General features: G+C 68.0%; 43 protein-coding genes and 1 tRNA gene (1 of these 44 cut by a window edge). 21 read left to right on the top strand and 23 right to left on the bottom strand.

The window, feature by feature from the left end; all coding sequences use genetic code 11:
• Nucleotides 1-24: 24 nt before the first annotated feature.
• From ACOQFS_RS15700 to ACOQFS_RS15720, 5 genes are all read right to left on the bottom strand, one after another.
• Nucleotides 25-729 carry a plastocyanin/azurin family copper-binding protein gene (locus tag ACOQFS_RS15700; protein WP_421563762.1) on the bottom strand — a complete coding sequence of 235 codons (705 nt, stop codon included), beginning with the start codon at nt 727-729 and terminating at the stop codon, nt 25-27.
• Between the two features lie 13 nt (nt 730-742).
• Nucleotides 743-1,213, bottom strand: coding sequence for a group I truncated hemoglobin (locus ACOQFS_RS15705; RefSeq protein WP_421563763.1), 471 nt, complete (start codon nt 1,211-1,213; stop codon nt 743-745).
• 10 nt (nt 1,214-1,223) lie between these two features.
• A complete protein-coding gene (locus ACOQFS_RS15710) occupies nt 1,224-2,156 on the bottom strand; it encodes a DUF3034 family protein (protein ID WP_421563764.1) in 933 nt (310 codons plus the stop codon).
• An 88-nt stretch (nt 2,157-2,244) separates the two neighbouring features.
• A complete protein-coding gene (locus ACOQFS_RS15715; protein WP_421563765.1) occupies nt 2,245-3,036 on the bottom strand; it encodes an anti-sigma factor in 792 nt (263 codons plus the stop codon).
• Nucleotides 3,037-3,050: 14 nt separating this feature from the next.
• Nucleotides 3,051-3,620: an RNA polymerase sigma factor gene (locus ACOQFS_RS15720; RefSeq protein WP_421563766.1), complete on the bottom strand. Its 570-nt coding sequence runs from the start codon at nt 3,618-3,620 to the stop codon at nt 3,051-3,053.
• A 349-nt stretch (nt 3,621-3,969) separates the two neighbouring features.
• Between ACOQFS_RS15720 and ACOQFS_RS15725 the strand changes: the two genes are divergently transcribed.
• Together ACOQFS_RS15725 and ACOQFS_RS15730 are read left to right on the top strand one after the other, a co-directional pair.
• The gene (locus ACOQFS_RS15725; protein WP_421563767.1) at nt 3,970-4,563 is read left to right on the top strand and encodes a ferritin-like domain-containing protein; all 594 of its coding nucleotides are present in this window, start codon (nt 3,970-3,972) and stop codon (nt 4,561-4,563) included.
• Nucleotides 4,564-4,735: 172 nt separating this feature from the next.
• A complete protein-coding gene (locus ACOQFS_RS15730; protein ID WP_421563768.1) occupies nt 4,736-5,077 on the top strand; it encodes a c-type cytochrome in 342 nt (113 codons plus the stop codon).
• Between the two features lie 95 nt (nt 5,078-5,172).
• Here the strand turns inward: ACOQFS_RS15730 and ACOQFS_RS15735 are convergent, their stop codons facing one another.
• From ACOQFS_RS15735 to ACOQFS_RS15760, 6 genes are all read right to left on the bottom strand, one after another.
• Nucleotides 5,173-6,342, bottom strand: a complete 1,170-nt coding sequence (locus ACOQFS_RS15735; protein ID WP_421563769.1) for an alpha-hydroxy acid oxidase — start codon at nt 6,340-6,342, stop codon at nt 5,173-5,175.
• Nucleotides 6,343-6,618: 276 nt separating this feature from the next.
• Entirely contained in the window at nt 6,619-8,916 is a 2,298-nt protein-coding gene (locus ACOQFS_RS15740) for a diguanylate cyclase domain-containing protein (RefSeq protein ID WP_421563770.1), read from the bottom strand.
• A gap of 70 nt (nt 8,917-8,986) precedes the next feature.
• Nucleotides 8,987-11,389 (bottom strand): penicillin-binding protein 1C, encoded by a 2,403-nt coding sequence (pbpC, locus tag ACOQFS_RS15745; RefSeq protein ID WP_421563851.1) that lies wholly within the window; start codon nt 11,387-11,389, stop codon nt 8,987-8,989.
• A 51-nt stretch (nt 11,390-11,440) separates the two neighbouring features.
• A complete protein-coding gene (locus ACOQFS_RS15750) occupies nt 11,441-11,770 on the bottom strand; it encodes a type II toxin-antitoxin system RelE/ParE family toxin (RefSeq protein WP_421563771.1) in 330 nt (109 codons plus the stop codon).
• Nucleotides 11,767-12,039, bottom strand: a complete 273-nt coding sequence (locus tag ACOQFS_RS15755) for a type II toxin-antitoxin system Phd/YefM family antitoxin (protein ID WP_421563772.1) — start codon at nt 12,037-12,039, stop codon at nt 11,767-11,769. Before ACOQFS_RS15755 ends, ACOQFS_RS15750 begins: the two co-directional genes overlap by 4 nt.
• 57 nt (nt 12,040-12,096) lie before the next feature.
• Complete coding sequence (locus tag ACOQFS_RS15760) at nt 12,097-18,060, bottom strand: MG2 domain-containing protein (RefSeq protein WP_421563852.1); 5,964 nt, start codon at nt 18,058-18,060, stop codon at nt 12,097-12,099.
• 291 nt (nt 18,061-18,351) lie between these two features.
• On the opposite strand from ACOQFS_RS15760, the gene ACOQFS_RS15765 reads away from it, so the two are divergent.
• The 3 genes from ACOQFS_RS15765 to opgC all read left to right on the top strand — a co-directional run bounded on the left by ACOQFS_RS15765 (nt 18,352) and on the right by opgC (nt 22,539).
• The gene (locus tag ACOQFS_RS15765; protein WP_421563773.1) at nt 18,352-20,472 is read left to right on the top strand and encodes a catalase; all 2,121 of its coding nucleotides are present in this window, start codon (nt 18,352-18,354) and stop codon (nt 20,470-20,472) included.
• Nucleotides 20,473-20,525: 53 nt separating this feature from the next.
• On the top strand, nt 20,526-21,134 hold the full coding sequence (locus ACOQFS_RS15770) for a hypothetical protein (RefSeq protein WP_421563774.1): 609 nt from the start codon (nt 20,526-20,528) through the stop codon (nt 21,132-21,134).
• A 145-nt stretch (nt 21,135-21,279) separates the two neighbouring features.
• Nucleotides 21,280-22,539 carry an OpgC domain-containing protein gene (gene opgC / locus ACOQFS_RS15775; protein ID WP_421563775.1) on the top strand — a complete coding sequence of 420 codons (1,260 nt, stop codon included), beginning with the start codon at nt 21,280-21,282 and terminating at the stop codon, nt 22,537-22,539.
• Here the strand turns inward: opgC and ACOQFS_RS15780 are convergent.
• The gene (locus ACOQFS_RS15780; protein ID WP_421563776.1) at nt 22,529-23,308 is read right to left on the bottom strand and encodes an SGNH/GDSL hydrolase family protein; all 780 of its coding nucleotides are present in this window, start codon (nt 23,306-23,308) and stop codon (nt 22,529-22,531) included. The two genes, opgC and ACOQFS_RS15780, sit on opposite strands and share 11 nt — an antisense overlap.
• Before the next feature lie 201 nt (nt 23,309-23,509).
• Nucleotides 23,510-24,979: an argininosuccinate lyase gene (gene argH, locus ACOQFS_RS15785; RefSeq protein WP_421563777.1), complete on the bottom strand. Its 1,470-nt coding sequence runs from the start codon at nt 24,977-24,979 to the stop codon at nt 23,510-23,512.
• Nucleotides 24,980-25,031: 52 nt separating this feature from the next.
• Between argH and ACOQFS_RS15790 the strand changes: the two genes are divergently transcribed.
• A complete protein-coding gene (locus ACOQFS_RS15790; RefSeq protein ID WP_421563778.1) occupies nt 25,032-26,279 on the top strand; it encodes a sensor histidine kinase in 1,248 nt (415 codons plus the stop codon).
• Nucleotides 26,260-27,009: a LytR/AlgR family response regulator transcription factor gene (locus tag ACOQFS_RS15795; RefSeq protein ID WP_421563779.1), complete on the top strand. Its 750-nt coding sequence runs from the start codon at nt 26,260-26,262 to the stop codon at nt 27,007-27,009. Before ACOQFS_RS15790 ends, ACOQFS_RS15795 begins: the two co-directional genes overlap by 20 nt.
• Nucleotides 27,010-27,155: 146 nt before the next feature.
• Here the strand turns inward: ACOQFS_RS15795 and ACOQFS_RS15800 are convergent, their stop codons facing one another.
• The gene (locus ACOQFS_RS15800; protein WP_421563780.1) at nt 27,156-28,040 is read right to left on the bottom strand and encodes a ZIP family metal transporter; all 885 of its coding nucleotides are present in this window, start codon (nt 28,038-28,040) and stop codon (nt 27,156-27,158) included.
• A 160-nt stretch (nt 28,041-28,200) separates the two neighbouring features.
• Nucleotides 28,201-29,100, bottom strand: coding sequence for a dienelactone hydrolase family protein (locus ACOQFS_RS15805; protein ID WP_421563781.1), 900 nt, complete (start codon nt 29,098-29,100; stop codon nt 28,201-28,203).
• A 284-nt stretch (nt 29,101-29,384) separates the two neighbouring features.
• Between ACOQFS_RS15805 and ACOQFS_RS15810 the strand changes: the two genes are divergently transcribed.
• Nucleotides 29,385-31,742 carry a PAS-domain containing protein gene (locus ACOQFS_RS15810; RefSeq protein ID WP_421563782.1) on the top strand — a complete coding sequence of 786 codons (2,358 nt, stop codon included), beginning with the start codon at nt 29,385-29,387 and terminating at the stop codon, nt 31,740-31,742.
• Nucleotides 31,743-31,807: 65 nt separating this feature from the next.
• Here ACOQFS_RS15810 and ACOQFS_RS15815 read toward each other — a convergent pair whose 3' ends face one another.
• The 4 genes from ACOQFS_RS15815 to polA form a co-directional block, all read right to left on the bottom strand.
• Nucleotides 31,808-32,440 carry a glutathione S-transferase family protein gene (locus ACOQFS_RS15815; protein WP_421563783.1) on the bottom strand — a complete coding sequence of 211 codons (633 nt, stop codon included), beginning with the start codon at nt 32,438-32,440 and terminating at the stop codon, nt 31,808-31,810.
• A 24-nt stretch (nt 32,441-32,464) separates the two neighbouring features.
• The gene (gene yghU / locus ACOQFS_RS15820) at nt 32,465-33,379 is read right to left on the bottom strand and encodes a glutathione-dependent disulfide-bond oxidoreductase (protein ID WP_421563784.1); all 915 of its coding nucleotides are present in this window, start codon (nt 33,377-33,379) and stop codon (nt 32,465-32,467) included.
• An 81-nt stretch (nt 33,380-33,460) separates the two neighbouring features.
• Entirely contained in the window at nt 33,461-33,853 is a 393-nt protein-coding gene (locus ACOQFS_RS15825; protein ID WP_421563785.1) for a GFA family protein, read from the bottom strand.
• Nucleotides 33,854-33,891: 38 nt separating this feature from the next.
• Entirely contained in the window at nt 33,892-36,690 is a 2,799-nt protein-coding gene (polA, locus tag ACOQFS_RS15830; protein ID WP_421563786.1) for a DNA polymerase I, read from the bottom strand.
• A gap of 54 nt (nt 36,691-36,744) precedes the next feature.
• On the opposite strand from polA, the gene ACOQFS_RS15835 reads away from it, so the two are divergent.
• The 4 genes from ACOQFS_RS15835 to ACOQFS_RS15850 all read left to right on the top strand — a co-directional run bounded on the left by ACOQFS_RS15835 (nt 36,745) and on the right by ACOQFS_RS15850 (nt 39,979).
• Complete coding sequence (locus tag ACOQFS_RS15835; protein ID WP_421563787.1) at nt 36,745-37,116, top strand: hypothetical protein; 372 nt, start codon at nt 36,745-36,747, stop codon at nt 37,114-37,116.
• A gap of 94 nt (nt 37,117-37,210) precedes the next feature.
• Complete coding sequence (locus ACOQFS_RS15840) at nt 37,211-38,161, top strand: homoserine kinase (protein ID WP_421563788.1); 951 nt, start codon at nt 37,211-37,213, stop codon at nt 38,159-38,161.
• A gap of 182 nt (nt 38,162-38,343) precedes the next feature.
• Nucleotides 38,344-39,207 carry a BPSS1780 family membrane protein gene (locus ACOQFS_RS15845; RefSeq protein WP_421563789.1) on the top strand — a complete coding sequence of 288 codons (864 nt, stop codon included), beginning with the start codon at nt 38,344-38,346 and terminating at the stop codon, nt 39,205-39,207.
• Complete coding sequence (locus ACOQFS_RS15850) at nt 39,146-39,979, top strand: iron dicitrate transport regulator FecR (RefSeq protein ID WP_421563790.1); 834 nt, start codon at nt 39,146-39,148, stop codon at nt 39,977-39,979. Before ACOQFS_RS15845 ends, ACOQFS_RS15850 begins: the two co-directional genes overlap by 62 nt.
• A gap of 277 nt (nt 39,980-40,256) precedes the next feature.
• On the opposite strand, the gene ACOQFS_RS15855 is transcribed toward ACOQFS_RS15850, so the two are convergent.
• A complete protein-coding gene (locus ACOQFS_RS15855) occupies nt 40,257-42,485 on the bottom strand; it encodes a PhoX family protein (protein ID WP_421563791.1) in 2,229 nt (742 codons plus the stop codon).
• A 426-nt stretch (nt 42,486-42,911) separates the two neighbouring features.
• Between ACOQFS_RS15855 and ACOQFS_RS15860 the strand changes: the two genes are divergently transcribed.
• Genes ACOQFS_RS15860 through ACOQFS_RS15875 form a run of 4 tightly spaced genes read left to right on the top strand, consistent with a single transcriptional unit; the run spans nt 42,912 to nt 47,878 of the window.
• Complete coding sequence (locus ACOQFS_RS15860) at nt 42,912-44,120, top strand: imelysin family protein (RefSeq protein WP_421563792.1); 1,209 nt, start codon at nt 42,912-42,914, stop codon at nt 44,118-44,120.
• 8 nt (nt 44,121-44,128) lie between these two features.
• Nucleotides 44,129-45,613 (top strand): di-heme oxidoredictase family protein, encoded by a 1,485-nt coding sequence (locus ACOQFS_RS15865; protein ID WP_421563793.1) that lies wholly within the window; start codon nt 44,129-44,131, stop codon nt 45,611-45,613.
• Nucleotides 45,610-46,725 carry an imelysin family protein gene (locus ACOQFS_RS15870; protein ID WP_421563794.1) on the top strand — a complete coding sequence of 372 codons (1,116 nt, stop codon included), beginning with the start codon at nt 45,610-45,612 and terminating at the stop codon, nt 46,723-46,725. The genes ACOQFS_RS15865 and ACOQFS_RS15870 overlap by 4 nt, the downstream gene beginning before the upstream one ends.
• Nucleotides 46,709-47,878 carry a DUF1513 domain-containing protein gene (locus tag ACOQFS_RS15875; RefSeq protein ID WP_421563795.1) on the top strand — a complete coding sequence of 390 codons (1,170 nt, stop codon included), beginning with the start codon at nt 46,709-46,711 and terminating at the stop codon, nt 47,876-47,878. Before ACOQFS_RS15870 ends, ACOQFS_RS15875 begins: the two co-directional genes overlap by 17 nt.
• Before the next feature lie 233 nt (nt 47,879-48,111).
• Here the strand turns inward: ACOQFS_RS15875 and ACOQFS_RS15880 are convergent, their stop codons facing one another.
• Nucleotides 48,112-50,589 (bottom strand): UvrD-helicase domain-containing protein, encoded by a 2,478-nt coding sequence (locus ACOQFS_RS15880; RefSeq protein ID WP_421563796.1) that lies wholly within the window; start codon nt 50,587-50,589, stop codon nt 48,112-48,114.
• A gap of 43 nt (nt 50,590-50,632) precedes the next feature.
• On the opposite strand from ACOQFS_RS15880, the gene ACOQFS_RS15885 reads away from it, so the two are divergent.
• Nucleotides 50,633-51,397, top strand: a complete 765-nt coding sequence (locus tag ACOQFS_RS15885; RefSeq protein ID WP_421563797.1) for a hypothetical protein — start codon at nt 50,633-50,635, stop codon at nt 51,395-51,397.
• Between the two features lie 205 nt (nt 51,398-51,602).
• Nucleotides 51,603-52,580: a GMP reductase gene (locus ACOQFS_RS15890; protein ID WP_421563798.1), complete on the top strand. Its 978-nt coding sequence runs from the start codon at nt 51,603-51,605 to the stop codon at nt 52,578-52,580.
• A gap of 28 nt (nt 52,581-52,608) precedes the next feature.
• Here the strand turns inward: ACOQFS_RS15890 and ACOQFS_RS15895 are convergent, their stop codons facing one another.
• The gene (locus tag ACOQFS_RS15895) at nt 52,609-53,493 is read right to left on the bottom strand and encodes an alpha/beta hydrolase (RefSeq protein ID WP_421563799.1); all 885 of its coding nucleotides are present in this window, start codon (nt 53,491-53,493) and stop codon (nt 52,609-52,611) included.
• Nucleotides 53,494-53,643: 150 nt separating this feature from the next.
• Between ACOQFS_RS15895 and ACOQFS_RS15900 the strand changes: the two genes are divergently transcribed.
• From ACOQFS_RS15900 to ACOQFS_RS15910, 3 genes are all read left to right on the top strand, one after another.
• Nucleotides 53,644-54,531 carry an NAD(P)-dependent oxidoreductase gene (locus ACOQFS_RS15900; RefSeq protein ID WP_421563800.1) on the top strand — a complete coding sequence of 296 codons (888 nt, stop codon included), beginning with the start codon at nt 53,644-53,646 and terminating at the stop codon, nt 54,529-54,531.
• An 81-nt stretch (nt 54,532-54,612) separates the two neighbouring features.
• Nucleotides 54,613-54,688: transfer RNA gene (locus ACOQFS_RS15905), tRNA-Lys, on the top strand.
• A gap of 79 nt (nt 54,689-54,767) precedes the next feature.
• Nucleotides 54,768-56,003: a multidrug effflux MFS transporter gene (locus ACOQFS_RS15910; RefSeq protein ID WP_421563801.1), complete on the top strand. Its 1,236-nt coding sequence runs from the start codon at nt 54,768-54,770 to the stop codon at nt 56,001-56,003.
• 63 nt (nt 56,004-56,066) lie between these two features.
• Here the strand turns inward: ACOQFS_RS15910 and ACOQFS_RS15915 are convergent, their stop codons facing one another.
• Nucleotides 56,067-57,286: the 3' portion of a sensor domain-containing diguanylate cyclase gene (locus ACOQFS_RS15915; protein WP_421563853.1), read on the bottom strand. Its footprint extends 217 nt past the window's final position; 1,220 of the gene's 1,437 nt are visible here — the last part of the coding sequence; its start codon lies off the right edge, out of view; it ends in the stop codon at nt 56,067-56,069.

Genomic DNA, 57,286 nt, shown 5'->3' on the forward strand with positions numbered 1-57,286 from the left:
AGCCGATTTCTCGGATTCAGTGGACTAGCTGTAGCCCCCCATCGGCCCGCCGGGCGCGTTGTTATTGCCAGGGCTGGCGGGCGGAGCGCGTCGCACGCGGGGCACCACGCTGAGCTGCACGGTGTCCAGCACGGGGCTGGGCACCACAGTCAGGCTCTTGCGGGGCAGATCCACCAGTTGTTCGGCATGCCACACGCGCACCTGGGCGGTGCCGTCGGGCACGGCCGTGAAGCGCGCGATGCCGTCGGTGTCGGTCTTGATGGTCCAGGGCGAGTCGGTAACGAAGACATGGCCGCGCATGGAGCCATGCAGGTGACACGACAGCAGCACCACGCCGGCGGAATCGAGCTTGACTTCGGAAGAACTGGCGGGCTTGCCGTCGGCCTTGCCGGCCAGGCGCAATTCAAAGCCGGCGGTGGCGGACGCTGCTGCCAGGCCTGCGGCTGCGCCACGCACGTGGTGGTCCCAGCGGTCCTGGTTGGTGAAGCGCACGGTGGTGCCGGGCTGCACCACCGTCACCGCGGGCAGGAAGCGCATCTTCTCCTGCTCGATCGTGGGGCTGGCCTGCAGCAGGCTGGGGGCCGTGCCCGCCGTGCTGCCGGGATAGACCACGACCACGGCGTCGGCCACGGGCTTGCCGTCTCGGTCGAGCACCTGGATTTGCACATTTCCGGCGCTAGCGCTTGTCCATAAAGCGCTGGCAGCTATCAAAAAGATAGTTTTCTTCATAAGGCCCTTGTTGTCATCGCTGGGTGATCACGTCACGGTGCATGGGCGCCAGCAGCGCCAGAAGGCGGTTTTGCTGCGCGAACGGTATGCCCTGGGCATCCATGGCGCTTTGCAGCACCTCCACCAGGGCATTGAAATGGCCCTTGTTGATGTCCATGTCGGCATGGGCCGATTTCATGTCAGCGCCCTCATATTTGCAAGGGCCACCGGCCAGCTGGCAAAACTGGTCGGCCAGGCTTTCCTTCAGGGCGGCGGGCTTGATCTGCTTGAAATGGCTGCCGATGCGGGGGTCATTGACCAGCCGGTTCACAAAATCGTCCGCCAGGCGGGTGATGCCGGCCTTTTCGCCCAGGGCCTGGTACAGGCCCGCCGGAGCCATCGTGGTGCCAGGGCCCGGCTGGGCCCATGCGGTCGGGGCCAGCAGGCCGCACAAGGCAACGGAGAGCGATGCGAGCGCGGCGAGGGATGCGGTGCGCGGGGTCATGGTGGTCTCCTCAGAAAGCGACTTGGGCAGACAGGTAATACCCGGTCTGGCGGCGGTTGTTGGTGATGCCGGGCACGATGCGGCCCAGGTCGACATAGGCCAGCGTCAGTGACAGGTGCTTGCTGGGCGCCCAGGCAATGAAGATGTCCTTCCAGTCGTCTTCGCGCAGCGCGGCCCCGAGCCCTGCGGCCGCGCCCAAAGCCTGCAGATTGTTCGGTTTGAACCGGTATTCGGCGCCCACCGCGAGGTTCTTGCTGAGCAGGTAGGCCACCGAGAACTCGGGCTGCAGGCTGCGGCTGTTTTTGCCCGGCACCGCCGATCCAAACCCGAGCAGGCCGTTCTGGTTGGCGTTGGTGTAGCGCAGCGTGCCGTTGACGAGCAGGCTCTGCGCCAGAAAGAGCTTGGTGGCGCTCACGTACACATCGGTGCCGCTGGTGCGGGTGCCCAGAAAGTCCAGCACCGACCCCAGCGAGCCCGGCCGCGTACGCTTGTGCTCCAGCCCCACGGCGATCTGCGGCATAAATCGGTCGGCGTCCAGCACCGCATCGCCCGCCACCCGCACCTTGACGCCCACGATGTCCATCTGGATGTGCTGCCCCGGTACCACGCCAAACGGCGCGATGCCGTTGAGCGCCACTGCGGGCGACGCATCGAAGTCCTGTCGGGCCAGGGACAGCTCGACCCGCTCGTGCAGGCCCACGGCCACGCCATAGCCGTTCAGGCTGTAGTCCTGGGTGGCTGCGCGCGTTGCATGGCCGCTGAACCCCACCTCCCCTGCCGTGGCATTGGTGCCGACTACGGCCCAGGGCGTGAGGCCCCCGCCCGCCGAGCCCGCAATGGTGCTGACGCCGCCCGTGAGCAGCAGTTTCCCGGTGTCGGCGTGCGCAAGGCCGGCGGCCCCCGCCAGCGCAGCCAACAAGGTGCATTGAAGCCTGTATTCCATGGTGATCTCCAGGTGCAGTGGGTGAGGATGACCCCTGTGCATACGCGGCGCGCCCGCCGGTGGATTCAGCGGCGGCGCAAAGCCCGCGCTACAGGGTGCGCTGGATGAGCGTGCCCTTGAAAAGCACCGGCCCCGTGGGCCCGGTGGCGCTGGGCACGCCGCCCTTGGGCTCCAGGCTGATGGCCAGCGTGGGAACCTGCCGCACGTCGGACTCGGCCGCCACGAGGGTGGAGCGCGCGTCCTGCCCCAGCACGCCCAGCGAGCGCGGGCCACCGCCCGGCGGCAGCGCCCACAGCTGCAAGGATTTGTCGGTCCCCTCCTGAAAGCCGCCCACCCGCTGCAGCACCAGCTGGTTGTGCTTGGGGTCGAAGGTGACGAGCATGGAAGCAGCGGCGTTCGCGTCCGACAGCACCGCCACGTACTGGATCTGCGGCGTGGCCTGCAGCTGCTGCTGCAAGGCTGCAATCTGCCTGCCTGCGCTTTCGCGCAGCGCGCCATGGGTCTGCAGCCCCACGGCCACGGCCGCCAGCGTGGCCAGCGCCCCGGCCGCCGCAGCGCCGCGCCACCACCCCAGGCTGTGCCACCAGCCCACGGCGCGCGCGGGCGCCGCGCCCTGTGCACGGGCGGCCCGTGCACGGTGCTGCTGGTCGGCCTCCACAAGGTTGTGAATGCGGGTCCAGACCTGCGGCGATGGCTCGGCCGCCGCCTGCAGCTCGGTCAGGCCGGACCAGCGGGCCTGCCAGACCAGCGCCGCGGCGCGCACGGGCGCCTGCTCGCGGGCCAGGGCCTCGAAGCGGCGGCGTGCGCGCCCCCGCAGCGTGCCCAGCGCGTAGCCGGCCGCAAGGCGGTCCAGCAGCTCGGGGTGTCGGGAAAGGTTCATGCCGGCCTCCACCCTCAGGCGTAGTGCGCCATGCAGGCGCGCAGTTGTTGCAGTCCGCGGCGGATCCATGTCTTCACGGTGCCCAGCGGCAACTGGAGCTGATCGGCCAGCTCGCCATGGCTCAGGTCCCGCAGATACGCCAGGCTCACGACCTCGCGCTGCTTGTTGTCCAGCCGCGTGAGGCACTGGTGCAGCGCAAAGGCCTGCTCGCTGGCGGCGGAGGCATCGACCGGGTTCACTGCGTCGCCCTCCAGCGTCTCGGCCAGCGCGTCGTCCAGTTCGTTCATCAGGTCGGCGCGGTCGCTGCGGCGCTTGCGCAAGGCATCCAGCGCGCGGCTGCGGACGATGAGGCCCATCCACGCCAGGGGCGGGCTGAGCGAGGCACGGTAGCTGCCGGCAGACCGCCAGATGGTGAGAAACGATTCCTGCAGCACGTCCTCGGCGGTGTCGCGGTGCAACACCACGCGCAGCGCGAGGCCATAAAGCCGGGACGAGGTGCGTTCATAGAGGTTCTTCAACGCGTCGGCGTCCTCGGCGGCAATGCGGTCGAGGAGGTTCATCAGTTCGCTGTCAGGGGTGCTCATGCGCCCATTCTCTGAGAGGGTGGGGTGTCACGGGGTCCGGGTTTTCATGCTTCCCAGGGGTTGCGCGGCAGAGACATTCCTGCGCAGCGCGCGCCGTGCCGGGCCCCGGCCTTCGGACGCGCAACATCGAATTCTGCTGCCGCTCACACCGCTGTACGCAGCAGCCGGCCCTCTGGATGCAGGCGCACCAATATCCCCCGGCGCGCACCGGGGCTTTGCGGCACCGGTGAATCCGGCCGGGCCGCTGCCCCCGTATTGCCATCGTCGCCACCCTGGCGGCCCGAACGGGTGACCGACCGCAACAGCCACCCGTTCCGTCCATTCACCACAACCCGCAGAGGACCCCACCATGACATCCATCATCACGCCCTCCACCACCGTGGCACCAGCCACCCGCCGCTCGTTCATCGCCCGCTCGGGCTCGCTGTCGGCCGTGGCCGTGGCGATGCTCGCCGGCCAGGACGCCCTGGCCCAGGGCATGGCCGCCGACACGTCCAAGGACGTGTCGATCCTGAACGTGGCGCTGGGCCTGGAGCATGAGGCCATCAATGCCTACCAGCTGGGCGCCGGCAGCGGCCTGCTGCAAAAGCCCGTGCTGGACGTGGCCGTGGCCTTCCAGGGCCACCACAAGGCCCACCGCGACGCGCTGATCGCCACCATCCAGAAGCTGGGCGGCACGCCGGTGATGGAAAAGAAGATGGACGAGTACGCCGCCGCCCTGAACGCCAGCACGCTGAAGAACCAGGCCGATGTGCTGGCCCTGGCCGCCCGGCTGGAGCTGGGCGCGACCAACGCCTATCTGGGCGTGATCCCCGCCTTTGGCAACAAGGACCTGGCCAAGGTGGCCGCGCGCCTGGCCGCCGACGAAACCATGCATTACACCGTGCTCACGCAGGCCCTGGGCCGCCCCCTGCCCGCAGGCGCGCTGTCGTTCGGGGCCTGAGCGAATGCGGCGCAACCACGCGAGGCGGGTGCTGCCGCGCTGGGTGGCCGCAGGGGCCGCCGCCACGGCCGCTATCTGTGCGGCCGCCGTTGCGGCGCTGGCGGCCACAGCGGCCCTGGCACAGGCCGGGCCCCCAGGCTCCAACGCCGGCCCCAGTCCCGCGCCTGGGTCTATGTCTGTGCCGACAGCGCCCTGGGTGGCGTCTGCCGCGCGCGGCATCACCGTGTATGCCGCGCGATGCAGCGGCTGCCACAGCGAGGACGCGCACCGCGTGGGCCCCTTGCACCGGGGCGTGCTAGGCCGGCGCGCCGGCGCCCTGCCTAACTACGACTATTCGCCGGCCTTGCGCGACAGCAAGCTGCTGTGGACGCGGGCCACCCTCACCGCCTGGCTGGCAGACCCCGAGGCGGTGATTCCGGGCCAGGGCATGGACTACCAGCTGGAGGATGCCCGCGAGCGCGCGGACGTGGTGGCTTACCTGGCCACGCTCAAAAGACCCTCAGTGAGGCCCTGAGCAAGCCCCTGAGCAAGCCCCTGAGTAAGGCCCTGAGTAAGGCCCTGAGTCAGGCCCTGCGTGCGACCCACGCTGCGGCAGCCGCAGCGGCCGCTTCAGGCCCCGGTGGGGTAGGTGCCCGGCAACAGGATGGAGCTGTCCACCGTGTTGATGTTGGTGTGGCCGCAGAACGCCATGGTGATGTCCAGCTCCTTCTGGATGATCTGCAGCGCGCGGGTGACGCCGGCCTCGCCGTAGGCGCCCAGGCCGTAGAGAAAGCTGCGGCCAATCAACGTGCCCTGCGCGCCCAGGGCGCGGGCCTTGAGCACGTCCTGCCCGCTGCGGATGCCGCCGTCCATCCACACCTCGATGTCTTTGCCCACGGCCTGCGCGATGGCGGGCAGGGCCGCGATGGACGAAGGCGCGCCGTCGAGCTGTCGACCGCCATGGTTGCTGACGATCAGCGCATCGGCACCGCTGTCCACCGCCAGGCGCGCGTCCTCGGCGTCCATGATGCCCTTGAGGATCAGCTTGCCGCCCCAGCGCTTCTTGATCCATTCCACATCGCCCCAGTTGAGCTGCGGGTCGAACTGCTCGGCCGTCCACGACGACAGCGAGGACAGGTCGCCCACGCCCTTGGCGTGGCCCACGATGTTGCCGAAGCTGCGGCGCTTCGTGCCCAGCATGCCCAGGCACCAGTGCGGCTTGGTGGCCAGGTTGATGAGGTTGGCGATGGTGGGCTTGGGCGGGGCCGACAGGCCGTTCTTGATGTCCTTGTGCCGCTGGCCCAGGATCTGCAGGTCCAGCGTGAGCTGCAGGGCCGAGCAGTTGGCGGCCTTGGCGCGGTCGATCAGGCGGTGGATGAAGTCGCGGTCGCGCATCACGTACACCTGAAACCAGAACGGGTGGTTGCCGGTGTGTTCGGCCACGTCTTCGATGGAGCAGATGCTCATGGTGGACAGCGTGAACGGAATGCCGAAGGCCTTGGCCGCCCGGGCGCCCAATATCTCGCCGTCGGCATGCTGCATGCCGGTGAGGCCGGTGGGCGCAATCGCCACGGGCATGGCCACCTCCTGCCCCACCATGGTGGTGCGGGTGCTGCGGCCTTCCATGTTCACGGCCACGCGCTGGCGCAGCTGGATGCGCTGGAAGTCGCTTTCGTTGGCGCGGTAGGTGCTCTCGGTGTACGAGCCGGAATCGGCGTAGTCGTAAAACATGCGCGGCACGCGCCGCTGGGCGACAACGCGCAGGTCTTCGATGCAGGTGATTTTGGACAGGTCGGGCACGCGCAGGCTCCAGGCTGGGGGGTGAAAGACAGATGCCGCCAGGGACGACAGCGCCGCATGGTAGGTGCAAGCGCTGCGCCGGGCCATCAAATTTAATTTGGCGCCGCTGCAATTTATTTTGAGCCGCCGCCCTGCGCTGCGCGCATCGCTGCAGACAAGAATCACAAGGCGTGAAGAAGACAAGAACAAGACAAGAAAATATTGATAAAAAACGGCCTCAGCGCTTATCCATCAACACTTTATTGCTATTAAAATTATTAAACCCCACTATGCAATTCACGGCGCCGCGGGCGCTGGCGCGGGCAGCACGGCCAGGGGATCGGCGTCGGGGCCCTGGTACAGCATGAAGCGCATGCGGCCATCGCGCTTGGCGGCGTACATGGCGCCGTCGGCGTGGCGCGACAGGGCATCGAGCGTGTCGCCGTGCTCGGGGTACAGCGCAATGCCCCCGCTCAGGCCCACGCGCACGATGTGGCCGCCCAGGTCGAACGGCGCGTCGCACGACGCGAGGATCTTGCGCGCCACGCGGCATGCGGCTTCGGCGCCCTCCAGGCCGGGCAGCAGCACCACGAACTCGTCGCCGCCCTGGCGGCACACGGTGTCGGACGCGCGCACGGCGGCCCTGAGGCGCTGCGCGAACTGCACCAGCAGCACGTCGCCCACGTCATGCCCCAGGCTGTCGTTCACGGCCTTGAAGCCATCGAGGTCCAGGTACATCACGGCCAGGTTCTTGCCGTCGCGGCGCGCCTGCGTGATGGCCAGCTGCGCGCGGTCCTGCAGCAGCACGCGGTTGGGCAGGTCGGTGAGCGCGTCGTACTGCGCAAGCCGGGCCATGCGTTCGGCCATGGCCACCGCTTCGCTCACGTCGCGCAGCACGGCGACGGCGCCGGTCACCGTGCCATGGCGGTCGGTGATGGGGCTCACCGTCTGCTCCACCTGAAAACGCTGGCCGGTGCTGCGGTGCACCAGCACGCCGCGCACGCCGTCCACGGCACGCGCCTGCTGCATGGCTTCGCGCAGGGGGCTTGCCAGGGGCTGGTCGTTGCCCGGGCTGCGCAGGCGCACCACGGTGTCCGCGTGCCGGCCTGCGGCGTCAAACGCCTGCCAGCCGGTCAGGCGCTCGGCCACGGGGTTGAGGTAGGTGATCTGGCATTGCGCATCGGTGCACACCACGGCGTCGCCAATGGCCTGCAGGGTCAGCCGCACCCGCTCCTTCTCGTCGAAAAGCTCGTCCTCCATGCGCTTGCGCTCGGAGATGTCGGTGGCCTGCACGAAGATGCCGCGCACCTGCCCGCCTTCGAGGTCGGGCCGGTACGAAATGATCACGTGCCGCGCGGTGCCCTGGGTGTCCACCAGGGTGGACTCGAACATCTGGGGCTCGCCCTGCAGCGCGCGCTCCAGAAACGGCTTGTTGCGCAGGTAGGCCTCGGGGCCCAGCATGTCGCTCACGTGCATGCCGCGCAGCCGCTCGGGCGGCGTGCCGAACCAATCCTCATGCGCCTGATTGGCAAACCGGTTGTGCAGCTGCGCGTCCCAGTAGGCGATCATGGACGGCATGTTGTGCAGGATGGTGCGCACATCGTGCTCGGCCTCGCGCAGGCGCGCAGACACCTGCTGGCGCAGCACCAGTTCGCGCACGAACAGCGTGGCCAGGCCCAGGCTGGCCCCCATGAGCAGCACCGCGAACATGCCCAGCACCCAGGCGTTGACCATCCACTGGCCGAGGATGGTGCGGGTGGACTGCGCGACGTTGAGCACCAGGGGGTAGCCCCCCACGGGACGAAACGCATACAAACGCTCCACGCCGTCGAGCGCGCCGATTCCGACGAAGGTGCCACTGCCTTCGGCCCGAAAGCGCACGAAGTTGGGCGTGCCGGCCAGGTTCTTGCCCACGTCGGCATCGCCGTAGGGAAAGCGCGACACCACCACGCCGTCGTTGCGCAGCAGGTTGATGCCGCTGCTGGGCCCCAGGTCCAGCACGCCGAAGAGTTCGTTGAAATAGCTCAGGCGGATGCTTCCCACCACCACGCCGGCAAAGCTCCCGTCGGGGCCGTGGTAGGCGCGGGCCAGGGGCAGAACGTTCAGCCCCGTGACGCGCGACGGCACTGGCTTGCCCACGAACAGCCCCTGGTGACCGCCCGACTGGAATGCCTGGAAATAGTCGCTCGTGGCGAAAGACTCGCGGTCTGCAGCGCTGGTGCGGAGCGGCTCGGGCGACCCGGAATCGAGCACCACGTTGCCGCGCGCGTCCAGCACCAGCACGTCGCCGGCGCCGCGCGAGCGCAGTGAGTTGTCGAACACCACCCGGGCGCGCAGGTCCGGCGGCAGGGCCCACACCTCCGGGCGCGCGACTTCGCGGGCCACGCCGGCCAGCGACTTGTCGAACGAATCCAGCGTCCAGACCAAGCCCTGCTCCAGCGTCTTCACCAGGTTGGTATTGGTCTGGACGGAGTAATTCCACTCGTCGCTGCGGATGGTCCAGATGGTGCGCGCGAACAGCGCACCAATGCCCAGCGACACCAGCAGGGCCAGCCAGATGAGGCGATGAGAGAAGAACTGGCGCAGAAAAGGCATGGAAATAATTTGTAACCATTCTAGGGGCGCGACTGCGCTTGCCGCGCGCCAGATGGCGGGTGTTTGCAGCCTATTTCGGGGCTTTGCCGCCGTCAATGCGCGTCTGCCCGGGCGGCGCACCCACAGCGCCCGCGCCGCGCACTTCGATGCGCACCTCGTCCAGCACCCGCCCGCGCGCGTCGGCCAGCTGCACCACATGGCGGCCCGGCCAGGGCAGCCAGGCCACGCGCGGCCCGCTGCCCAGGGGCTTGCCGTCCATGCGCCACTGCAGGCCCTGGGCGCGCTCCGTGCCCTCGCCCGTGGCGGTGAAGTGCAGGCGCTGGCGCGCAGGGGGAATGTCCGGGTCCAGCGCCACGATGGTGCCGGTGGCGGGCGCGGCGATGCGGGGCGTGGCCCCGGTGTATGCGGATTCGGTGACAGACCCGGCAGCAGCCTGGGGCGTGCACTGCGCGGCGGGTCGACCGTGCCCCGTCGGCTTGGTCTTTGCACTATTTTGGCCCCCAGCGCTTTCTGGATCAGCGTTGTTCGCTATCGCATCAATAGCAAACAACGCTTGCTGCGTGCCCTGCACAAACCACTCGTCGCGCGCTGCCTCCAGCGGCTGCAGCGCATCGGCCGACTGCGCCAGCCCGGCCGCTGCCGCCCCTGCAGGCGCGGCACCAAAACGCACAGGGGTGTGCTGCAGGCCCGCGGGGGCCTTGGGCGCCCGGCTGGGCTCGCGCGCGTGCAGAAAGCGCATCACCGCCGCCCACACCGGCGCGGCCCCGCTGGTGCCGCTCACGCCGTGCATGGCGGCGCCGCTGGCGTTGCCGACCCACACGCCCACGGTGTAGCGCTCGGACCAGCCCACGGCCCAGTTGTCGCGCATGTCCTTGCTGGTGCCGGTCTTCACGGCCGACCAAAAGCGCGTGGTCAGCACGCTGTCGGTGCCAAAGGTTCGCGCACGCGCATTGCCGTCCGAGAGGATGTCGCCCACGATGTACGCGGCCGGCGCGCTGAGGGCGACGGCAAACTGCGGCTTCCCGCCCGCGGCCAGCGCCACGGCGCTGTGCCGCCCCCCGTTGGCCAGCGTGCGGTAGGCATTGGTCAGGTGCAACAGCGGCACCTCGGCGCTGCCCAGGGCCAGGCTGTAGCCGAAGTAGTCGCCGCTTTCGCGCAGCGGCAGGCCCATGGCGGAAAGCTGGCGGTGAAAGGCGTCGGGCGTGACCATGACCAGCGTGCGCACTGCGGGCACGTTCAGCGACGCGGCCAGCGCCGTGCGCACCGACACCCAGCCCTTGAACTGCCGGTCGTAGTTCTGCGGAATGTACAAGCCGCTGGCCGTGGCGATCTGCGCGGGCGAATCCTCCACCAGCGACGCGGCCGTGAGGCGGCGCTCGGCCATCGCCTGGCCGTACAGAAAGGGCTTGAGCGTGGAGCCGGGCTGGCGCAGCGCCAGCACGCCGTCGACCTCGCTGGCCTGGCTGAGCGCGCCCGACGAGCCCACCCAGGCCAGCACCTGGCCCGTGGCGTTGTCCAGCACCAGCACGGCGCCGTCTTCCACGTTGCGCCCGCGCAGCTCGCGCAGGTGCTGCTGCAGGCTTTGCACCGCAAAGCGCTGCAGCGGCGCGCGCAGCGTGGTGGGCACGCGCTCGGGCACGGCGCCGTCCTTACCGAACCGCTGGCGCAGCAGGTAGCGCGCAAAGTGCGGCGCCACACCCTCGCTCGCGTCAAACGCGCGGCGCTGCAGCGCGGCGGTGGTGAACAGGTCCAGCGCCTCGCAATCGGGTCGGACCGCGCCGGCCTTTTGCATGTCGCGCAGCACCCCGCAGGCACGCTGCGCCACCAGCGCGGGGCGGGCATTGGGTGCGCGCACCAGGGCGGCGGCCACCGCCGCCTCCCGGTCATCGAGCCCATGGGCGGCCTTGCCGAACAGGGTGCGGCTCAATGCGTCGATGCCCACCAGCTCGCTGCGAAACGGCACGAGGTTGAGATACGCCTCCAGGATCTGGTCCTTGCGCCAGCGCCGGTCCAGCACCTGGGCCGCCACGGTCTGCCCGAGTTTTTGCACCACCGTGCGCCCGCCCGGGCCCTGCTTCCAGTCGCCGTCCAGCAGGCCCGCGAGCTGCATGGTGATGGTGCTGGCGCCGCGCGTGCGCTGGTTCCACAGATTGCCCCAGGCGGCGGCCGAGGCCGCGCGCCAGTCCACGCCGCTGTGCTCGAAAAAGCGCTTGTCTTCGCTCAGCACCAGGGCCGTGCGCAGCGCCGGCGACACATCGGCCAGCGGCACCCACTGCCCGCGCCGCACGGTGGCATCGGTGCGCAGGCGCTGCAGCACCTCGCCTTCGCGCGAGAGGATCTGGGTGTCGGAGGGGTGGAAATCGGCGCGCACCTCGTCGTACGACGGCAGCGCGACAACGGGCGGGCTGGCCAGCAGCAGGGCGGCCAGCGCAGGCCCCCCGGTACTTTCAAAAAAAAAGTGCCTCCAGCGCATTACCAGCAAGCGCAAGCAGCTATCAAATTGGCAGCAACAGCCATGCCGTCTTTATGGCCGATGACCACGAACCAGGCGCCGAAGCAGCAGGCTCTTCAAATCGCGGCGTGCATCGCACACGACATGGATGTAGGCCGTATCGCCACGCAGCTCGTAAATGATGCGGTTGCTGCCCGACAGCACCTGCCGGTATTGGACCATTTGCAGTTCTTCCAGCTCAGGCGGAACCATGCCCAGGCGCGGATGCTGCTCGATGGCGGCCACGGTGTCCTGAATCTTGCGCAGGCTCGCGCGCCATGTCTTAGTGCCAAAGTTCTGCACTAGGTACTGCCTCAGCTCCTGCAAATCCAGCTCCGCCGAGCGCAGGAACACCGCATTCACGGCGCGTCGCCTTGCTCCAGTTCGGCGAACACATCACCCGCCGAACGGAATTGGCCTTGCTCGATTTCACGCTGCCCCAGCGCCAGGATCTTCAGCAACGCCAGCGTTTGCTCCTGCGCCTCATACGAATGCACGTCCATCACCACCAGCTTGGCCTCGCCGTTCTGCGTGATGAGCAGGGGCTCCCGGCGCTCCGCCAGATCGCGCACGATGTCGGCCGCATGGCTCTTGAGATAGCTGATGGGTTTGACTTGGGTCGCAAGCTTCATGGGGCCTCCGCAGGCAATGTCGGACTGGTTACGGACGGAATTATGGCCAAGACAAACTCATTGCGGCTGCAACACCTTCACCCGCGCGTTCGGCGCCTCGCCGAACATCTCGGGCGCGTACAGGGCTTCGACGCGGCTGGGGGGCAGCGCGAAGTCGCCCACGTTGTTCAGCCGCACGGTGTATTCCATGGTGACCGAGCCCTTGGGCAGGTATTCGTAGTAGCTGCGGAAGGACTCGAAGCTGCGCTCCTCGAATGCGGGCCAGCCGGCGCCGCTGCGCTTCTCGCCCTGCGTGGCGATCTGCGAATCGCGGCCCAGGCCGCTGCCCAGGATGGTGGCGCCGCCGGGGATCGGGTCGGTGATGGCGACCCAGGTCATGTCGGCGGTGGCGTTGACTTCGAGCTTCACGCGCAGCACGTCGCCGCGCGTGTACTGGCCCGGGGGCAGCGACTTGTTGGCCTGCTCCACGGGCGTCACCGTTTTGGTGATGCTGTACCCGGCCGCAAACGGCGCCTTGAGCTGCACGGCCGCCACCGACTGCAGCGTGAGCCAGGGCTTGCCGGGTCCCTGGTGCGTGACCGACAGGGCCTCCTTGCCGCCCGCCTTGCTCCAGGGCAGGAACATGTCGTTGTTGCGCAGGTTGCCGGGCGAGGCGGGTGCGCCGAACCACGTGGTCTGGTGCGCGGCGCCGCTGGCATCGGAAGTCTTCACGCGCTCGACCTTGCTCCAGTCCACGCTGGCGGTGTTGCCGCCCATGGCCGCGCGGGTGGCGCCCGCCACGGGCACGGCCTCGAACTTGGCGCTGAATTTTTCCAGCGCCAGCCCGCCCCACAGGTTGGCCGTGGTGGTGTGCCAGGCGCCGGCCTGCTGGCGGCTGATGAAGCCGTTGGCCAGGCGGCCCATGTCGTCCTTCCACGCCGGGTCGTCCATCACGGCCAGCATGAGGCGCGCGGTGTTCACGTCGCCGCTTTGCATCAGCCACCACCAGTAGTCGTCCTGCTCGGTGCTGAAGATGAGCTTGGTGCCCTGGAACGACAGGCGCGCGCGCAGGACCTGCATGGCTTCGGCCAGGCGCTGCTCACGCTGGGGCACGTCGGCCACGCGCTTCAGCACATTCACCCAGTCGATCACGGTGTGCGTGGGCCACTGGTTGGGCGCGATGGTGATGCTGCCCACCATGCGGCCCTGGGCCTTGCCGGTGCGCGACAGGGCTTCGAGCGCGGCCAGCTTGCGCATGTCCAGGTCCTTGCGGGGGCTCCAGAAGCTGCGCTCGATGCGGCCTTCCACAAACGCGATCAGGCCGCGCTCCATGGACGCACGCGCGGCGTCGGGCAGGGCGAACGCCGGGTTCAGGCTGGCCGCTTCGTGGGTTGCGGCCAGCAGGTAGGCCGTCAGCGTGTCGCTGCCGCGGTTGCTGCTGCCATCGCGCGGCGGGAAGTAATTGGCCAGCCCATCGCCATCGAGGTACGTGGGCAGCTGCGCCGCCACGGTCTGCCACAGTGCAGCGTCCCGCAGGCCCACGGCCTTGCTGGTCTTCTGCTCCAGGCAGGCAAACGGGTAGCGGGCCCACCAGTCGCGCACGCCCGGCAGGCCTTCGGCCAGCTTGGGCTGCAGCGACATCTTGAGGCCGCCCCGGCCGGGGATGGCGTCGGCCGGCGGGTTCACGTCGAGGCTGAAGCTGCCATCCACCTGCACCAGCGTGGCCTGCTGCACCGTAAGCGGCACGGCCGGAATCAGCTTCTGGCTGGCCTTGAGGGCATCCCGCGCGCCGCTGACCGTGTCCTTGGCCTCGATCTCCCACAGGATGGCCTGCGCCCGGGTCTGCGCGAGCTGGGCAGGCGCGGTCACCGTCCACGCCACCTCGCGCGATTCACCGGCAGGAATGTCCACGGTCTGCGGCTTCAGGTCGAGCAGCGTGGCGCGCGGGGCCACTTCCACCTTCATCGCGGCCTTGGTGGTGTTGCGCAAAGTGATCTGGGCGCGGAACTGGTCGTCCTCGCGCACCAGGGGTGGCAGGCCGCTGATGATCTGCAGATCCTGCGTGGCGCGGATGCTGGTGCTGCCGGTGCCGAACAGGCCGGTGGACGCATCGGCCACCGCCACGATCTTGAAGGTGGTGAGCGCGTCGTTGAGCGGCACGGTCACCTTGGCCTGGCCGTTGGCGTCCAGCTTGATCGCGGGCTCCCACAAGAGCAGCGTGTCGAGCAGCTCGCGCGTCTGCGCCTTGCCGCCGCCGCCGCCCGCCGGCACGGCCTTCTTGCCATAGTGGCGACGGCCGATGATCTCCATCTGCGCCGTGGCGGTCTCCACGCCCCAGCTGCGCCGCTGCAGCATGGCTTCGAGCAGGTTCCAGCTGTCGTTGGGCATCAGCTCCAGCAGCGCCTGGTCCACGGCGGCCAGGGCCACCTCCGCATTGGCGGCGGGCTTGCCGCCCGGCAGCGTGGCGGTGATGGTGACCTGCGCCTTGCCGCGCACGGCGTAGCTTTCCTTGTCGGCGGCCACCTTCACGTCGATCTGGTGGGCCTGCGTGCCCACGCGGATCTCGGCCAGCCCCAGGCGGAACGCGGGCTTGGACAAGTCCACCAGCGCGGTGGGCGCCTTGTATTCCTTGCCCTCGTACCAGAACGACGTCCACCACTCGCGCGGCGACTTGAAGCCCCAGGTGAAGAAGCTGTACCACGGCACCTCGCGCAGGCGGCCGCGCAGGGCCAGCACGCTCACATACACATTGGGGCCCCAGTCGGGCTGCACCTTCAGGCTCACCGTGGGGTCCTGCCCGTTGAGCTGCACCACCTGCGTGTCGATGATGCCCTCGCGCTCCACCGCCACCAGCGCGGTAGCAAAGCGGAACGGCATGCGCACCTGGAATTTCGCCACCTCGCCCGGCTGGTAGCTCTTCTTCTCGGCCAGCAGGTCCATGCGGTCGTGGTCTTCGCCGCCGAACCACAGCTCGCCCTGGCGCGTGACCCACACCGAGGACGCGGCCACGCTGGTGTTGCCGTCCTTGTCGGTGGCCGTCACCACCAGTTCCACCTCGCCCGGCTCGTCGAGCCGGGATTCGCACAGCAGCAGGCCGCGCGCGTCGCTCTTGCCGGTGCACACGGTGCCCAGGTCCTTGGTCTCGGTCTGGTTGTCGTAGCTGTAGAAGCCGCCCACCATGCGCTTGCGCGTGCTGGTGGTGATGCGGGCGATGGCCTGCACCTGCAGCGATGCGTCGGCCGCCGGCTTGCCGTTGTGTTGCAGCGCCAGGGCCTGGTAGCGGATCTTCTGGCGGGCCGACACCCAGCCCTCGGTCTTGATGCCCGCCACCACCCCGGCCGGCCACAGCGGCTGGGTGCTGCGCAGGGTCTGCACCTCACCATTGGGGTCGGCGTAGGTGGCCTCCATCACCAGCTCCTGCGGCTGGCGGGACTGCGGCACGTTGTCGATGGTGACCTTGCCCGCACCGCTCTTGTCCAGCGTCAGCGGCAGCTTGTCGGCAATCACGCGGGCGTCCTCGCTGGCTGCGGGCTCCTCGTCGTCGCTGCCGGCGTTGGCCTGCTCGCGCTTGCGCGGCGGGTTGAAGCTGAAGGCCTCGTAGTCGCTGTATTGCAGGGTCTTGCCGCGCACCAGGGCCGACACGCGCACCGGCAGGTGGGCCGCGCCGCCGCCCGCCACATAGTTGATCTGCACATCGGCGGGGACCGAGCGCACGCGCACCAGCGCCTTCTTCTCCACCGGGGCGATGCGCCCTTCCAGCACGGGCAGGCGGAATTCCTCCACGCGGAATTCGCCCGAGCTCACGCTGCGGCCGCGCTCGGTGTCGCTGCGCAGCTCCACCTGGTACACGCCCAGCTTGGCGGCGGGCGGTATGGCAAAGGTGCTTTGCGCGCTCGGGCCGCCGGTTGCGGTGCCGCGCCAGGCCAGGGGCTGGGTGAACTGCTGGCCGCTGCCCACATGGGTGATGACCAGGGTGTCGGGCACGGCCTGCGGCAGCGCAAAGCCCTGGCGGGTCTGCGCGCGCACCAGGTGCTTCATCGACACGGTTTCGCCCGCGCGGAACAGGGTGCGGTCAAAGAGGGTGTGGGCCCGCTCATCGGGACGCGGGTCGCTGCTGGTCGGCACGTTGAAGCGCCAGGGCTCGATGCCGCGCTGCCAGTCGCTCCAGGTGAACGCCATGTCCTCCACGCCATCGGCGCCGTTGTGGCGCGCGCTCACGAAGTAGGCATTGCCGCCGTCGCCCCAGTAGCCGTCGCCATCGCAGCGCGTGGGGTCGGACGACAGCCCTTCGATGCGGGCGACGCCCTGCGCGTCGGTGAGTGCATTGGCCAGTTCGTTGCCCTTGCAGTCGCTCACGCGCACCATGGCGCCCTGCACGGGCTGGCCCTTGTCCAGCGTGGTCACCCAGGCCAGGGCGTTCTCGCGGCCCAGCTTGAAGTGCACGCCCAGGTTGGTCACCAGCGCCGAGGTGCGCACGTACATGGTGCGGCTGTCGCCCAGGCGCTCGTCCAGCAGCGATGCGCCGAGCTTTTGCGACGCGATCTCCACCACATGGAAGCCCGGCGTGAGCGGGATGCCCACCACCTCGAAGGGCCGCAGGTCGTTGCTCGCGGGCTGGGGCAGGTCCAGCGTCTTCACGCCGCTCTTGCCCGCCAGCAGCGAGACGGTGCGCGACTGCACATGCTCGCGCTCGTCACCGACCACCCGGGGCAGCGGGCCGGTCACGTCCTTGCGGGCCTGGCTGCGGCTCACGGTGTAGCTGTCGTAGCGCTGCACCTTCTTGAACCAGGCCACGATCTCGGCGTCGGTGCGCGGCTTGAGCGTGCTGACCTTGCCGGCGGGGGGCGTTGTCGCAGGGGCCGCGCCGGGGGCGCCCGCCTGCAGGCCCTGCACCCTGAGCGCGGCCTCGACATTGCGCAGCGAAACCGGCAGCAGCGCGGGCGGCTTGTCGGCCGCGGGGCCTTCGGCAAAACGCTCGACGATGCCGAAGGGCGCCGCCGCAAACTTGGCCAGCGGCGGCGTGCCGCCGGTGGCCACCTTGAGCGGAAAGTTGTCGGCGTTGCGCAGGCTGCGGCCCGCAGCGTCCTTGAAGTCCTTGGGCAGCTCGATGCTGAAGGCGGTGTTTTCGGACAAGCCCGGGCCAAACTCCACGCTGCTCACCAGGGCGTCCGGGTCGGGCTTGCGCCCGGCGGCATCGCCCTCCAGGCGGGGCTTGAGCGTTTCTTTGGCCGACTTCATGCGGATCGCCTCGGCCAGCTTGCGCGGCACCGGGGCGTTGAACGACAGCGTCATGGGCAGGATGGGCCAGCAGGCGGCCTGGGCATTCTCGCGTTCGCAGCGGAACTCGGCCGCAAACGGCGCGCGCACGGTGTAGTCATAGCGCCGCTCCACGGTGTTGGCCACGCCGCTGGGGGTGGCCACGCCCCGGCCGTACACCAGCTGCATGCGCGACCCCGAGGTGAGCCGGCGGTTGCATGCCACGGTGGCGATCTGCAGCGGGTCCTGCGCGGCCCGCTTGTCCAGGCCCAGCGCCTTGAGCACCTCGGCCCGTTGCGCGCCATCGATCATGCGCACGGGAATGCGCTCGCCCACCCCCTCGGCCGTGCACCACACGCTGGCCTGCACGCTGGCCAGCGTGGCCGGGCCATTGAGCTGCAGCACAAAGAACTGTTCTTCGTCGATCTGCTGGTAGCTGCCGGGGCGGATGTTCTGCACAAACGGCCCGCCGCTATTGAATTGATAGCTCTTGGCGCCCGTCAGTTCAGCGCCAGCGGCTGATTTGAACCCTGGCTTTACCGTGGCGGTGCAGCGCACGCCCGGCGGCAGGTCGCGCTCGAAGTCGAACACCCACTCGCGCTCGCCCGTCCAGCGGCCGGTGCCCCGGGTGGCATCGGCATCGCTGCAGTTCAGGCTGAGGGGCGCCACCGCCTTGGGGTCGCCGAAGTTCACCGCAGCCGTGTCGAACTTGGCCACCACCTGCCGCACCCGCGCCACCTCGCCCTGCGGCGAGAAGCTGCTGATCTGCAGCGCCTGCGCGCCCATGGCCAGCAGCGACAGGCCCGCGGCCCCAATCCATTGTTGTGCTTTCACGGGAACCCCTCCGAAGGAACCGGCAAGCGTAACAAACACACCCCGCCGCAGCGTGCATGTTGCAAGCACTTACGTGTGTCGCGCCGAGGCGCCGCAGGCCGGGCATTCGATGCCACCGCCCCTTCTGCCAATCGCCTGGGGCCGATGACGGTTCGATGGGGCAACGTCTGACATCTGGCACTGCGGCGCGATCCAAAGATGTCGGCTTCCCCCTTTTTGCAATTGCACCCTTCAGGAGCGCCCATGGCCCGAACCCCCACGTCGCGCAGCGCGGCAAAGAAAGCCTCGCCATCTTCCCTTCCTTCGTCCACCCAGGCCGACACCTATCGCGGCAACGCCGGAGAGCTGCAGCAGCAGGCCGGCGGCAAGCACCCCGTGCTCACCACGCAGCAGGGCATCCCGGTGGCGGACAACCAGAACTCGCTCACGTCCGCACCGCGCGGGCCCACGCTGCTCGAAGACTTCATCCTGCGCGAGAAAATCACGCATTTCGACCATGAGCGCATTCCCGAGCGCATCGTGCACGCCCGTGGATCGGCCGCGCACGGCTTCTTCGAGCTGACCCACTCCCTCAAGAAATACACCACGGCCAAGGTGCTCACCGAAGTGGGGGTGCAGACGCCCGTGTTCACGCGCTTTTCCACCGTGGCGGGCGGCGCGGGCTCGGTGGATACGCCCCGCGACGTGCGCGGCTTTGCCGTCAAGTTCTACACGCCCGAGGGCAACTGGGACCTGGTGGGCAACAACATCCCGGTGTTCTTCATCCAGGACGCGATGAAGTTCCCGGACCTGGTGCACGCCGTGAAGATGGAGCCCGACCGTGGCTTTCCCCAGGCGGCCAGCGCGCACGACACGTTCTGGGACTTCGTCTCGCTGATGCCCGAGACCATGCACATGATCATGTGGGCCATGAGCGACCGCACGCTGCCGCGCAGCCTGCGCACCATGGAAGGGTTTGGCGTGCACAGCTTCCGGCTCGTCAACGCGGCCGGCGAGAGCACCTTCGTGAAGTTCCACTGGCGGCCCAAGCTGGGCATCCAGTCCACCGTGTGGGATGAGGCCATGAAACTGCAGGCGGCCGACAACGACTTTCACCGCCGCGACCTGTTCGAGGCGATTGAAGCGGGCAACTTCCCGGAGTGGGAGCTGGCCGTGCAGCTGTTCACCGAAGAGGACGCCGAGCAGTTCCCGTTCGACCACCTGGACCCTACCAAGCTGATTCCGGAAGAACTGGTGCCGTTGCAGGTCATCGGCCGCATGGTGCTCAACCGCTGGCCCGACAACTTCTTTGCCGAGACCGAGCAGGCCGCCTATTGCCCCGCCAACGTGCCGCCGGGCATTGACTTCAGCAACGACCCCTTGCTGCAAGGGCGGCTGTTTTCGTACCTGGACACGCAGCTCTCGCGCCTGGGCGGGCCCAACTTCGTGCAGATCCCGATCAACGCACCCAAGTGCCCCTTCCACAACATGCAGCGTGACGGGCACATGCAGATGCAGATCCCCAAGGGCCGCGTCAACTACGAACCCAGCAGCCTGCAGGGCGACACGCCGCGCGCCTCGCAGGCCCAAGGGTTTCGCCACTTTGCGCAGGCAGACGATGGCGTGAAGGGCCGGGTGCGGCCCGAGAGTTTTGCCGACCACTACAGCCAGGCGCGCATGTTCTACCGCAGCCAGAGCCCGCTGGAGCAGGCGCATATGGCGTCGGCACTGGTGTTCGAGCTGTCGAAGGTGCAGACCGTGCATGTGCGCGAGGCCGTGGTGGGCCACCTGCAGCATGTGGACGCCGACCTGGCCCAGCGCGTGGCCCAGGGTCTGGGCCTGCCGGCACTGCCGCCAGCCCCGCCCGTGGCCGCGCCCGTGCAGGACCTGACCGTGTCGCCCGCGCTGCGCATCATCGACCGCATGAAGCCCACGCTGCAGGGCCGGTGCATCGGCATCCTGGTGGCCGACGGCTCCAACGGCACCACCGTGGCCAACCTGCGCAAGGCGCTGGAAAAGGTCGGCGCCACCGTGAAGATCGTGGCGCCGAAGGTGGGCGGCGCGATGCTGAACGACGGCACCCTGCTGCCCGCCGACGGGCAGCTGCAGGGCACGCCGTCCATGGTGTTCGATGCCGTGGCATCGGTGTTGACGTCCGAGATGGGCGCCAAGCTGGCCAAGGAAGCTGCCGCTGTGGACTGGTTCCGCGATGCGTTCGGGCATCTCAAGGCCATCGCCGCGGGCAAGGGCTCACAGCCCCTTTTGCAGGCCGCTGGCATCGAGCCAGACGCCGGCGTGGTGGACCCGGCCGATACCCAGGGCTTCATCGCTGCCGCGCAGACGCGCCAGTGGGACCGCGAGCCCAAGGTGCGCATGCTGGCCTGACCCCTCTGCCGACCTCTCTCCTCAAACTCAACCTCTCACCCAAGGAGCCCCTCATGGCCAAAGACCGCTATGACAGCCAGCAACTCAACGACCTGGTCCTGCAGATGATGGAGACGGAACTGGGCGGCGAGCAGGTGTACCGCACCGCCATCGCCTGTGCCGTCAACCCCGACCTGAAAAAGGAATGGGAGGAATACCTCGAAGAAACGCTGACGCACCAGAACGTGGTGCGCAGCGTGTGCGACGCGCTGGGGCTGGACCCTGATACGCAGGTGCCCAGCCGCCTCGTGGTCAAGCACATCGGCGAGTCGCTGGTGAAGGCCATGCAGATGGCGCAGAAGGCCGGAGACCCCGCCGCCGCGCAGCTCGTGGCCTGCGAATGCGTGGTGCACGCAGAGACCAAGGACCATGCCAACTGGGAGCTGCTGGGCAAGGTGGCCGAGGTGGCCACCGGCGACATCGGCAAGGCGCTCAAGGCCGCGCACGAGGCCGTCGAAAAGGACGAAGACCACCACCTCTATCACACCAAGGGCTGGTGCCGCGAACTGGCCATCGAGGCGCTGGGCATGCCCGCCGTGCTGCCGCCGCCCGAGGAGGTGAAGAACGTGGAAACCGCCATCGGCGCCTCCCGCGCCGAACAGCAGCGCACCGCGATGTTGTGAGGCGGGCGCTTCGGGGCTTGCACTGCGCCGTGCAGGCCTCGGGTGCCAAGCCCACAATCGCTATCAAAAATATAGCTTTCAGGGCTTGATAGATAAGCGCTGGAGGCTATTTTTATTCATATTTTTTCGCTCTCCCCTCGTCACCATGCCCGCATCCGCCCCCACCCGCCGCTGGGAGATCGACGCACTGCGGGGTCTCATGCTGGTGCTCATGATGGTGACGCACCTGCCCTCGCGGCTGAGCAATCCGCTCGGGCAACCGTTTGGCTTCGTGTCGGCTGCAGAAGGGTTTGTGCTGTTGTCGGCCTACATGGCCGGCATGGTGTACGGGCGCATGGCATGGCGCCGGGGCGTGGCAGAGATGCGCCGCGCGTTCTGGCGGCGCGCGCTCAAGGTCTATGCCTGCCAGGCGGCCACCTTGCTGTTCCTGTTCACGGTGATCGCCTTCATCGGCCTGAAGTTTGACCAGCCGGCCGCCACGAACCTGATGGCCTACTACCTGGAGCACCCGCGCACTGCGCTGGTGTGGGGCCTGGCGCTGGTGTATTCACCCCCGCTGCTCGACATTCTTCCGCTCTACATCCTGTTCATGCTGGCGAGCCCCTGGGTGATGGTGCTGGCCTGGCGCCACGGCTGGACGAAGGTGATGTCGGTGAGCGTGTGCCTGTGGCTGCTGGCGCAGTTCGGCCTGTCCGAGGTGGTATTCCACGCCATCGACGCCGTGGTTCCCATCCCAGTGCCTTATGCCGAAACCGGCAGCTTCGATACCTGGGGCTGGCAGCTGCTGTGGGTGCTGGGCCTGTGGTTGGGCGCCACCCGCAACGACCCGCAGGCCCCGGCGTTCGTGTTTCCGGCCTGGGCGGTGCGGGTGGCGCTGGTGCTGGCGCTGGTGGCGCTGGTGTGGCGCCATGGCCTGGGCCAGGTGCCGTTTGGCAGCAACGCCAGCTGGAACCTGATCTTCGACAAATGGTCGCTGGGGCCGATGCGGCTGATCAACCTGTTTGCGCTGGTGGTGCTGACGCTGCACTACGGGCCGCGCCTGGCCGCGCGCACACCGCGGCTGCGCTGGCTGGAGACACTGGGCGCGGCCTCGCTGCCGGTGTTCTGCGCCCACCTGGTGGTGGTGCTGCTGGTGCTTTCGTTGCTGGGCGCAGACCAGGACCGCCCCTGGGGCCTGGACGTTCCGCTGGTGCTGGCGTGCTTTGTGGTGCTGCACACGGTGGCGCGCATCAGCCTCTGGGTGGACCAGCCGCCCGACGACCGCACGGGCCCCGACACCCAGCCCGGCGATGCGGCCATTGCGGGCGCCGCGAGTGCCGCCGGTGCGCTGCAGCCCGCCACGGTGGTCCGGCACAGCGCCGACTTTTCGGCTCGAATGAATCGGCAGTCTGCGCTCAGTCCCTGACCGCTGCTTTCGTGGCAGAGACCAGGGTGGCGGGCGCAGCACCGGGCGTGGCCGTATCGCGTGGGGCCTGCAGGTGCGGTCCGATCACCCCGCGCCATAGCGCATAGCCTGCGGCGTTCATGTGCAGCTGGTCGGGACCATAAAGGTCGGAGCGGGGCGCGCCCCGGGCGTCGAGCATGGGGGTGAAGATGTCGATGAAATCGGCGTTGTGCAGGGTGGCCACATAGGCCTGCAGCAGCGCGTTGGTCTCGCGTGCCTGCACCAGCAGGCCCGCGCGTGCCGGGCTCGGCTTGATCGAGATGTAGCTGATGCGCGCCTGCGGCAGCTCGGCGCGCACCGCGCGCACAAAGCCCTGAAAGCTTTCGAGCACCTGTGCTGGCGTGCGGCCTTCGGCCAGGTCGTTGTCGCCGGCATACACCATGACCTGCTGTGGCCGGTACTGCAGCACCAGCTCGCGCACGAAGTGGCGGCAATCGTCCAGGGTGGAGCCGCCGAAGCCCCGGTTGATCACCACGGGCAGCGCCGCAAAATCCTGCGCCATGTGCGCCCACAGGCGGATGCTGGAGCTGCCCACGAAGACCACGCCGCCCGGCTGCGGATGGCGCAGCTTGTCGGCCGCGGCGAAGGCGTCCATGCTGACCTGCCACCGCGAATAGCCCGCAGGCAGCGCGGTTTGCGCCGGCGCCTGGATGGAAGACACCAGCAGGCCCGACAACGCTAGTCGGCGGGCCAGTCCACTGAGGCGGGCAAAGGGAGATCGGCGGGGCATGGGCGACTCGGGAGAGTGCGGGGGTTCGACAACAGCGACCTGCGAGCAGGTCCTTTTCGAACGGACCCCCGCATTGTCGGCAAGTTCGCCGCCCTGCACACATCGCTTACATCTGAAACGTGATGCAGGATTTGGCCGCGCTGCCTCCAAGGAGGCGGGAAACGCCCCGCCCACGCGAGGCGGGTGCCGTAAACGACCCGCTCAGGCCAGGCGGGCGCGGTGGCGCGCAAGCTGCGCCCGCACCTGCGCGGGCGCGGTGCCGCCCAGCGTGTTGCGCGCATTCAGCGAGCCGCGCAGGCTGAGCACGTCATACACGTCCTTCTCGATCTGCGGGTGAAAGCCCTGCAGCACAGCCAGCGGCAGCTCCGACAGGTCGCAGGCATGGCTGGTGGCGGCCTTCACCGCATGGGCCACCGTCTCGTGCGCGTCGCGGAAGGGCAGGCCCTTCTTCACCAGGTAGTCGGCCAAGTCCGTGGCGGTGGCATAGCCCTTGAGCGCGGCCTGCTCCATGGCCTGCGGGTTGACGGTGATGCCGCCTTCCTTCTTGCCCGTGGCAGGGTTCAGCTGGCCGCCCACCATCTCGGCAAAGATGCGCAGCGTGTCCTTGAGCGTGTCCACCGTGTCGAACAGCGGCTCCTTGTCTTCCTGGTTGTCCTTGTTGTAGGCCAGGGGCTGGCCCTTCATCAGCGTGATCAGGCCCATCAGGTGGCCCACCACGCGGCCGGTCTTGCCGCGTGCGAGTTCGGGCACGTCGGGGTTCTTCTTCTGCGGCATGATCGAGCTGCCGGTGGTGAAGCGGTCGGCGATCTTGATGAAGCCGAAGTTCTGGCTCATCCAGATGATGAGTTCCTCGGACAGGCGGCTAACGTGCACCATGCACAGGCTGGCGGCGGCGGTGAATTCGATGGCGAAATCACGGTCGCTCACGGCGTCCAGGCTGTTCTGGCACACGCCGTCCATGCCCAGGGTCTTGGCGACACGCTCGCGGTCCAGCGGGTAGGTGGTGCCAGCGAGGGCCGCAGACCCCAGGGGCAGCACGTTGGTGCGGCGGCGCACGTCGGCCATGCGCTCGGCGTCGCGCTTGAACATCTCCACATAGGCCAGCATGTGGTGCCCGAAGCTCACGGGCTGGGCCACCTGCAGGTGGGTGAAGCCGGGCAGGATCACGTCCACGTTCTGCTCGGCCACATCCACCAGCGACACCTGCAGTTCTTTCAGCAAGTCGCCGATCAGGTCGATCTCGCCGCGCAGCCACAGGCGCACGTCGGTGGCCACCTGGTCGTTGCGGCTGCGGCCGGTGTGCAGGCGCTTGCCGGCGTCGCCCACCAGCTGGGTCAGGCGGGCCTCGATGTTCAGGTGCACGTCCTCCAGATCCAGCTTCCATTCGAAGGCGCCGGACTCGATCTCTTGCGTGATCTGCGCCATGCCCTTCTGGATGGAGGCATGGTCATCTGCGCTGATCACGCCTTGGGCCGCCAGCATTTCGGCGTGGGCCAGGCTGCCTGCGATGTCGGCCTGCCACAGGCGCTTGTCGAAGAACACGCTGGAGGTGTAGCGCTTGACCAGGTCGCTCATGGGCTCGGAAAACAGCGCCGACCAGGCCTGGGCCTTGGTGTCGAGCTGGTTGTGGGACGGCGCAGAGTCAGCGCTGGTGGCTTGGGCTTTGGACATAAGGAGGGCAATAATCCGGTGGTTCAGACACCCGGACAACCCGGGCGCCGCAATGCAAGACACGCAAATTTTATCGACCCCGCCCCGGTCGCCGGATCCGGCCGCGCCCCGCGGCGCCGCCCGGGGGGGCCTGGCGCCGCCGCGCCGCGCCCTGGTGTTCGACGCCTGCCATGTGGGTGTGGTGCTGCGCGCCGTGCTGTTTGTGGAGCTGGTGATGGGCGTGGGCGCCATGTTCGGCACCGGCAGCCCGGCCGAATGGCTGGCCAGCTTGGCCTTGCTGACCGGCGGCGCGCTGCCCGCCACGCTGCTGTGGCTGGTCACGGCCTGCAGCCTCAAAACGGTGCTGCAGCGTCTGTCGATGGCGCAGCAGTATGTGGCGGGCGTGGTGCTGGGCGCGCTGGCCGGGGCCTATGCCTGCGCCATGCTGGCGCTGGTGGGCGTGGCCGCCGCGCCGCCCTGGCTGGCCAGCGCGGCCACCGGCGCGCTGCTGGCGGCGCTGCTGGTGGCCGCGCTGGTGCTGCGCGCGCGCGGCCGCACCCCGGCGGCCACCACGGCGCGGCTGACCGAGCTGCAGTCGCGCATCCGCCCGCACTTTCTGTTCAACACGCTCAACAGCGCCATCGCCCTGGTGCGCGATGAACCGGCCAAGGCCGAGTCGCTGCTGGAAGACCTGTCGGACCTGTTCCGCGTGGCGCTGGTGGAACAAGGTGAATCGGTCACCCTGGCCGAAGAGATCACGCTGGCGCGCCGCTACCTGGCCATCGAGGAAGTGCGCTTTGGCGCCCGCCTGCAGGTGCAGTGGAACCTGGACCCGCGCACCCATGCCGCGCGCCTGCCGCCGCTGCTGCTGCAGCCGCTGGTGGAAAACGCCGTCAAGCACGGTGTGGAGCCGAGCGACCGGGGCGGCAAGCTGCGCGTGCTGACCGAGCTGCGCGGCAGCCGCGTGGTGGTGCGCATCACCAACACGCTGCCGCCCCGGGATGGCCGCAATGCTGACGGCGAAGCGACGTCCAGCAAAGGCCACGGCATTGCGCTGGCCAACGTGCGCGCCCGCCTGGCGCTGCTGCACGATGTGCAGGGCGAATTCACCGCGGGTGTGCAGGACGGCCTCTACCAGGTGCGCATCACGCTGCCTGCACCGGCCGCGCTGCCGCCGCGAGAGAGCAGCGCGCCGCGCCCGGGCGGCGGCCGCAGCCGCAGCCGCCACCGCAACAGCCCCGAAGCCAGCGCGCGCCGCAGCGCCGTGCCACCCCAGAGCGCCTCCTTGGCACCAGACCACCATGAACATCCTGATCGTTGACGACGAAGCCCTGGCCCGCAGCCGCCTGCGCACCCTGCTGGCCGACTGCGCGGACACCCAGCGCATCACCGTGGCCGAGGCGTCCAACGCCGCCGAAACCATGGCGCACCTGGGCCCCACGGGCGGGCGGGCGTTCGATGTGGTGCTGCTGGACATCCACATGCCGGGGCAGGACGGCCTGGCCCTGGCCCACACGCTGCAAACCCTGCCGCAGCCGCCGGCCGTGGTGTTCGTGACGGCCCATGCCGACCACGCCGTGAGCGCGTTCGAGCTGGACGCCGTGGACTACCTGACCAAGCCCGTGCGCCGCGAACGGCTGCAGCAGGCGCTGGCCAAGGTGCAGCGCAGCACCCGCGTGCCCCTGCCCGCCGCCCCCGCCGACCCGGAGGATGGCGAGACCCTGCTGATCCAGGACCGGGGCCGCACCGAGCGCCTGCCGCTCAGCGAGGTGCTGTATTTCAAGGCCGAGCAAAAGTATGTGACGGTGCGCACCGCCACCCGCAGCTACATCATGGACGGCGCGCTGAGCGAGCTGGAGAGCCGGTTTGCCACGCGCTTCCTGCGCATCCACCGCAATGCGCTGGTGGCCCGGCGCGCCGTGCGTGCGCTGGAGAGACACCACGACGAGGCCGAGGGCGAAGGCTGGGCCGTGCGCCTGCAGGGCTCGACCGAGCTGCTGCTGGTGTCGCGCCGGCAGGTGGCGGCCGTGCGGGAAGAGCTGGGCCGTTGAGAAGCCCCGGGGTGCGCCGCACGCCGGCGCTGCGCGGTGGTCGGCCGCATGCCTCTGCCGAGGCCGCGCCTGGGTTATTACTCTTATTTTGATAGCTGTCAGCGCTTATCCATAAAGCGCTGGAGGCTAAAAAGACTTGAAAAAATCTAGTGCCCGCCGTGCGCCAACCCGCTCACGGCGGTGACGATGGCCATGCCCGCCAGCAGCCAGGCGATCTGTGCGACGGTCTCGCGGGCGGTGAGGCGCTTTTGCAGCTGCGGGATCAGGTCGGCCAGGGCCACGTACACGAAGCTGCTCGACGCCACGGCCAAGAAGTACGGCAGCAGGTCCTGCAGCTGCCCGACCAGGAAGTAGCCCACCGCCCCGCCCAGGGCCGTCACCGCGCCCGCCAGCGACACCTTGACCAGCGCAATGCGGCGGCTGGGGCTCATCTGGCGCAGCACCACCAGGTCGCCCATGTGGTGAGGCACCTCGTGGGCCAGCACCGACAAGGCGGCGATCACGCCCAAGCGCATGTCCGCCAGGAAGGCCGACGCGATGAGGATGCCGTCGCCAAAGCAATGCACGCTGTCGCCGGTCAGCACCGCCCAGCCGCCTGCGCGCGGGCCGTGGTGATGGTGGTGATGTTGGTGGTGGTGCGCATGGTCGTGGTGATGGCCGGGGGCTTGGCCAGGAGCGTGGCCGTGGTCGTGCGCGGGGGCTTCGTGCGCGTGGCCGTGCGCGCCGGGCTCGGCATGGCTGTGCTCGTGCCCGTGGTGCCACAGCTCGGCCTTGTCCAGCAAGAAGAAGAACACCACCCCCACCAGCAGCGTGGCAAACAGGTCGTGCGCCCCGGCCTGGCTCTCGAACGCCTCGGGCAGCAGGTGCATGAAGGCCGTGGCCAGCAACGCGCCCGCAGCCAGGCTCAACAGGTGCTGCGGGCCCACGCTGCCGCCCCGCCCGCTCAGGCCCAGCCGCATCAGCAGGGCGGCCAGCCAGACGCTGCCAATGCCAGCAGCGAGTGTGGCCAGGATGATTGCTACCAAAGTCATAGCTAATTGCGCTTGTCTGATAAGCGGTTAAGCCTATTTTTATGCAAAGTTTCGCGCCCCCTCATGAAAGAGAGAGACAGGCAGCGAGACCCGCACAGAATCAAAAAAAGCCGCCTCATCACGAGGCGGCTGCAGCGTTCCGGGTGTGCGGCCTGAAATCTCAGACCACGCCGTGCTTGCTGAACCAAGCCAACGCCCGCTTCCAGCCGTCCTCGGCGGCTTCCTTGCGGTAGCTGGCGCGGTAGTCGGCATGGAACGCGTGGGGCGCGTCGGGGTAGATCACGAACTCGGACGCCTTGGCCTGCGGCGAACCGCTGGACAAGGCCGCTTTCATCTTATCAACCGTGTCAAGGGGGATGCCGCCATCTTTTTCGCCGTACAGGCCCAGCACCGACGCCTTGAGGATGGGCGCAACGTCCACCGGGTGCTTGGGCGTGTTTTCGTTCGACTGGCCCACCAGGCGGCCATACCAGGCCACGCCCGCCTTGACGGGGCCGTGGGCGGCATACAGCCAGGTGATACGCCCGCCCCAGCAAAAGCCGGTGATGCCCACCCGCGCGGCATCGCCGCCGTTGGCCGCCGCCCATTGCACGGCGCCGTCCAGGTCGGCCATCACCTGCGCATCGGGCACCTTGGAAACCAATTCGGCCTGGAGCTTCGCTATTTCGGTGTACTGCTTGGGGTCGCCCTGGCGGGCATACATCTCTGGTGCGATGGCCAGGTAGCCCGCCTTGGCAAAACGGCGGCAGGTGTCGGCGATGTATTCATGCACGCCAAAGATCTCCTGGATGACCAGCACCACCGGCAGCCCCGTCTTGCCCGCAGGGGCGGCGCGGTAGGCGGGCACCTTGAAGCCGTTCACCATGAAGCTGACTTCGCCCGCCGTCAGGCCGTCGGCCGGGGTGGCGATGGCCGTCTGCGCCATCACCGGCGCCGCTGCGGCCGCGTAGCCCAGGCCCAGTGCGGCCTGCAACGCGGTGCGGCGCGTGGCACCCGCTTCGGTGGAGCGCCCGGGCACCAGGGCCAGGGTGTCAGAGTGAAGATCGTCATTGAGGGACATCGGTTTCTCCAGTTCGGTGGAACGGACAAGGGGCGGAAGCACCAGGAATGCGCGGTGCCGAACGCGGCCACGGGGCGCACGGCACCGGGGGTACGGGAGTCTAGTCCACCCAGGGCTGGCCCGCGTGTGAGGGCTGCGCGCCCTGCGCATTTGCGCATATCGCAATCCAGGCCGCGCTGCTAGACTTTCTGCGACCTCCCTTCCCCCACCCGACGCAGCGTGGCCGCTGCACCGCCAAGGCCCCCTCCCCGCCCCGACGACGCCCGCCCCTGACCACGCCACCCATGACCTCGCGCCCCGCCGCTGCCCCTCTCGCGCCCCTGCTGGTGTCGGCCGGGTGTGGTGCAGCGGGCCTGGGGCTGGTGGTTGCCGCTCTCGCCGGGCACCCGGCGGTCGGCACGGCGCGGGCCCTGCTGGGCGGCGCCGGGGCTGCGCTGCTGTGGATGGCCTGCTTGTACCTGCGCCAGACGCTGCGCCTGCGGCGGGCCCGCGACAGTGCCGAGCGCGCGCGCAGCCAGCTTCTGGCCACCCTCGAAATCCTGCCCGACGGACTTGCCATCTATGACGCGCAGGACCGGCTGGTGCTGTGCAACGCGCGCTACCGCGAGGTTGTGCCCGGCACGACGGTGCCCATGGAATACGGCATTCAGTTCGAGGAAGTGCTGCGCCGCGCAGCCGAGTCGGGCGAGATCCTGGACGCGCAGGACGACATCCCCGGCTGGCTGGCCGGGCGCATGGCCCGGCACCGCTCGCCCGCCGCGCCCGAGGTGCAGGCGGTGCAGGGCGGCCGGTGGATGCAGATCACCGAAAAGCTGCTGGGCGGCGGCGGCGTGGTGGTGCTGCGGGCCGACATCACCGAGGCCGTGCTCAAGGAACGCGCGCTGACCGAGGCCCTGAACCAGGCCGAGCTGGCCGAACGCCGCCTGCGCGAGGCGGTGAATGCCATGCCCGCCGGGCTCGACATCTATGACGAGCAGGACCGCCTGATCCTGTGCAACGACTTCATGGCCAGCCTGCGGCCCCACCTGCCGGTGGACACCTCGCTGGGCAAGACCTACGAGGAGCTGCTGCGCGAAGGCCTGAAGCACGGCATTCCTGAAGAGGCCCAGGGGCAGGAAGAGCTGTGGCTGGCCCACGAGATGGCCCTGCGCGGCCACCGCCCCGCGCCCGAGGTGCGCCACTACCCCAACGGCGTATGGATGCACATGCACGAACGCCGCACGCCGTCGGGCATGACCGTGGTGGTGCGGCTGGACATCACCGATCTCATCGAGCAGCGCCAGAAGCTGGAGGAGGCGCGCCAGGAAAGCCAGCGCATCCGCCAGCTGCTGGAGCGCGCGGTCGAAGCGCTGCCCGTGAGCATCGAGATCTTCGACCACCAGGACCGGCTGGTGCTCTACAACCAGCAGCTCTCGCGCATGTATCCGCACATGAACTACGCCGAGCACCTGGGCAAGAGCTTTGCCGAGATCCTGCGCTACTCGGTGGACCGGGGGCTGATCCCTTCGGCCCTGGGACGCGAAGAGGCCTGGATCGCCGAGCGGCTGTCCGAGCACGGCAGCCGCACCTCCACGCTGGTGCAGCGCCTGGCCGACGGCCGCTGGATCAACATCTACGAAACCCGCACCCCCGAGAACTACGTGGTGGCCGTGCGCCTGGACGTCACCGATCTCATCGAACAGCGCCAGGCCCTGGAGGCCGCGCAGACCGCCGCCCTGCAGGCACAGCAAACGCTGCAGGACGCGGTCGAATCCTTGCCCGAGGGTTTTGCGCTGTTCGATGCCGACGACCGTCTGGTGGTCTGCAACACGCAGTACCTCCGGCTATACCCCATCTCGGCGCCCATGATCGTGCCGGGCAGCACCTTTGAGCAGATTGCGCGGTACGGCGCCGAACGCGGCCAATACCCGGACGCCATCGGCGACGTGGAAGCCTGGGTGGCCCAGCGCATTGCCGACCACCGCGCCGCCGCCCATGCCGTGCTGCAGCGCCTGCCCGAAGGCCGCTGGGTGCAGGCCGACGAGCGCCGCACGCCGCAGGGCGGCATCGCCGGTGTGCGCACCGACGTGACCCAGCTGGTGCACAAGGAACAGGAGCTGGCCGCCGCCAACGCGCAGCTGGCCCTGCTGTCCACCACCGACGGCGTGACCGGCATCGGCAACCGCCGCCGCTTTGACGAGCGCCTGGCCACCGAGTGGCAGCGCTGTGGACGCCACCAGACCCCGCTGTCGGTGATCCTGGTCGACATCGACCACTTCAAGCTCTACAACGACCACTACGGCCATCTGGCCGGCGACGAGTGCCTGCGCCATGTGGCCCAGCTGCTGCAGGGCATGACGCGCCGCGCCGACGAGGTGGCCGCCCGCTACGGCGGCGAGGAATTCGTGCTGCTGCTGCCCGACGTGCCACAGGCTGACGCCATTGCCATGGCCCGGCGCTGCATGGCAGGCCTGCGCGACGCGGCCCTGGCCCATGCGCGCTCGCCCACCGCGCCCGTGATCACGCTCAGCATGGGCATTGCCACCATGGTGCCGCGCGCCGACCGGGGCTCCGACACCTTGGTGCAGGCGGCCGACGCCGCCCTGTACCGCGCAAAATCCGCCGGGCGCAACCGGTTTGAGGTGTTCGACCCCGCCCCGTGACGGGCGCCTGAACGCATGCCGATCGGCTTGGTCCCGGCCGTTGACGCGCGATTGAACGCTTGCACTTACGCCGACATCGATGGCCGCGCCGCGATAGCAGCGCGCCAGCGCAGCAGGTGCGGGTGCTGGTCGCCCGGCTTGTGCTTGACCACACGCGCAAAGTCCACAGCCACCACGGCCGTGATGTCGGCCACGCTGAAGCGGTCGGTGGCAATGAAGTCGCGGTGCGCCAGGCGCTCGTTGAGCAGGTTGAAAAACTGGCCCACACGCACCAGCCCGCGCTCGGCCAGGGCCGGGATCTGCGGGTAGTCCACCGCGCCGGGCAGCGCCCGGTTGGCCATGGCGGGTGCGCTGTTGCGCAGCGCCTCGGCGATGGCCTGCAGGCCCTCGAACTCCATGCGCCAGTTCCAGCTGGCTATCTCTGCCTTTTCAGCGGGCGTCTCGCCCAGCAGCGCTGGCTGGGGGTAGCGCGCCTCGACATAGGCGGTGATCGCCGCGTTGTCCGTCAGCAGCAAGCCGTCTTCGGTGCGCAACGCGGGCACGGTGCACTGCGGATTGATCTGCCGATAGGCCTCGCCCAGCTGTTCGCCATTGCGCAGGTCCACCTGCACGGTGTCGTGGGCCACACCCTTTTCAGCCAGCAGGATGCGCGCCCGGCGCGGGCTGGGCGCCGTGGCGCAGTCGTACAAAGTGATCATGGGGACGCCTTGCAAAAAGAACACTCAGCGTGCGGGTGACGAAGAAGCGGCTGCGGCCGCCGCAGCCGCTTCGATTTTGTCCTGCGTCTTGGCGTCGAAGTCGCTCGCCTCATGCCGCTCGCGCAGCTGGCTGGCCGGGTCGCCCTGCACCCGGTTCACCTTGCGGCCCCGCTGCACCGCAGCGCGCTTGGCAATCTGCTCTGCCCAGCGCACCACATGCGTGTATTCATGCACCTGCAAGAACTCGCCTGCGTTGTAGGCCTGGCCCTTCACCAACAAGCCGTACCACGGCCAGATGGCGATGTCCGCCACCGTGTACTCGCTGCCCCCCACATACTCGTTGTCGGCCAGGCGCTGGTTCAGCACATCCAGCTGGCGCTTGACCTCCATCGCGTAGCGGTTGATGGGGTATTCGTACTTCTCGGGCGCATAGGCATAGAAGTGCCCAAAACCACCGCCCAGAAACGGCGCACTGCCCATCTGCCAAAACAGCCACGACAGGCACTCGGCCCGCGCCGCGCCATCCTTGGGCAAAAAGGCACTGCCAAACTTCTCGGCCAGGTACATCAGAATGGCGCCGGACTCAAACACCCGCACCGGATTGGCAGGGTCGGTGCGGTCCAGCAGCGCCGGAATCTTGGAGTTGGGGTTCACAGAAACAAAGCCGCTGCCGAACTGCTCCCCTTCGTTGATGCGGATCAGCCACGCGTCGTACTCCGCCCCGCTGTGGCCCAGCGCCAGCAGCTCCTCCAGCATCACGGTCACCTTCACGCCATTGGGCGTGCCCAGCGAATACAGCTGCAGCGGGTGGCGCCCTACGGGCAATTCCTTGTCATGCGTAGCCCCGGCAACGGGGCGGTTGATGCTGGCGAAGTGGCCGCCGTTTTCTTTGTTCCATTGCCAGATGGCGGGGGGGGTGTAGGGAGCTTGATCGGGCATGCATGTCTCCGGGCGTAGAGGTGGACTGCGCCAACAGCGCAGGGGGATCACGAACGAGTTTATCCAGCCATTTCGCGCCGCCTACCCGTTGGGGACTTTGCGGTCTGCCGGATGATGGACGCCGTCCAGTACGCGCACGGGTTCCAGTACAAACGGGTTTTCCAGACCCTCCAGACAGCCGATGTTGAAACTGAATTCCTCCGGATTCGATCGTCTTTGGTGATGGGTGTAGATGCCGCAGACGGCGCAGAAGTAGTGCTTGGCGGTCATGGTGTTGAACTGGTAGAGCTTGAGCTGGTCTTCGCCCTTCACGACCTTGAGCCCTTGCACAGGCACTGAAGCCACGATGGCGCCGCGTCGGCGGCACATGGAGCACGTGCAGTGGCGAGGGTCCACCAGCCCGCTGGGCAAGTCCAGCTCGATCTGCACGGCTCCGCAATGGCATGACGCTTTGTGAATCGGGTTGATTTTCATGGAGCGACTCCTGCGGTGGTGGAAAAATTCAGTTCAGCTCAATGCGCCTTGTCCCAATTCGCCCCCACCCCCACCTCCGCCAATAAAGGCACCTTCAGCGCCGCCACCTCCGCCATCAGGCGCGGGATGTGGGTCTTGAGCCAGTCCACCTCGCCCTCGGGCAGCTCAAACACCAGTTCGTCGTGCACCTGCATGATCATTTGGATGCTGGGCTTGTGGGCGTCCAGCTCTTTTTGCACGGCCACCATGGCCAGCTTGATGAGGTCGGCCGCTGTGCCTTGCATGGGCGCGTTGATGGCGGCGCGCTCGGCCCCGGCGCGGCGGGGGCCGTTGGGGGAGTTGATCTCGGGCAGGTACAGGCGGCGGCCGAACACGGTCTCGACGTAGCCCATGGATTTGGCGGCGGCCTTGGTGTCGTCCATGTACTGCTTCACGCCGGGGTAGCGCTGAAAGTACCGATCGATGTAGGCGGCAGCGGCCTTGGTCTCGATGCCGAGGTTCTTGGCCAGACCAAAGCTGCTCATGCCGTAGATGAGGCCGAAGTTGATGACCTTGGCGTAGCGGCGTTGCTCGCTGGTGACCTGGTCCACCTCCACCCCAAACACTTCGGCAGCGGTGGCGCGGTGCACGTCCAGCCCGGCGTGGAAGGCGTGCAGCAGCGAGTGGTCGCCGCTCAGGTGGGCCATGATGCGCAGCTCGATCTGCGAGTAGTCGGCGCTGGCAATCACGCGGCCGGCGGGTGCCACAAAGGCCTCGCGCACACGGCGGCCTTCAGGCGTGCGGATGGGGATGTTCTGCAGGTTGGGGTCGTTGCTGGACAAGCGGCCCGTCACCGCCACGGCCTGCGCGTAGTGCGTGTGCACGCGGCCGGTGCGTGGCAGGGCCAACTGGGCCAGCTTGTCGGTGTACGTGCCCTTGAGCTTGACCAGGCTGCGGTGCTCCAACAGCTTGGCGGGCAGGGGGTAGTCCTCGGCCAGCTTTTCCAGCACTTCTTCGTCGGTGCTGCGGGCGCCGGTGGCCGTCTTCTTCACCACGGGCATGCCCAGCTTGTCGAAGAAGATTTCGCCCAGCTGCTTGGGGCTGCTCAGGTTGAAGGGCTGGCCTGCAATCTCATACGCCTCGGTTTCCAGCTGCAGGATGCGCTGGCCCAGTTCGTGACTTTGCGCGGCCAGCGTGGGCGCGTCGATCAGCACGCCGTTGCGTTCGATGCGGTACAGGGCTTCGCTGCTGGCAATCTCCAGTTCGTAGATAAAGCGCAGCTTGTCATCCGCCTGCAGCAGGGGCCACAGGGCGTTGTGCACGTCCAGGGTCTGGTCGGAGTCTTCGCACGAATACGCTGCGGCCTTGTCCACCGGCACCTGCGCAAACGGGATCTGGTGCGCGCCTTTGCCGCACAGGTCTTCGTAGGTGATGCCTTTGCGGCCGGTGTGGCGTTCGGCCAGGCTGGTCAGGTTGTGGGGCTTGTGCACTTCAAGCACATAGCTTTGCAGCATGGTGTCGTGCGCGTAGCCCTGCACTTCGATGCCGTGGTTGGCAAACACGTGGCGGTCGTATTTGATGTGCTGGCCCAGCTTGGGGTGCTGGGCGTCCTCCAGCCAGGGCTTGAGGCGGGCCAGCACCTCGTCCAGCGGCAGCTGCGCGGGCGCATCGGGCCCTTCGTGGCGCAGGGGGATGTAGGCGGCCTCGCCGGGCTGCACGCTGAAGCTGATGCCGACGATTTGCGCGCGCACTTCGTCCAGCGAGTCGGTCTCGGTGTCGATGGCCGTGAGCGGAGCCTTGCGCAGGCGCTCCAGCCACTGGTCGAAGTCGGCCCAGTTGAGGATGGTGTCGTACACCACGGTACGCTGCTGCGCCTCTTCGGCCACGGTGCTGGCCGAATGGTCGGCAAACAGGTCGCCACTCTGGCCGGGCATGGCGACGGTGGGGGCCGTGGTGGCGGGGGCCGCGCCACCCTTGATGGCGCTGGCCAGGCCCTTGAAGCCGTACTTATCGTAGAACGGCAGCAGGTCCACGTTGTCCGGCGCGTCCAACGTGATGTCATCAAACGCGGGCAGGCCGGGGATGTAGTCGGCCAGCGCACAGTCGGTCTTCATGGCGACCAGCTGGCGGCTCAAGGCCAGTTGGCCACTGGCAATCGCCTCACGCAGATTGTTGCCCGCCACGCCCTTGATGGCGTCCGCGTTGGCAATCAGCTGGTCGAGTGAGCCGTATTCTTCCAGCCACTTGGCGGCGGTCTTGGGGCCCACCTTGGCAACGCCGGGCACGTTGTCCACGGCATCACCCACCAGCGCCTGGTAGTCCACCATCTGCGCGGGGGGCACACCAAACTCGGCCGTCACGCCCGCCACGTCGCGGCGCTTGCCGCTCATGGTGTCGATGATGGTGATGTGCTCGTTGACCAGTTGGCTCAAATCCTTGTCGCCGCTGGACACGATGACCTCCATGCCCTGTGCGGCCGCCATGTGGGCCAGGGTGGCGATCACGTCGTCGGCCTCCACGCCGGGCACGGCCACCACCCTCCAGCCCAGCAAGTCCACCACCTGGTGAATGGGCTCGATCTGGCTGCGCAGGTCGTCGGGCATGGGTGAACGCGTGGCCTTGTATTCGGTGTACAACGCGTCGCGGAAGGTGGGGCCGGATGCATCGAACACGCACACGGCGTAGTCGGCCACCACCTCCTTGCGCAGCGCCTGCATCATGTTGATCATGCCGCGGATGGCGCCCGTGGCTGCGCTGGTCATGTCGCCCGGCACGGCCCGCAGGTCGGGCATGGCGTGGTAGGCGCGGTAGAGATAGCTGGAGCCATCCACCAGCACCAGGGTCTTTTTGTTGCTCATGCGGGCGATTGTGCACGGGGCCGCCGACCGCAGGCAGCGCTCTACAATCGCCCGATGCGCGCCGCCCCACTCCCCATTCACCTTGTTCTGCTGCTGGGCCTGGCCAGCGGCGCCGCCCTGGCCCAGACTGCAGGGCAAAACAGCCCGCAAGGCGCACCCAGTCAGCGCGAGCCGCTACAAAATCCTGAGCAACTGTCGGGTCGCGGCAACCAGCGCACCGAGCGCATCCAGATCGAAGACGCTGGCAGCCGTGTGGATGAGCTGCGCGTGGGCGGCCAGACGCAGATGATTTCCGTGCAGCCCAAGACGGGCAACATGCCCAGCTACGAAGTGCAGTCGCCCGACGGTGCACGCAGCCGCGCGGGCAGCCACAACGGCGCCGAAACCAACACCGCCCCGCGCGTCTGGAACGTGCTGAAGTTCTGACGGCCTGCGCACACCCGCGCCCGCCCGTCGTCAGCCCGCCGTCCCCCTTCGTGGCGCAAGCGCGCCGTCCTTTTTTATTCGCCCCCTCTGAGCCATGGCCGTTTTCACCGAAGTCTCCACCGCCGAGGCGCAAGACCTGCTGCGCCGTTTGCAACTGGGTGAGCTGGTAGCGCTGCGCGGCATCGAGGGCGGGATCGAAAACACCAACTACTTTCTCACCAGCGACCAGGGCGAGTTCGTGCTCACCCTGTTCGAGCGCCTGACGGCCGAGCAGCTGCCGTTCTACCTGCACCTGATGAAGCACCTGGCGCATGGCGGCGTGCCCGTGCCCGACCCGCGCGCCGACAAGGCCGGTGACATCCTGCACACGGTGTGTGGCAAACCGGCGGCCGTGGTGAACAAGCTGCGCGGCAAGAGCCAGCTGGCGCCGCAGGGCGTGCATTGCGCGGCCGTGGGCACCATGCTGGCGCGCATGCACCTGGCGGGCCGCGGGTTTGACCGCCACCAGCCCAATCTGCGCGGCCTGCCCTGGTGGAACGAAACCGTGCCCGTGGTGCTGCCGCACATCGATGCCGCGCAAAGCGCGCTGCTGCGGTCCGAACTGGCCTACCAGAACCACGTGGCCGCCAGCGCCTCCTACGCCGCCCTGCCGCGCGGGCCCGTGCATGCCGACCTGTTCCGCGACAACGTGATGTTTGACGGCGAAGCGCTGACCGGCTTTTTCGACTTCTACTTTGCGGGCGTGGACACCTGGCTGTTTGACCTGGCCGTGTGCCTGAACGACTGGTGCATCGACCTGCCCACGGGCGCGCACGATGCCGAACGCGCCCAGCGCATGCTGGACGCCTACCAGGCCGTGCGCCCGCTGACCGGCGCCGAGCGCGAGCTGCTGCCGGCCATGTTGCGCGCTGGCGCGCTGCGGTTCTGGGTGTCGCGCCTGTGGGACTTTTACCTGCCGCGCGAGGCCTCCATGCTCAAGCCGCACGACCCCACGCACTTCGAGCGCGTGCTGCGCCACCGCGTGGCGCACCCTGTGCACGCCTGATCGCCCCACCCGGCCACCCGGCCACCCCGCCGCCCTGCCCCTGCGCCGCCGCCGGAATCGGCGGCTGGGGTAAATTCCTGCCATCCCGCATTCCAGCCCTTTGCCGCAGCGCCCCGGCGCAGCAGCCAGGGCGGCATGACCGGCCTCTTCTCCCGTCTTTCTGCCCACCATCACTGTTTTTCATGAAACTGCACATCGTCCCCGCCCGCACCGGCATGTCCTGGGTCAAGCTCGGCATCCGGGCGTTCTGGCGGCAGCCCATGGCGCTGGCGGCGCTGTTTTTCATGACCATGGCGTCCATGTCGCTGGCCACCATGGTGCCGCTGGTGGGTCCGGCCATTGCGCTGGCGCTGCTCCCCTCGGCCACGCTCGCGATGATGGTGGCGGCCGCCGAGGCTACGCAGGGGCGGTTTCCCACGCCTGCGGTGCTGCTGGTGGCGTTTCGCACCGGGCGCCAGCGGCTGCGCGACATGCTGGTGCTGGGCGCGCTGTACGCCGCAGGGTTTCTCGGGGTGATGGGGCTGTCGGCGCTGATCGACGGCGGACAGTTTGCACAGGTCTACCTGGGTGGCGCCAAGCTGACGCCCGAAGTGGCGCAAGACGCGGCGTTCCAGAGCGCCATGTGGCTGTCGCTGGTGCTGTACCTCCCGCTGTCGCTGCTGTTCTGGCATGCGCCGGGCCTGGTGCACTGGCATGGCGTGCCGCCCGTGAAGGCGCTGTTCTTCAGCATCGTGGCCTGCGCGCGCAACTTTGGCGCCTTCCTGGTCTACGGCCTGGGCTGGATGGGCGTATTTCTGCTGGGTGGCATGGCTATTGCCACGGTTTCGGCGCTGCTGACCGTGGCGGGCCTGGGCGGCTCGGCCGCCGGCGGCATCATGGTCGGCGCGGCCCTGATGATGGCAGCCATGTTCTTCACCTCGGTGGTGTTCACCTTCCGCGATTGCTTCGAGCCCCCTTCCACCCCCTCCCGAGAGGCGCCCCGCAATGACACACCCGACGAACCCGCACCCCGCCCCGACGAGCCACCAGCTTCTGGGCCGCACTGAGCGCGAGCTGTACTGGTTCCAGCGGCGCAGCCTGCTCGCTGCCGCTGCGGCCTGGACGGCCGCCGGGGGCTGGCCGGCCGCGTGGGCCCAGCAGCGCAGCAACATCGTGGAGCTGCGCGGAGACGTGCAGCACAACGGGCAAACGCTGGCGGCGGGCACGCCGGTGAGCATTGCGCCCGGCGACCGTGTGGAGACCGGCCCGGGCTCCAGCGTGGTGTTTGCCGTGGGCGACAGCGCCTTCATGGTGCGGCAGAACTCGCGCGTGGCGCTGGAGGGCGAGACGCCCACCGCCGTCAAGGTGCTGCGGGTGCTGACAGGCGCCGTGGCCAGCGTGTGGGGCAAGGGCACGGACCGGCAGGTGGTGCTGCCCACGGCCACGGCAGGCATTCGTGGCACGGGGGTCTATGCCGAGGTGTTTGCCGATCAGGCGAACCGGGGCTATTTCTGCAACTGCTACGGCACGGTGGAGCTGGCGGCAGGCGGCGACCGCGTGCTCAGCCAGTCCGACTACCACCAGGCGTTCTGGGCCGAACCCGAGCCGCGCGCGGGCCGGCTGCTGACGCCCGCCGGCGCCATCAACCACACCGATGAGGAGCTGGAGTTCCTGGCCGGCCTGGTGCAGCAGCGCACCGCCTGGCAGATCGCGGGGCGCAAGGGCGTCAAGGACGGGCGGGGGCGGATGGACTACTCGGCGCCTGCCCCGGCCCCCGCGCCAGGCACACCCGCCCCGGCCCCCCGGCCGTCCTCGGACCCGGCCCAGAGCACCTACTGACGGGCCCACCGCGGCGGCGGGCGGCGGAATTTCAGATAATTTTTGGCTTCAGCGCTTACTGGATAAGGGCTGACAGCTACACCATTTATAGCAACACATTCTCCATCGTTGCCCAGCGCAGAGCCACAGGCAAACGCAACGGCAACGGCAAAGGGCCTGCAACCTCCGGCTGCAAGCCCTTCCGATCCGGGTTCGACGCAAGCCACCGCCTCACGGAGGCGGCGGCTGCGCTCTTCTCCCACCCATCAAAAACGGATCACAACCGATCAGGTACCGATCAAGTACCGATCACGCCGCCATCGTTCTTGGTGATCACGATGGTGGCCGAGCGGGGGCGCTTGCCCGCGCCGTAACCGGCGTTGGCGGGCCACTGGCTGGTGTACTTGGCGGGGTCGCCCACGTCCGCCATGGCGGTGGTTTCGCCCGGGTGCTGGATGTTCACGAAGATGGCCTTGCCGTCAGGCGTTTCGGCCAGGCCCGTGATCTCGCTGCCCTTGGGGCCGACCAGGAAGCGCTTGAGCGTGGTGTCGGTGGCGGCCTTGCCCACGGGGGTCACGATCTCCAGCTTGCTGCCGTCGGTCTTGGTGTAGCTCAGCGTCTTCTTGCCGCCATCGCCCACCTGGCCGGGCACTGCGGCCAGCATCATGCAGTTGGTCACGTCGGTATAGGCGCCGTCGTCGGTCTGGATCCAGCAGATGCCCGTGGCCTTGCTGAACACCAGGCCGTCAGGGCTGGAAAAGTCCTGGTCGGCCGTGAGGGACGACAGGTTGACCATGGCCTTGTCGGCACCGGCTTCGGAGCCGAACAGGTACACGTCCCAGCTGAAGCTGGTGGTGCTGCTGCCTTCCTTCAGGCGCACCAGGTGGCCGTTGGGGTTGCCGTTCTGCGCCGTCGTGCCCTTCATGTCGGTGTACGCGCGGGGGTTGGCGGCGTCGGGCAGATATTGGCTGCTGCTGGGGTTGATGCTGCGGTTGCTGTTGTTGGTCAGCGTGAAGTAGATCTCGCCATTGGCCGGGTTCACCGCGTTCCACTCGGGGCGGTCCATCTTCGTGGCGCCCACGGCATCGGCCGCCAAGCGGGTGTTGATGACGATGTCGGCCGCGTCGGCGAACTTGTAGGTGGCGTAGTTGGCGATGGCGGTGTTCGACAGGCTCAGTTCCACCCAGGTGCCCGTGCCGTCGGCGTTGAACTTGGCGACATACAGCTTGCCGCTGTCCAGGTACTTGTCGCCCACGGCCAGGCGGTCGGCGGCGGTGGCGTCTGCCGCGTTCCACAGCGCCGTGGAGACGAACTTGTAGATGTATTCGCCGCGCGAGTCGTCGCCCATGTACACGGTGATGGGCTGGCCGGCCTCCACCTTGCCGAAGGCGGCGCTCTCGTGCGCAAAGCGGCCCAGGCCGGTGCGCTTCTTCGCCATGCGGGTCTTGTCATAGGCGTCGATCTCGACGATGTAGCCCATGCCGTTCATCTCGTTGCGGTAGTCGTCGCTGCCGTCGGCAGACGTGCCGGTCTTGCTGTTGTTCCAGCGCTGGTACTTGTCGGCCGTGCCGCCGGTCTCCCAGCCGTGGCGCGACGCCGCGCCCTGCGCGCGGCCATAGCGGTTGAGGGCCGTCACGCTCTTGTCGTTGCCGCGCGCGGCGTTGTCGGCCGCGGCACGCGTGAAGTAGCCGAACCAGTTCTCTTCGCCGGTCAGGAAGGTGCCCCACGGCGTCTTGCCCGTGCCGCAGTTGTTCAGCGTGCCGCGGGTCATCACGCCGGTGGGCGAATACTTGGTGACCAGCTGGGCATGGCCGCGCGCAGGGCCCGAAATCTCGATGGGGCTGAGCGAGGTCAGGCGGAAGTTCAGCGCCGAGCCGGGCACATAGGCCCACTTGCCGCCAGACTTGGCCACTTCGATCACGGCAATGCCGTGGATGTCGGTTTCCTTGTCAACTTCTGCCGCAGGACGGGGCAGCGTGGACGTGCCGCCATTGGCGTGCAGGAAGAACGAGGACAGCTTCTCGTCCGTGGTGGCTTCGTGGTTGATGGCCAGCAGGCCGCGCTCGGTGGCGCTGTCGCTGCGCTTGCCGTCTGCGCCCAGGCCAAACCATTCCATGCCGTCATGGTGGTCACCGGCGCGCTTGTCGAAATCGGCGTCGGTGCCGTCGTTCTTGTAGGCCGCAACGCCCGACGCAATCGGGTCGCCCAGTGCAAACAGCACGCTGGCGGTATAGCCGGCAGGCACGGCCACCACGTCGGCCAGGCTCTTGGGCACAGCGCCAAAGCCGAGCAGCTTGGGGGCTGCCGGAGGCGGCTCCACCACGGCCGCGTCACTGCCGCCGCCGCAGGCCGTCACGCCAAAGCCAGCCAGCACGGCCGTGCCCACCGATCCCACGCCGCCCCGCAGCAGGCCCCGGCGCGACAGGCGTGCACCCAGCACATCCTCGAACGTCGGGTTGGCAGAGGTGTTGGAGTGTTCGTTGTTGAAGTCAATCGCCTGCTCGGGCGCATCCACGCGGTGGGTCATCGGAGTTCCTCGGGGGGTGTGGGTTGTTACAAAACCCCTGGAGCGTAGAAACACGGGATGACGCAGCCATGAAGCTTTTGCGGCGGTTTGATGACAGGGGCCCATCCCGCGTATGAGCCGAGAAATTCAAATGCGAATCACTACTATTTGTATAATCGCGCATGGGGCTCCGCCCTTCACGGCCCTCCACGCCCCCGCTGCGGTGGCGCCGTGCGCACGAAGCGGCCCGGCCGCATACGTCTTTTCGCCCTGACCCATCGACCCATTCACCCATTTGTCCCCTTGATGCACCGCCTGCCGCGCGTGCCCCCCCGCCGTCGATCGCGCCTTTCAGTGCGCCGTGGCTGCAACGCTGTTGTACCGCTGCCCGACGGCCATGGCCCGCGTGCAAGCACACATGCATTCACCCTTTTCGGAGATCCTGGCATGGCCCACCCGCACCGCTCCCTGTTTTCGCACACCGTCCTGATCGCCGCCCTGTCGCTCGGGGGTTGGGCCCACCACGCAGGAGCCCAAACCGCACCGCCGCCCTCCGTGCAGGCATCTGCCGTGAGCGCACAGGCGGTGGCGGCGCACTACGGCCACCTGGTGCATGCCAACTACACCGACACTCTGGTGGCCGCCAAAGCCCTGCAGGCGGCCGTTCAGGCCTTCACCGCCAGGCCCTCGGCCGAAGGCCTGGCTGCGGCCCGCAAGGCCTGGCTGGCCGCACGCGAGTTCTATGGCCAGACCGAGGCCTTTCGCTTCTACGGCGGCCCCATCGACGACGACAACGGCCCCGAGGGCCGCATCAACGCCTGGCCCATGGACGAGTCCTTTGTGGACAGCGTGCAGGGCAAGCCGGGCGCGGGCCTGGTCAACAACCCCAAGTTCACCATCAACAAGAAGAACCTGTCGGCCCAGAACGAGCGCGGCGGCGAAGAGAACATCGCCACCGGCTGGCACGCCATCGAGTTCTTCCTGTGGGGCCAGGACCTGTCCGACACCGGCCCGGGCGACCGCAGCTTTGAAGACTTCGTGGACGGCAAGGCCAAGAATGCCGACCGCCGCCGCCAGTACCTGAACGTGGTGACCGACCTGCTCATCGACGACCTTGGCACGCTGGTGAAAGCCTGGGCCCCCGACGCCAAGAACAACTACCGCTCGCGCTTTGCCAAGGGCGGGCGCGAGTCGGTGCGCAAGATGCTGGTGGGCCTGGGCTCGCTGTCGCGCGGTGAACTGGCCGGGGAGCGGCTGGAAGTGGCGCTCAACAGCCAGGACCAGGAAGACGAGCACTCGTGCTTCTCGGACAACACGCACCGTGATGCGGTGACCAATGCCCTGGGCATCCAGAACGTGTGGCTGGGCCAATACCGGCGTGCCGATGGCACGGTGCTGCAGGGCCCGTCGCTGCGCGACCTGGTGGCCGCCAAGGACGCCGCCGTGGCCGACAAGGCCACACAGCAGATCGCCGCGTCGGTGGCTGCGGCCGAAGCCATCCAGGCGCCGTTCGACCGGGAGATCATCGGCGGCAAGGACGGGCCCGGCCGCCTGCGCATCCAGAAAACCATCGACAGCCTCACGCAACAGAGCAAAGACCTGGTGGCCGCTGCCAACGCCATCGGCATCACCCGCCTGACGCTGGTGCAGCCCTGAAGGACCGCATGCAGCCATTGCGAGCCATGGGCCGCCAGCGCAGCCTGCGCCTGGCAGCCGCCAGCATTGCCGTGGGCGCCCTCGGGGGGTTCGGGGTGATCGCGGCCTTGACCGCCGCACCGCAGCCCGACCCGCTGGGCGAGAAGACCGGCGGCGACACCACGGTGTATGCCACCGGGCGCAATGCCTTTTCGTTCCCCGCCGCCAACCTGGAAGACGCGGAGCGCACACGCTTCGTCATCGGCAACTCGTTCTTCAAGCGCAACTGGGTGGAGGCACCGGCATCCACCAAGGCGCGCGACGGCCTGGGGCCGCACTTCATCGCGCGCTCGTGCGGCGGCTGCCACGTGCAAGATGGGCGTGGCGAGCCGCCGGCCATCTTCAACCGGCTGGGAGACACCCAGGACCCCACCGTGGCGCTGCTGATCCGCCTGTCCGTCCCCGGCACCGACATGCACGGCGGCCCGAAGCCCGACGCGGTGTATGGCGACCAGTTCAACAACGCGGCCATCCAGGGCGTGAAGCCCGAGGGCCGCGTGACGCTGCGCTACGAAACCATTGCGGGCAAGTTCGCCGACGGCACTCCCTACAGCCTGCTCAAGCCCATCTACGGGTTTACCGACCTGGGCTATGGCCCCCTGCACCCCGAGGTGATGGCGAGCCCGCGCATCGCACCGCAGATCATTGGCGTGGGCCTGCTCGAAGCCATTGCCGAGGCCGACATTCTGGCCAACGCGGCCGACCAGGCCGCCGCGCCCGGCCCCATCAAGGGCGTGCCCAACAAGGTGTGGGACGCGCCGTCGGGCCGCATGATGACGGGCCGCTTCGGCTGGAAGGCCAACGTGGCCACCATCGCGCACCAGACGGGTGGCGCCTTTCAGGGCGACATGGGCATCACCTCGCGCCACTTTGCGCACGAGACCTGCACGCCCGCGCAGAAGGACTGCCTGGCCGCACCCAGCGGCAAAAGCGCCAGCGCCCATGGCCAGTCCGGCGTGGAGATCGACGACAAGACGCTGGCCGACGTGGTCTTCTACCAGGCCACGCTGGCCCCGCCCGCGCGCCGCAATGTGAACGACGCGCAGGTGCTGCGCGGCAAGGCCTTGTTTGCGCAGGCGCAATGCGCCACCTGCCACCGGCCCAGCTATGTCACGCAGGGCGGCCCGTTCCCCGCATTGACCAGCAAGGCCCTGAACGGCCAGCGCATCTGGCCCTACACCGACCTGCTGCTGCACGACATGGGCGAGCGGCTGGCCGACGGCCGGCCCGACTTTGGCGCCAACGGCCGCCAGTGGAAGACGCCGCCGCTCTGGGGCACGGGCCTGATCAAGGACGTGAACGGCCACACCCGGCTGCTGCACGACGGCCGCGCGCGCGGTGTGCTCGAAGCCATTCTGTGGCACGGCGGCGAAGCCGAGGCCGCCAAGGATGAGGTGCTGAAGATGAAGAAGGCGGACCGGGACGCACTGGTGAAATTCGTGGAGTCGCTATGAAGAAGAAAACGCGTTTGCGCCTTCTGGCGGCAAGCCTCTGGCTGACCGCATTGCCCCTGGCTGCGCTGCCCGCCGCTGCACAGGCCCAGGCGCCCACCCCGGCCTGGCAGCGCAATGCGGTGCCGTTTTACGACACCGTGCACGCGCTGCAAGGCCTCTACAGCCACTGGGCCCTGCCCCGCGCCCAAGACTTTGACCGCAGTGCGCGCGCGCTGGCGCCCGCCATCGCCTCGCTGTGCGACGCACAGGGCCACGAGGGCAAGGCCGCGCTGGACGCGGCCCGCAGCGCCTGGCAGACCACCACCCGCGCGTGGGAGCGGCTGTCCGCCGTGTCGGTGGGCCCGGTCATCGCGCGGCGCAGCCAGCGCGCCATCGACTTCACACCCACCCGCCCTGCGCTCATCGACAAAGCCATCGTCGCCCAGCCGCAGGGCGCCAAGGCGTTTGAACGCATCGGCACCCCCGCCAAGGGCCTGCCCGCGCTGGAATGGCTGCTGTACACGCGCCCCGTGCAGCCCGGCAGCCCCGCCTGCCGCTACGCCCACGAGGTGGCGCAGGACGTGGCCCGCGAAGCCGCCGCGCTGGAGAGAGACTTTGCCGACGCGGCCACCACCGACTGGGGCGCCGAGGACGAGCAGGCGGCCTCCACCCAGGCCATCAGCGAATTCGTGAACCAGTGGGTGGGCGGCATCGAACGCCTGCGCTGGGCCCAGATGGAAAAGCCGCTGCGCGCAGCGCAGGGCAGCAAGGCACCCGAGTACCCCCGCAGCGCCAGCGGCGCCACCCTGCCCGCCTGGGCGGCCACCTGGGACGGCCTGCGCAGCATGACCGTGCTACCCACTGGCGCCGACATGCCCGCGCCGGGCCAGGCGCTGGTTCCGCTGGAGATGTACCTGCGCGGCAAGGGCCTCAACCCCCTGGCCGACAAGCTGCGGACGGCGGCCGACAAGGTCGACGCGTCCATGGCCCAGGTGCAAAAGAGCGGCCTCCAGAACAAGGCCGCCATTCAGCAGACCGCCAAGGACCTCGCGGCGCTGAAATACCTGGCCGAGTCGGAAGTGGCGCCCGCGCTGCAGGTGAGCATCGGTTTTTCGGATGCTGACGGTGACTAGAGCCCTGCCTGCATCCAACCCACAGGGCAGTCGGCGCCACGCCCTCCTTACCCTTGCCGGCCTGGGGGCCTGGGCGTTGGTGCCCGGCACGGCCCACGCGAAAGCAGGCGGCCAGCGCGTCCAGCTTGCCGCTGCATGGGAACACCAAGGCCGCTTTTACATCGGGCTGCTGACAGCGAAGGCAGGCGAAGGCCAGCCGCTCGCGGTGCGCGCCCGCATCGACGTGCCCACCCGCGCCCATGGCCTGGCGGTGCTGCCCGACGGCACCGTGCTGGCCGCATCGCGCCGGCCCGGTGACTGGCTGCTGCGCTGGCGCCCGGGCCACAAGGAAGAACCCCAGTGGCTGTGGCAGGACGGCGAACGCAGCTTCAACGGCCATGTGCTGCCCAGCCCCGACGGCCAGCGCCTCTACACCACCGAAACCGACATCGAAACGGGCGCCAGCTGGGTCACCGTGCGCGATGCCCGCACGCTGAAGAAGACCGCCGACTGGCCGACCCACGGCATCGACGCGCACGAGCTGATCTGGGACTGGCGCAGCCCCCGGGGCGGTCACCCCACCCTGGTCGTTGCCAACGGCGGCGTGCCCACCGCCCCCGAAACCGGCCGCGTCAAGCGCCACCTGGAACGCATGGATTCGTCCATCGTCCGCCTGGACGCGGGCACCGGCGCCCTGCTGGGCCAGTGGCGCCTGCCCGACCCGCGCCTGAGCCTGCGCCACCTGGCCTGGAGCCCCGACGAACGCACGCTGGGCATCGCCCTGCAGGCCGAGCACGACGACGCGGCCGCCAAGGACGCGGCCCCCGTGCTTGCACTGTTCGACGGCCAGCAGCTGCACACGCAGGCCACGCGCGGCCCTGCCGCCCGGCGCATCCACGGCTACGGCGGCAGCATCGCCGCCACCCCAGCAGGCTGGGCCGTGAGCTGCCCGCGCGCCGACGGCATCGCCACCTATGCGCCCGAGGGCGCCTGGCAGGGCCTGGTGCCCCTGCCCGAGGTCTGCCCCCTGGCCGTGCACGGCGGAGCGCTGTGGGCGGGTGGGCTTGAGGCCAGCCTGCAGAACACGCAGGTCGGCCCCCCGGTACGGCACCCGCACGGGCCACAGCTGCAAGGGGCGCGGCTCGACAACCACTGGGTGCTGGCGCGGGGCTGACGCATTCCGTCAAAAAAATGAAGCAAAAATAGGCTTCAGCGCTTATTCATCAAGGGCTGACAGCTATCAAATCAGGAGTTTGTGACGCACCACGGCACAGCACCCCGCACCGAGAGCGGAAGGCTAGAGCAACGTGCGGCGCGAGAGTGGCTGGCTGCAGGGTGCGCCCAGTCCCGCATCTTGGCGGCAAGCAGCCAGCCCCCGCATCCACCGGCGCTACCACCTCGTCCCGGCTACTCCACGATGGTGAGCTTGGCCACGCTCAACGCCAGCCACTTGGTGCCATGGCGCGGAAAGTTGACCTGCGCGCGCGCGTCGTCGCCTGTGCCCTCGATCGCCAGCACCTTGCCTTCGCCAAACTTGGTGTGAAACACCGCGATGCCTGCACGCAGGCCGTGCGATGGCGCCGCCTTTTGCGGGGGCACCGGCGGGCTGGCGAACGATTCGGATTTAGCACCAAAACTGCCTCTAGCGCTTGCCCCATAAGCGCCTCCAGCTCCTGAATAAGGAGCAGATCCAAAAGAGCCACCGGGTGCAAACGAGCCAAAGCCCTGCTGCTTGGGCGTGATCCACTTGAGCGCGCCTTCGGGCAGCTCGTCAAAGAAGCGGCTCTTGATGTTGTAGCGCGTCTGGCCGTGCAGCATGCGGGTCTGCGAGTGGCTCAGGTACAGGCGCTTGCGCGCGCGGGTGATGGCCACATACATCAGGCGGCGTTCTTCTTCCAGGCTATCGCGGTCGCTGGAAGAGTTCTCGTGCGGGAACAGGCCCTCTTCCAGCCCGCCGATGAACACGCCGTCAAACTCCAGCCCCTTGCTGGCGTGCACGGTCATGAGCTGCACGGCGTCTTGCCCGGCCTGGGCCTGGTTGTCGCCGGCTTCGAGCGCGGCGTGCGTCAGGAAGGCGGCCAGCGGCGACAGGGTTTCGCCGGTGTCGATGTCCACGATGCCGGGCACCGCGGGCTTGAGAGGTTCGTCCAGCACCGGAGCGTTCGGGTCCAGGCCCTGGCTGACCGCACTTTGCGTGAGCGGCGTGCCGTGCTCGTCCAGCGGCAGGGCCACGGCGTCGCGGCCAAAGCCCTCTTGCGTGACAAAACTCTCGGCGGCGTTGACCAGTTCCTGCAAGTTCTCGATGCGGTCCGCGCCTTCTTTTTCGGTGCGGAAATGCTCCACCAGCCCGGTGGATTCGAGCATCTGCTCGATGATGCCGCGCAGGTTCAGCCCTTGGGTCTGCTCGCGCAGCACGTCCACCATGGCCACAAACGCGCCCAGGTTGGCGCCCGCCTTGCCGGGCACGGCGCTCACGGCGTCGTGCAGCGAGCAGCCTGCGGATCGGGCCGCGTCCTGCAGCACTTCCAGGCTGCGCGCGCCGATGCCGCGCGGCGGAAAGTTGACCACGCGCGTGAAGCTGGTGTCGTCGTGCGGGTTCTCCAACAGGCGCAGATAGGCCAGCGCGTGCTTGATTTCGGCACGCTCGAAAAACCGCAGGCCGCCATACACGCGGTAGGGCACGCTGGCGTTGAACAGCGCCGACTCGATCACCCGGCTTTGCGCATTGCTGCGGTAGAGCACGGCGATTTCCTTGCGCTCGAAACCGTCGCTCTTCACCAGCTGCTTGATCTCGTCGACCATCCACTGCGCCTCGGCCAGGTCGGAGCTGGCCTCGTACACACGCACAGGCTCGCCCGCGCCCTGCGTGGTGCGCAGGTTCTTGCCCAGGCGGCGGCTGTTGTGGCCGATGAGGTGGTTGGCCGAGTCAAGGATGTTGCTGAAGCTGCGGTAGTTCTGCTCCAGCTTGATCTGCTGCTTCACATCGAACTCGCGCACGAAGTCGGTCATGTTGCCCACGCGCGCGCCGCGAAAGGCGTAGATGCTCTGGTCGTCGTCGCCCACGGCAATCACGCTGCCGCGCGCCTCAAAGCGCCCACCCACATCGTTGCCCGCCAGCTGCTTGAGCCACTGGTACTGCAGCTTGTTGGTGTCCTGGAACTCATCGACCAGGATGTGGGCAAAGCGGCGCTGGTAGTGCTCGCGGATCGGGTCGTTGTCGCGCAGCAGCTCGTACGAGCGCAGCATCAGCTCGCCAAAGTCCACCACGCCTTCACGCTGGCATTGTTCCTCGTACAGCTGGTACAGCTCCACTTTCTTGCGGCTGTCGCTATCGTGCGTGGGCACGTCGCCCGGGCGCATTCCCTCTTCCTTGCAGCTGGCGATGAAGTACGACAGCTGCTTGGGCGGAAAACGCTCCTCGTCCACGTTGTACTGCTTGCACAGGCGCTTGATGGCGGAGAGCTGGTCTTGTGTGTCCAGGATCTGGAACGCCTGCGGCAGGCCCGCCGCCTTGTGGTGCGCGCGCAGCAGGCGGTTGCACAGGCCGTGGAAGGTGCCGATCCACATGCCGCGCACGTTCACGGGCAGCATGGCCGACAGCCGCGCCACCATTTCCTTGGCGGCCTTGTTGGTGAAGGTGACGGCCAGGATGCCGCCGGGCGTGGCGTAGCCGTTTTGCAGCAGCCAAGCGATGCGCGTGGTGAGCACGCGGGTCTTGCCCGAGCCCGCACCCGCCAGGATGAGTGCGTGGCCCGCAGGCAGGGTGACGGCGGCGAGCTGCTCGTCGTTGAGGTTGGCAAGGAGGGGCGACGAGGCAGCGGTCGCGCCGGCATGGGGAGGCACCAGGGTATCTGGAGCGCCCGAGAACGGGTCTTGTGGGAACATGGGGGGATTGTAGAAAGTGCCCTGCTCCGGCTGCCCGACCCCCATGAAAAGCACTGCCCTCTTCCTTGCCGCCCTCGCCGGCCTTGCCGCCCTGGCGCTGCCTGCGCACACCACCCATGCGCAAACCCTGTGCAACAGCGATGGCGTGCCCCGGCCCACCGCCGTGTTCGAGCGCTTCATCCATGCCGACTGCGCAGCCTGCTGGTCCGCAGCGAACCCGCCCGCCCCGTCGCCGACGCCCTCCACGGCGGTGCTGGACTGGATCGTTCCCAGCGCAGCCGGAGACGACGCACCGCTGTCGGCAGCGGCCACCACCGATGCCCAGCAGCGCCTGCAAGCGCTGGGCCGAACGCTGCGCTCCGGCACGGACGTGCATATCGCCACCGTGGAGCCCATGGCAGCAAAGGGCGGCGCCCCCGCGCGCCTGCGGGTGGCGCGCGGCCTGGCGTTCAACGACTACCTGGGCACGGCCATCGAGTTTGCGCCGGCGCGCAAGGCCGCGTCCTCCCGCGCGTCAGACGCGTCAGGGGCGTCAGGGGCGGCCTGGACCTATACCCTGGTGCTGGCGGAAGAAGTGCCTGCGGGCACAGAAGGCACGGCCGTCGCGCGCCAGCTCGTTCGCAATGTGTTGCAGGGCCAATGGCGCGCGGACGAACCGCGCACCACGCGCTCGGCCTGGGCGGCGTGGATGGAAACCCGCTCGATGCGCATCCCCGAAGGCGCCAAGGTGGATCGCCTGAACATGGTGGGCTGGGTGCAGGACGCTGAAGGCCGCATCGTCGCCGCAGCCCAATCCGTATGCCGGTAATACCTGCAGCGTTATAGGGCTGGCCCGCCGGGCGGGTAGAATCAGTCACCGGGCCCAAGTTTCTTGACGCCCGGTTTTTTTGTGCCTGTGCAAACAGGGTTCGGCGAAGGCTGCCGCCTTCCCCCGCAAAACCGGTCCCAAGCCAAGCGCCCCACGCTGCTGAAATGGTTTGGCAGCGCCTTTTGTCAAAGGAGCTTGGAATCTCATGGAAATCTTCGACTACGACAACATCCTCTTGCTGCCACGCAAGTGCCGGGTGGAAAGCCGCTCGGAATGCGACGCCAGCGTGGAGCTGGGCGGGCGCACCTTCCGCCTGCCGGTGGTGCCGTCCAACATGAAGACGGTGGTGGACGAAAAGATCTGCACTTGGATGGCGAAGAATGGCTACTTCTACGTGATGCACCGCTTTGACCTGGACAACGTGCAGTTCGTCAAGGACATGCACGCGCAGGGCTGCTACGCATCGATCTCGCTGGGCGTGAAGCAGCCTGACTACGACACGGTGGACCAGTTGGTCGCCCTGGGTCTGACGCCGGAATACATCACCATAGACATTGCCCACGGCCATGCCGACAGCGTGAAGAACATGATCGGCTACCTCAAGGACAAGCTGCCCAAGTCCTTTGTGATCGCGGGCAACGTGGCCACGCCCGAAGCCGTGATCGACCTGGAGAATTGGGGCGCGGATGCGACCAAGGTGGGCGTGGGCCCGGGCAAGGTGTGCATCACCAAGCTCAAGACCGGTTTTGGCACAGGCGGCTGGCAGCTGTCGGCGCTGAAGTGGTGCGCACGCGTGGCCACCAAACCCATCATCGCCGACGGCGGCATCCGCAGCCACGGCGACATCGCCAAGAGCATCCGCTTTGGCGCCAGCATGGTGATGATCGGCTCACTGTTTGCGGGGCACGAGGAATCGCCCGGCCAGACGGTGGACGTGGACGGCCAGCGCTTCAAGGAATACTACGGTTCGGCCAGCGACTTCAACAAGGGCGAATACAAGCACGTCGAAGGCAAGCGCATCCTGGAGCCCATCAAGGGCCCGCTGGCCAACACGCTGATCGAGATGGAGCAGGACGTGCAGAGCTCCATCAGCTATGCCGGTGGCAAGAAGCTCATGGACATCCGCAAGGTGAACTATGTGATCCTGGGCGGCGACAACGCGGGAGAGCACCTGCTGATGTAGCAGCGGCATCCGCCGCCGCGCCCGCGGCTCACATCCGCAGCAGGTTCAGCGCCATGTGATGCAGGTCGTGCCCGGGCGTCGCCAGCGCATCGACGATGCTGAAATGGTGGAGCCCCGGCAGCGCCTCGCTGCGCGGCACGAAGTGGCTGCCCCAGGCGTCCTGCATGAGCTGGTTCTGCCGCAAAAATTCGGGGCTCTCGTCGGCACCCACCACGCAGTAGAGCGTGCCGCCGGGTGGCTCCAGCAGGCGCGCGGGGCTGCACTGAAGCACCTGCTGCTCTGTCAGCTGCAGCACCGACTGGTACATGGGTGTGTACATGATCGGTTCCAGGTCGTGCACGCCGGACATGGACAGCGCGTTGCGCACCAGCCCGTCCGGCAACCCCGGGCCCAGCAGCGGCCACACGCTGGTCAGCAGCATGGCCGCCAGCTGCCCGCCAGCGGAATGGCCGGCCACCGTGATGCGGCGGGGGTCTCCGCCATGCTCGGCAATATGCCGCCAGACCCAGCCCAGCGCCTTTTCCATTTGCCGCACGATGTGCGGAATGGTCACCGGCGCATCGGGAGTGCCGGGGCACAGCGCATAGTTCACCACCACCACGCAGAAGCCTGCCTGGGTGAATGGCGGCGCGATGAACGAGTGGTCCGCCTTGTCGAGCGAACGCCAGTACCCACCGTGGATGAAGACCAGCACCGGCACCCCGCCCTGGGGGGTGTCGCGCCGGGACGGGAAGATGTCGAGCGTCTCGCCCACGCCGTCGCCATACGCCACGTCCAGCACGCAGGGCTGCTCGGACCGCACCTGGGCAGAGTCCTGCACCCACCGCTGGAAGTAGGCCATGTGGTCTGGCACCAGTGCTCGGTTGTTGTACATGCGCTCCAGCCAGGCGGGGTCGTGCAGGGGCAAGGTCATGGGTGATGTCTCCGTGGAATGAATCCGGTCAGCAGCCATCATCTTTGCAATCCCCCGCCGCCGCAAGCGACACGCTGCAAGCTGCATGACAGGGAGATGCACCAAAAAGGCACATGATGTGCCCAGAGACAACACCCGAAGAGTGACGCCATGACCACCACACCACCGCTGCGCATCGCCGTTCTGGGCATTGGGATGATGGGGCGCCCCATGGCGTGCCGCCTGCGCGAGGCAGGCCACGATGTGCGCGCCTGGAACCGCACCCGCTCCAAGGCCGACCCCCTGACCGCCTTCGGCATCACGGTGCATGCCAGCCCCGCCGACGCCGTGCGCGGAGCGGATGTGGTTATCAGCCTGCTGGAGAACGGCCCCGTGGTGGGCCAGGTGCTGTTCGAGCAGGGCACGGCGCAAGCAATGCGCAAGGGGGCGCTTTTTGTGGACATGGCCTCCATCCAGCCCCGCGAGGCGCGCGACCATGCTGCGCGCCTGGGCGAAATGGGCCTGGCTCATCTCGACGCCCCGGTGTCCGGGGGCACCGTGGGGGCGGAAAACGGCACGCTGGCCATTCTGGTGGGCGGCCGGGCACAGGACTATGCGCGCGCGGCGCCCGTGCTGGCCGCCCTGGGCCGTGCCACCCATGTCGGCCCGCACGGCGCAGGCCAGCTCACCAAGCTGGCCAACCAGATGATCGTGGGCATCACCATCGGCGCCGTGGCCGAGGCGCTGCTGTTTGCCGCCAAGGGGGGCGCCGACATGGCCCGGGTGCGCGAAGCCATCACCGGCGGGTTCGCCGACAGCCGCATCCTGCAGTTGCACGGGCAGCGCATGGTGGAGCGCGACTTCGCCCCCCGTGGCCGCATGGCCGTGCAGCTCAAGGACATGCGCAATGCCCTGGCCACCGCGCGCGAGATCGGGTTCGATGCGCCCATCACCGCTCTCTTTGAAACCCTGTACGCCGAAGGCTGCGAGCACGGCCTGGGTGAACTGGACCACAGCGGCCTGTTCGTGGAACTGGCGAGCCGCAACGCGATGCAATAATTTTTGAGCCCGCTTGCAGACAGCCTCAAAATTGGTGCATAATTCGAGGCTCTGCAGCAATGCAGACGAATTCAAAGATTTGGGTTCTTAGCTCAGTTGGTAGAGCAGCGGACTCTTAATCCGTAGGTCGAGTGTTCGAGTCACTCAGGACCCACCAAATCAAAAGCCCCTGGGCACATAAAGCCTGCTACTGCACGTAGCAGGCTTTTTTGTTTTTCCCTCCACCAACACACGCCATGAACTCACAAGCCCATCTGCTCTGGACAGCCCCTCGGTGGGCATTGGCGGTTTTGCTGGCCGTGCTGGGCATGCTGGGACCGTTTTCCATCGACACCTACATTCCCGCGTTCTCGGGCATCGCCGCAGCCCTGGGCGCCACGCCGGTGGAAATGCAGCAGACGCTCTCGGCCTATCTGTTCGGATTCGCGTTCATGAGCCTCTTTCACGGCGCACTGGCCGACAGCTTTGGCCGCCGGCCGGTCATCCTGTGGGGCATCGCAGTTTTCACGCTGGCATCGGTGGGTTGCGCACTGTCTCTAACCATCGGCCAGCTGGTGGCGTTTCGTGCACTCCAGGGCCTGTCGGCCGGAGCGGGCATCGTGGTGTCGCGCGCGGTGATTCGCGACATGTTTGCCCCTGCCGAAGCCCAGAAGGTGATGAGCCAGGTCACCATCTATTTCGGCGTGGCCCCCGCCATCGCCCCCATCATCGGCGGGTGGCTGTTCGTGCACATGGGCTGGCACAGCATCTTCTGGTTTCTGGCGCTCGTGGGTGTGGCGCTATGGACGGCCAACTACCGCCTGCTGCCCGAGACGCTGCACACCGAGCACCGCCAGCCGTTCAACATGCGGCACCTGCTGCGAGGGTATCTGCAGCTGGGCTCCAGCCCCCGCTTTCTGCTGCTGGCACTGGCCAGTGGCGTGCCGTTCAACGGCATGTTTTTGTATGTGCTGTCGGCCCCCGCCTTCCTGGGCGAGCACCTGGCGCTCGCGCCCACACAGTTCTTCTGGTTCTTCGTGCTGACCATCTCCGGCATCATGGGCGGCGCCTGGCTCAGCGGCCGCCTGGCGGGCCGTATTCCCCCCAAGCGCCAGATCCGCCACGGCTTCCTCATCATGTTCGTGGTGGCCGTGCTCAACCTGGCCGCCAACAGCGTCTTCACACCCCAGGCGTACTGGGCGCTGCTTCCCATCGCAGTCTTTGCATTTGGGTGGGCACTCATGGTGCCGGTGGTGACCCTGCTCGTGCTAGACCTGCACCCTGAGCGGCGCGGCATGGCTTCGTCGATGCAGGCGTTTGTGGGCTCGACCGCCAACGGCCTGGTGGCGGGCGTCATCGCGCCGCTGGTGATGCACTCCACCGTGTGGCTGGCCCTGGCCTCGCTGGCGATGATGTGCATCGGCTTGGTCGCGTGGATGGTGCTGCACCGCCGCTGGCCCGACATCGGACGCCGCGTGGCCGCGAACCCCTGAGCGGTCGCCGCCTCCGCGCGCTGGCCCTGGCCATGAAAATGGCCTGCATGCATGCATGCCGGCTCAGGCAGCGGGCGGTGCCTGCCTTCGGTCGTTGCTCTTGCTCTGGTAGTAGCGGTTTTTCTCCGCATACATGGCCTGGTCCGCGCGGTGGATGGCCGCCTCGACACCCTCGCCCGACTGGCAGCTTGCAATCCCCATCGCCAGGCTCAAGGGCTGCCCTGGATAGAACTGGTTGTTCAGTTCCAGCATCGAGATGATGCGCTCCTGCAGAGCATGCGCTCCGCGCTCTTCCGTGCCGGGCAGCAGCACCGTGAATTCATCGCCACCGATGCGCGCCGCACAGGCCGGTGCGTCCACGGCCTTGGCCAGCACCTCGCCCACACGCCGCAGCATCGAATCGCCCGCCGCATGGCCCTGCTCGTCGTTCACCGCCTTGAGGCCGTTCAGGTCGATGGCGATGATGGACAGCGGCCAGGGGCCCTTGCGGGTCAGGCGGTTCAACTCCTCGGCATAGAAAGCCCGGTTGCGCAGCTGCGTCAGCACATCGTGCTTGCCCAAATACTCAAGGTAGGCTTCGGCCTTCTTGCGGGCGGTGATGTCCACCAGCGACAGCAGCACCAGGCCCCAGTCCTGCATGTGGCTTTCGAGCACGGCGAACTGCATGTGGATGTGCACTGCATCGCCGGACAGCGAGTAATTGACCACCTCGCGCTGCTGGAATGTCTTGCCGTCCCAGAGGTCCTGCAACTGCTCGGCAAACGATTCGTGCATTTCGCCCCTGAACACGCGGCCGATGTTGTTGAGCAGCATGTCCTTGGTGCCCGCGCCGAACATGCGCAGCGTCTGCTGGTTCACATCGATGACGCGGATCTCCTGCATGCAGCGGCCGACGAAATCGGGATGCACCTTGAGAAAGGTCTTGAAGTCGCCAATGCCCTGGGCCCGCACGCCATCGAGCAGTCGCTTCACCGCGCTGAAATCCTCCACCCACAACGACACCGGCGAGTGCTCGAACAAGTCGCGCGCATACTGCTCGCTGCGCCCGAGCCGACGCACGGCCTCCAGCTGCTGCGTGTTGTCCTCCAGCGAAACGAGCACGCGGCTCCAGTCCGCCTCGTGGCCGGGCAGGATGCGGGCGCGCACGAGCACGTCGAGGCGCCGTCCATCGAGTGCATAGTTCACCGTCTGGTTGGCAAATTCCAATTGCCCATCCCAGAGCTGCGCCAGCTCATGGGCCGCCGTGTCGTGACGGTCGTCCCTGAACACCTTGTCGAGATTGG

Source organism: Paracidovorax sp. MALMAid1276 (assembly GCF_049198005.1).
Classification (GTDB): domain Bacteria; phylum Pseudomonadota; class Gammaproteobacteria; order Burkholderiales; family Burkholderiaceae_C; genus Acidovorax.

Excerpts from the sequence above, each read along its gene's own strand:
- ACOQFS_RS15840 (WP_421563788.1), top strand. The coding sequence starts at position 37,211 with ATGGCCGTTTTCACCGAAGTCTCCACCGCCGAGGCGCAAGACCTGCTG.
- ACOQFS_RS15895 (WP_421563799.1), bottom strand. The coding sequence starts at position 53,493 with ATGACCTTGCCCCTGCACGACCCCGCCTGGCTGGAGCGCATGTACAAC.
- ACOQFS_RS15850 (WP_421563790.1), top strand. The coding sequence starts at position 39,146 with ATGACACACCCGACGAACCCGCACCCCGCCCCGACGAGCCACCAGCTT.
- ACOQFS_RS15705 (WP_421563763.1), bottom strand. The coding sequence starts at position 1,213 with ATGACCCCGCGCACCGCATCCCTCGCCGCGCTCGCATCGCTCTCCGTT.
- ACOQFS_RS15790 (WP_421563778.1), top strand. The coding sequence starts at position 25,032 with ATGCAAGACACGCAAATTTTATCGACCCCGCCCCGGTCGCCGGATCCG.
- ACOQFS_RS15710 (WP_421563764.1), bottom strand. The coding sequence starts at position 2,156 with ATGGAATACAGGCTTCAATGCACCTTGTTGGCTGCGCTGGCGGGGGCC.
- polA (WP_421563786.1), bottom strand. The coding sequence starts at position 36,690 with ATGAGCAACAAAAAGACCCTGGTGCTGGTGGATGGCTCCAGCTATCTC.
- ACOQFS_RS15870 (WP_421563794.1), top strand. The coding sequence starts at position 45,610 with ATGAAGAAGAAAACGCGTTTGCGCCTTCTGGCGGCAAGCCTCTGGCTG.
- ACOQFS_RS15910 (WP_421563801.1), top strand. The coding sequence starts at position 54,768 with ATGAACTCACAAGCCCATCTGCTCTGGACAGCCCCTCGGTGGGCATTG.
- ACOQFS_RS15845 (WP_421563789.1), top strand. The coding sequence starts at position 38,344 with ATGAAACTGCACATCGTCCCCGCCCGCACCGGCATGTCCTGGGTCAAG.
- ACOQFS_RS15825 (WP_421563785.1), bottom strand. The coding sequence starts at position 33,853 with ATGAAAATCAACCCGATTCACAAAGCGTCATGCCATTGCGGAGCCGTG.
- ACOQFS_RS15780 (WP_421563776.1), bottom strand. The coding sequence starts at position 23,308 with ATGCCCCGCCGATCTCCCTTTGCCCGCCTCAGTGGACTGGCCCGCCGA.
- ACOQFS_RS15835 (WP_421563787.1), top strand. The coding sequence starts at position 36,745 with ATGCGCGCCGCCCCACTCCCCATTCACCTTGTTCTGCTGCTGGGCCTG.
- ACOQFS_RS15900 (WP_421563800.1), top strand. The coding sequence starts at position 53,644 with ATGACCACCACACCACCGCTGCGCATCGCCGTTCTGGGCATTGGGATG.
- ACOQFS_RS15885 (WP_421563797.1), top strand. The coding sequence starts at position 50,633 with ATGAAAAGCACTGCCCTCTTCCTTGCCGCCCTCGCCGGCCTTGCCGCC.
- ACOQFS_RS15855 (WP_421563791.1), bottom strand. The coding sequence starts at position 42,485 with ATGACCCACCGCGTGGATGCGCCCGAGCAGGCGATTGACTTCAACAAC.
- ACOQFS_RS15770 (WP_421563774.1), top strand. The coding sequence starts at position 20,526 with ATGGCCAAAGACCGCTATGACAGCCAGCAACTCAACGACCTGGTCCTG.
- ACOQFS_RS15890 (WP_421563798.1), top strand. The coding sequence starts at position 51,603 with ATGGAAATCTTCGACTACGACAACATCCTCTTGCTGCCACGCAAGTGC.
- ACOQFS_RS15730 (WP_421563768.1), top strand. The coding sequence starts at position 4,736 with ATGTCTGTGCCGACAGCGCCCTGGGTGGCGTCTGCCGCGCGCGGCATC.
- ACOQFS_RS15805 (WP_421563781.1), bottom strand. The coding sequence starts at position 29,100 with ATGTCCCTCAATGACGATCTTCACTCTGACACCCTGGCCCTGGTGCCC.
- ACOQFS_RS15815 (WP_421563783.1), bottom strand. The coding sequence starts at position 32,440 with ATGATCACTTTGTACGACTGCGCCACGGCGCCCAGCCCGCGCCGGGCG.
- ACOQFS_RS15715 (WP_421563765.1), bottom strand. The coding sequence starts at position 3,036 with ATGAACCTTTCCCGACACCCCGAGCTGCTGGACCGCCTTGCGGCCGGC.
- ACOQFS_RS15880 (WP_421563796.1), bottom strand. The coding sequence starts at position 50,589 with ATGTTCCCACAAGACCCGTTCTCGGGCGCTCCAGATACCCTGGTGCCT.
- ACOQFS_RS15865 (WP_421563793.1), top strand. The coding sequence starts at position 44,129 with ATGCAGCCATTGCGAGCCATGGGCCGCCAGCGCAGCCTGCGCCTGGCA.
- ACOQFS_RS15795 (WP_421563779.1), top strand. The coding sequence starts at position 26,260 with ATGAACATCCTGATCGTTGACGACGAAGCCCTGGCCCGCAGCCGCCTG.
- ACOQFS_RS15700 (WP_421563762.1), bottom strand. The coding sequence starts at position 729 with ATGAAGAAAACTATCTTTTTGATAGCTGCCAGCGCTTTATGGACAAGC.
- ACOQFS_RS15725 (WP_421563767.1), top strand. The coding sequence starts at position 3,970 with ATGACATCCATCATCACGCCCTCCACCACCGTGGCACCAGCCACCCGC.
- ACOQFS_RS15720 (WP_421563766.1), bottom strand. The coding sequence starts at position 3,620 with ATGAGCACCCCTGACAGCGAACTGATGAACCTCCTCGACCGCATTGCC.
- ACOQFS_RS15800 (WP_421563780.1), bottom strand. The coding sequence starts at position 28,040 with ATGACTTTGGTAGCAATCATCCTGGCCACACTCGCTGCTGGCATTGGC.
- ACOQFS_RS15760 (WP_421563852.1), bottom strand. The coding sequence starts at position 18,060 with ATGGGCGCGCAGGCGCTGCAGATCAGCAGCTTCTCGCCGCAGGGCGAG.
- argH (WP_421563777.1), bottom strand. The coding sequence starts at position 24,979 with ATGTCCAAAGCCCAAGCCACCAGCGCTGACTCTGCGCCGTCCCACAAC.
- ACOQFS_RS15860 (WP_421563792.1), top strand. The coding sequence starts at position 42,912 with ATGGCCCACCCGCACCGCTCCCTGTTTTCGCACACCGTCCTGATCGCC.
- ACOQFS_RS15810 (WP_421563782.1), top strand. The coding sequence starts at position 29,385 with ATGACCTCGCGCCCCGCCGCTGCCCCTCTCGCGCCCCTGCTGGTGTCG.
- ACOQFS_RS15740 (WP_421563770.1), bottom strand. The coding sequence starts at position 8,916 with ATGCCTTTTCTGCGCCAGTTCTTCTCTCATCGCCTCATCTGGCTGGCC.
- ACOQFS_RS15765 (WP_421563773.1), top strand. The coding sequence starts at position 18,352 with ATGGCCCGAACCCCCACGTCGCGCAGCGCGGCAAAGAAAGCCTCGCCA.
- yghU (WP_421563784.1), bottom strand. The coding sequence starts at position 33,379 with ATGCCCGATCAAGCTCCCTACACCCCCCCCGCCATCTGGCAATGGAAC.
- opgC (WP_421563775.1), top strand. The coding sequence starts at position 21,280 with ATGCCCGCATCCGCCCCCACCCGCCGCTGGGAGATCGACGCACTGCGG.
- ACOQFS_RS15755 (WP_421563772.1), bottom strand. The coding sequence starts at position 12,039 with ATGAAGCTTGCGACCCAAGTCAAACCCATCAGCTATCTCAAGAGCCAT.
- ACOQFS_RS15875 (WP_421563795.1), top strand. The coding sequence starts at position 46,709 with ATGCTGACGGTGACTAGAGCCCTGCCTGCATCCAACCCACAGGGCAGT.
- pbpC (WP_421563851.1), bottom strand. The coding sequence starts at position 11,389 with ATGCGCTGGAGGCACTTTTTTTTTGAAAGTACCGGGGGGCCTGCGCTG.